At 38.0% G+C, this 57,671-nt stretch carries 56 protein-coding genes, 1 other RNA gene, 1 pseudogene and 2 riboswitches (1 of these 60 running past the window's edge); of the genes and pseudogenes, 7 read left to right on the forward strand and 51 right to left on the reverse strand.

All coding sequences use genetic code 11. The annotated features are described in order from the left end of the window. Nucleotides 1-594 precede the first annotated feature (594 nt). The 4 genes from ssrA to ACFVAD_RS00020 all read right to left on the reverse strand — a co-directional run bounded on the left by ssrA (nucleotide 595) and on the right by ACFVAD_RS00020 (nucleotide 5,023). Nucleotides 595-937: a transfer-messenger RNA gene (gene ssrA, locus ACFVAD_RS00005) on the reverse strand. A gap of 187 nt (nucleotides 938-1,124) precedes the next feature. Next, nucleotides 1,125-1,592: an SsrA-binding protein SmpB gene (gene smpB / locus ACFVAD_RS00010; RefSeq protein WP_386634510.1), complete on the reverse strand. Its 468-nt coding sequence runs from the start codon at nucleotides 1,590-1,592 to the stop codon at nucleotides 1,125-1,127. Between the two features lie 98 nt (nucleotides 1,593-1,690). Further along, on the reverse strand, nucleotides 1,691-4,063 hold the full coding sequence (gene rnr, locus ACFVAD_RS00015) for a ribonuclease R (protein WP_386634513.1): 2,373 nt from the start codon (nucleotides 4,061-4,063) through the stop codon (nucleotides 1,691-1,693). 219 nt (nucleotides 4,064-4,282) lie between these two features. Next, nucleotides 4,283-5,023 (reverse strand): alpha/beta hydrolase, encoded by a 741-nt coding sequence (locus ACFVAD_RS00020; RefSeq protein ID WP_386634515.1) that lies wholly within the window; start codon nucleotides 5,021-5,023, stop codon nucleotides 4,283-4,285. A gap of 476 nt (nucleotides 5,024-5,499) precedes the next feature. Next, nucleotides 5,500-5,598: riboswitch (cyclic di-GMP riboswitch) on the forward strand. Nucleotides 5,599-5,627: 29 nt separating this feature from the next. Here ACFVAD_RS00020 and ACFVAD_RS00025 point away from each other — a divergent pair. Both ACFVAD_RS00025 and ACFVAD_RS00030 read left to right on the forward strand, forming a co-directional pair. Then, the gene (locus tag ACFVAD_RS00025) at nucleotides 5,628-5,774 is read left to right on the forward strand and encodes an anti-repressor SinI family protein (protein WP_386634517.1); all 147 of its coding nucleotides are present in this window, start codon (nucleotides 5,628-5,630) and stop codon (nucleotides 5,772-5,774) included. An 89-nt stretch (nucleotides 5,775-5,863) separates the two neighbouring features. Continuing rightward, on the forward strand, nucleotides 5,864-6,199 hold the full coding sequence (locus ACFVAD_RS00030) for a helix-turn-helix domain-containing protein (protein WP_386634520.1): 336 nt from the start codon (nucleotides 5,864-5,866) through the stop codon (nucleotides 6,197-6,199). A gap of 309 nt (nucleotides 6,200-6,508) precedes the next feature. Here the strand turns inward: ACFVAD_RS00030 and ACFVAD_RS00035 are convergent, their stop codons facing one another. The 5 genes from ACFVAD_RS00035 to ACFVAD_RS00055 all read right to left on the reverse strand — a co-directional run bounded on the left by ACFVAD_RS00035 (nucleotide 6,509) and on the right by ACFVAD_RS00055 (nucleotide 9,865). Then, nucleotides 6,509-7,330 carry a hypothetical protein gene (locus ACFVAD_RS00035; RefSeq protein ID WP_386634523.1) on the reverse strand — a complete coding sequence of 274 codons (822 nt, stop codon included), beginning with the start codon at nucleotides 7,328-7,330 and terminating at the stop codon, nucleotides 6,509-6,511. Nucleotides 7,331-7,386: 56 nt separating this feature from the next. Continuing rightward, on the reverse strand, nucleotides 7,387-8,052 hold the full coding sequence (locus ACFVAD_RS00040; RefSeq protein WP_386634526.1) for a hypothetical protein: 666 nt from the start codon (nucleotides 8,050-8,052) through the stop codon (nucleotides 7,387-7,389). 68 nt (nucleotides 8,053-8,120) lie between these two features. Next, entirely contained in the window at nucleotides 8,121-8,660 is a 540-nt protein-coding gene (locus ACFVAD_RS00045) for a signal peptidase I (RefSeq protein ID WP_386635329.1), read from the reverse strand. Between the two features lie 88 nt (nucleotides 8,661-8,748). Next, nucleotides 8,749-9,186, reverse strand: a complete 438-nt coding sequence (locus ACFVAD_RS00050) for a hypothetical protein (protein WP_386634529.1) — start codon at nucleotides 9,184-9,186, stop codon at nucleotides 8,749-8,751. After that, on the reverse strand, nucleotides 9,176-9,865 hold the full coding sequence (locus ACFVAD_RS00055) for a hypothetical protein (protein WP_386634532.1): 690 nt from the start codon (nucleotides 9,863-9,865) through the stop codon (nucleotides 9,176-9,178). Before ACFVAD_RS00055 ends, ACFVAD_RS00050 begins: the two co-directional genes overlap by 11 nt. Nucleotides 9,866-10,630: 765 nt before the next feature. Further along, nucleotides 10,631-10,722, forward strand: a riboswitch (cyclic di-GMP riboswitch). Between the two features lie 29 nt (nucleotides 10,723-10,751). On the opposite strand from ACFVAD_RS00055, the gene ACFVAD_RS00060 reads away from it, so the two are divergent. Both ACFVAD_RS00060 and ACFVAD_RS00065 read left to right on the forward strand, forming a co-directional pair. Next, a complete protein-coding gene (locus ACFVAD_RS00060) occupies nucleotides 10,752-10,898 on the forward strand; it encodes an anti-repressor SinI family protein (RefSeq protein ID WP_386634535.1) in 147 nt (48 codons plus the stop codon). A 90-nt stretch (nucleotides 10,899-10,988) separates the two neighbouring features. Then, entirely contained in the window at nucleotides 10,989-11,318 is a 330-nt protein-coding gene (locus ACFVAD_RS00065; RefSeq protein ID WP_386634538.1) for a helix-turn-helix domain-containing protein, read from the forward strand. A gap of 19 nt (nucleotides 11,319-11,337) precedes the next feature. On the opposite strand, the gene ACFVAD_RS00070 is transcribed toward ACFVAD_RS00065, so the two are convergent. The 36 genes and pseudogenes from ACFVAD_RS00070 to ACFVAD_RS00245 all read right to left on the reverse strand — a co-directional run bounded on the left by ACFVAD_RS00070 (nucleotide 11,338) and on the right by ACFVAD_RS00245 (nucleotide 49,388). Further along, on the reverse strand, nucleotides 11,338-12,309 hold the full coding sequence (locus ACFVAD_RS00070) for a metallophosphoesterase (RefSeq protein WP_386634542.1): 972 nt from the start codon (nucleotides 12,307-12,309) through the stop codon (nucleotides 11,338-11,340). Between the two features lie 603 nt (nucleotides 12,310-12,912). Next, nucleotides 12,913-13,698 (reverse strand): hypothetical protein, encoded by a 786-nt coding sequence (locus ACFVAD_RS00075; RefSeq protein WP_386634545.1) that lies wholly within the window; start codon nucleotides 13,696-13,698, stop codon nucleotides 12,913-12,915. A gap of 59 nt (nucleotides 13,699-13,757) precedes the next feature. After that, on the reverse strand, nucleotides 13,758-15,551 hold the full coding sequence (locus ACFVAD_RS00080) for an ABC transporter ATP-binding protein (RefSeq protein WP_386634547.1): 1,794 nt from the start codon (nucleotides 15,549-15,551) through the stop codon (nucleotides 13,758-13,760). A gap of 34 nt (nucleotides 15,552-15,585) precedes the next feature. Then, nucleotides 15,586-15,696, reverse strand: a pseudogene (locus ACFVAD_RS00085) (paeninodin family lasso peptide); the annotation flags it as partial. A gap of 13 nt (nucleotides 15,697-15,709) precedes the next feature. After that, nucleotides 15,710-16,288 (reverse strand): hypothetical protein, encoded by a 579-nt coding sequence (locus ACFVAD_RS00090; RefSeq protein WP_386634550.1) that lies wholly within the window; start codon nucleotides 16,286-16,288, stop codon nucleotides 15,710-15,712. Nucleotides 16,289-16,356: 68 nt separating this feature from the next. Continuing rightward, entirely contained in the window at nucleotides 16,357-16,488 is a 132-nt protein-coding gene (locus ACFVAD_RS00095) for a paeninodin family lasso peptide (protein WP_386634552.1), read from the reverse strand. A 19-nt stretch (nucleotides 16,489-16,507) separates the two neighbouring features. Next, on the reverse strand, nucleotides 16,508-17,695 hold the full coding sequence (locus ACFVAD_RS00100; RefSeq protein ID WP_386635333.1) for a nucleotidyltransferase domain-containing protein: 1,188 nt from the start codon (nucleotides 17,693-17,695) through the stop codon (nucleotides 16,508-16,510). Beyond that, on the reverse strand, nucleotides 17,664-18,161 hold the full coding sequence (locus tag ACFVAD_RS00105; RefSeq protein WP_386635336.1) for a lasso peptide biosynthesis B2 protein: 498 nt from the start codon (nucleotides 18,159-18,161) through the stop codon (nucleotides 17,664-17,666). The genes ACFVAD_RS00100 and ACFVAD_RS00105 overlap by 32 nt, the downstream gene beginning before the upstream one ends. Before the next feature lie 25 nt (nucleotides 18,162-18,186). Further along, a complete protein-coding gene (locus tag ACFVAD_RS00110; protein ID WP_386634555.1) occupies nucleotides 18,187-18,477 on the reverse strand; it encodes a lasso peptide biosynthesis PqqD family chaperone in 291 nt (96 codons plus the stop codon). Beyond that, a complete protein-coding gene (locus tag ACFVAD_RS00115; RefSeq protein WP_386634558.1) occupies nucleotides 18,470-19,411 on the reverse strand; it encodes a phosphoenolpyruvate carboxykinase (ATP) in 942 nt (313 codons plus the stop codon). Before ACFVAD_RS00115 ends, ACFVAD_RS00110 begins: the two co-directional genes overlap by 8 nt. 269 nt (nucleotides 19,412-19,680) lie before the next feature. Next, the gene (locus tag ACFVAD_RS00120; protein WP_386634559.1) at nucleotides 19,681-19,803 is read right to left on the reverse strand and encodes a paeninodin family lasso peptide; all 123 of its coding nucleotides are present in this window, start codon (nucleotides 19,801-19,803) and stop codon (nucleotides 19,681-19,683) included. Between the two features lie 13 nt (nucleotides 19,804-19,816). Further along, on the reverse strand, nucleotides 19,817-21,748 hold the full coding sequence (locus tag ACFVAD_RS00125) for an asparagine synthase-related protein (protein ID WP_386634562.1): 1,932 nt from the start codon (nucleotides 21,746-21,748) through the stop codon (nucleotides 19,817-19,819). 201 nt (nucleotides 21,749-21,949) lie between these two features. Continuing rightward, a complete protein-coding gene (locus ACFVAD_RS00130) occupies nucleotides 21,950-24,538 on the reverse strand; it encodes a right-handed parallel beta-helix repeat-containing protein (RefSeq protein ID WP_386634565.1) in 2,589 nt (862 codons plus the stop codon). Nucleotides 24,539-25,600: 1,062 nt separating this feature from the next. Continuing rightward, on the reverse strand, nucleotides 25,601-26,743 hold the full coding sequence (locus tag ACFVAD_RS00135; RefSeq protein WP_386634568.1) for a protein kinase family protein: 1,143 nt from the start codon (nucleotides 26,741-26,743) through the stop codon (nucleotides 25,601-25,603). Next, entirely contained in the window at nucleotides 26,743-28,545 is a 1,803-nt protein-coding gene (locus ACFVAD_RS00140) for an ABC transporter ATP-binding protein (protein ID WP_386634570.1), read from the reverse strand. The genes ACFVAD_RS00135 and ACFVAD_RS00140 overlap by 1 nt, the downstream gene beginning before the upstream one ends. Nucleotides 28,546-28,608: 63 nt before the next feature. Continuing rightward, nucleotides 28,609-29,706, reverse strand: coding sequence for a polysaccharide pyruvyl transferase family protein (locus tag ACFVAD_RS00145; protein ID WP_386634573.1), 1,098 nt, complete (start codon nucleotides 29,704-29,706; stop codon nucleotides 28,609-28,611). Beyond that, complete coding sequence (locus tag ACFVAD_RS00150; protein WP_386634575.1) at nucleotides 29,703-30,764, reverse strand: glycosyltransferase; 1,062 nt, start codon at nucleotides 30,762-30,764, stop codon at nucleotides 29,703-29,705. Before ACFVAD_RS00150 ends, ACFVAD_RS00145 begins: the two co-directional genes overlap by 4 nt. Nucleotides 30,765-30,781: 17 nt before the next feature. Further along, complete coding sequence (locus ACFVAD_RS00155) at nucleotides 30,782-31,960, reverse strand: glycosyltransferase (protein ID WP_386634578.1); 1,179 nt, start codon at nucleotides 31,958-31,960, stop codon at nucleotides 30,782-30,784. Nucleotides 31,961-31,988: 28 nt separating this feature from the next. Continuing rightward, on the reverse strand, nucleotides 31,989-33,185 hold the full coding sequence (locus ACFVAD_RS00160) for a glycosyltransferase (RefSeq protein WP_386634581.1): 1,197 nt from the start codon (nucleotides 33,183-33,185) through the stop codon (nucleotides 31,989-31,991). Nucleotides 33,186-33,187: 2 nt separating this feature from the next. Beyond that, complete coding sequence (locus ACFVAD_RS00165) at nucleotides 33,188-33,604, reverse strand: FAD synthase family protein (RefSeq protein WP_386634583.1); 417 nt, start codon at nucleotides 33,602-33,604, stop codon at nucleotides 33,188-33,190. Then, nucleotides 33,591-34,766: a CDP-glycerol glycerophosphotransferase family protein gene (locus tag ACFVAD_RS00170; protein WP_386634586.1), complete on the reverse strand. Its 1,176-nt coding sequence runs from the start codon at nucleotides 34,764-34,766 to the stop codon at nucleotides 33,591-33,593. Before ACFVAD_RS00170 ends, ACFVAD_RS00165 begins: the two co-directional genes overlap by 14 nt. 15 nt (nucleotides 34,767-34,781) lie before the next feature. Continuing rightward, on the reverse strand, nucleotides 34,782-35,810 hold the full coding sequence (locus ACFVAD_RS00175; RefSeq protein WP_386634589.1) for a glycosyltransferase family 2 protein: 1,029 nt from the start codon (nucleotides 35,808-35,810) through the stop codon (nucleotides 34,782-34,784). A gap of 12 nt (nucleotides 35,811-35,822) precedes the next feature. After that, nucleotides 35,823-37,001 carry a glycosyltransferase gene (locus ACFVAD_RS00180; RefSeq protein ID WP_386634591.1) on the reverse strand — a complete coding sequence of 393 codons (1,179 nt, stop codon included), beginning with the start codon at nucleotides 36,999-37,001 and terminating at the stop codon, nucleotides 35,823-35,825. Next, a complete protein-coding gene (locus tag ACFVAD_RS00185) occupies nucleotides 36,998-38,155 on the reverse strand; it encodes a glycosyltransferase family 1 protein (RefSeq protein ID WP_386634594.1) in 1,158 nt (385 codons plus the stop codon). Before ACFVAD_RS00185 ends, ACFVAD_RS00180 begins: the two co-directional genes overlap by 4 nt. Next, on the reverse strand, nucleotides 38,148-39,311 hold the full coding sequence (locus tag ACFVAD_RS00190; RefSeq protein ID WP_386634597.1) for a DegT/DnrJ/EryC1/StrS family aminotransferase: 1,164 nt from the start codon (nucleotides 39,309-39,311) through the stop codon (nucleotides 38,148-38,150). The genes ACFVAD_RS00185 and ACFVAD_RS00190 overlap by 8 nt, the downstream gene beginning before the upstream one ends. Next, nucleotides 39,301-39,960 carry an acetyltransferase gene (locus ACFVAD_RS00195; RefSeq protein ID WP_386635339.1) on the reverse strand — a complete coding sequence of 220 codons (660 nt, stop codon included), beginning with the start codon at nucleotides 39,958-39,960 and terminating at the stop codon, nucleotides 39,301-39,303. Before ACFVAD_RS00195 ends, ACFVAD_RS00190 begins: the two co-directional genes overlap by 11 nt. Then, nucleotides 39,960-40,574 (reverse strand): sugar transferase, encoded by a 615-nt coding sequence (locus tag ACFVAD_RS00200; protein ID WP_386634599.1) that lies wholly within the window; start codon nucleotides 40,572-40,574, stop codon nucleotides 39,960-39,962. The genes ACFVAD_RS00195 and ACFVAD_RS00200 overlap by 1 nt, the downstream gene beginning before the upstream one ends. Before the next feature lie 25 nt (nucleotides 40,575-40,599). Further along, nucleotides 40,600-40,752, reverse strand: a complete 153-nt coding sequence (locus ACFVAD_RS00205; RefSeq protein ID WP_386634601.1) for a YwzD family small protein — start codon at nucleotides 40,750-40,752, stop codon at nucleotides 40,600-40,602. A 12-nt stretch (nucleotides 40,753-40,764) separates the two neighbouring features. Then, nucleotides 40,765-41,838, reverse strand: coding sequence for an EpsG family protein (locus tag ACFVAD_RS00210; protein WP_386634604.1), 1,074 nt, complete (start codon nucleotides 41,836-41,838; stop codon nucleotides 40,765-40,767). 29 nt (nucleotides 41,839-41,867) lie between these two features. Then, entirely contained in the window at nucleotides 41,868-42,752 is an 885-nt protein-coding gene (locus ACFVAD_RS00215; RefSeq protein WP_386634606.1) for a glycosyltransferase family 2 protein, read from the reverse strand. 14 nt (nucleotides 42,753-42,766) lie between these two features. Then, the gene (locus tag ACFVAD_RS00220; RefSeq protein WP_386634609.1) at nucleotides 42,767-43,873 is read right to left on the reverse strand and encodes a glycosyltransferase family 1 protein; all 1,107 of its coding nucleotides are present in this window, start codon (nucleotides 43,871-43,873) and stop codon (nucleotides 42,767-42,769) included. Continuing rightward, nucleotides 43,858-45,018, reverse strand: a complete 1,161-nt coding sequence (locus ACFVAD_RS00225) for a glycosyltransferase family 4 protein (protein WP_386635342.1) — start codon at nucleotides 45,016-45,018, stop codon at nucleotides 43,858-43,860. The genes ACFVAD_RS00220 and ACFVAD_RS00225 overlap by 16 nt, the downstream gene beginning before the upstream one ends. Nucleotides 45,019-45,027: 9 nt before the next feature. Continuing rightward, a complete protein-coding gene (gene galU / locus ACFVAD_RS00230; RefSeq protein WP_386634612.1) occupies nucleotides 45,028-45,906 on the reverse strand; it encodes a UTP--glucose-1-phosphate uridylyltransferase GalU in 879 nt (292 codons plus the stop codon). A gap of 17 nt (nucleotides 45,907-45,923) precedes the next feature. Beyond that, a complete protein-coding gene (locus ACFVAD_RS00235) occupies nucleotides 45,924-47,771 on the reverse strand; it encodes a polysaccharide biosynthesis protein (protein WP_386634614.1) in 1,848 nt (615 codons plus the stop codon). Between the two features lie 245 nt (nucleotides 47,772-48,016). After that, a complete protein-coding gene (locus tag ACFVAD_RS00240; protein ID WP_386634617.1) occupies nucleotides 48,017-48,685 on the reverse strand; it encodes a CpsD/CapB family tyrosine-protein kinase in 669 nt (222 codons plus the stop codon). Further along, nucleotides 48,666-49,388, reverse strand: a complete 723-nt coding sequence (locus tag ACFVAD_RS00245; protein ID WP_386634620.1) for a YveK family protein — start codon at nucleotides 49,386-49,388, stop codon at nucleotides 48,666-48,668. The genes ACFVAD_RS00240 and ACFVAD_RS00245 overlap by 20 nt, the downstream gene beginning before the upstream one ends. A gap of 559 nt (nucleotides 49,389-49,947) precedes the next feature. Here ACFVAD_RS00245 and ACFVAD_RS00250 point away from each other — a divergent pair. The 3 genes from ACFVAD_RS00250 to ACFVAD_RS00260 all read left to right on the forward strand — a co-directional run bounded on the left by ACFVAD_RS00250 (nucleotide 49,948) and on the right by ACFVAD_RS00260 (nucleotide 51,812). After that, on the forward strand, nucleotides 49,948-50,325 hold the full coding sequence (locus tag ACFVAD_RS00250) for a helix-turn-helix domain-containing protein (RefSeq protein ID WP_386634623.1): 378 nt from the start codon (nucleotides 49,948-49,950) through the stop codon (nucleotides 50,323-50,325). Beyond that, nucleotides 50,318-50,431: an anti-repressor SinI family protein gene (locus tag ACFVAD_RS00255; protein ID WP_386634625.1), complete on the forward strand. Its 114-nt coding sequence runs from the start codon at nucleotides 50,318-50,320 to the stop codon at nucleotides 50,429-50,431. The genes ACFVAD_RS00250 and ACFVAD_RS00255 overlap by 8 nt, the downstream gene beginning before the upstream one ends. A 178-nt stretch (nucleotides 50,432-50,609) precedes the next feature. Beyond that, a complete protein-coding gene (locus ACFVAD_RS00260) occupies nucleotides 50,610-51,812 on the forward strand; it encodes an ATP-binding protein (RefSeq protein WP_386634628.1) in 1,203 nt (400 codons plus the stop codon). A gap of 38 nt (nucleotides 51,813-51,850) precedes the next feature. Here the strand turns inward: ACFVAD_RS00260 and secG are convergent, their stop codons facing one another. The 6 genes from secG to gap all read right to left on the reverse strand — a co-directional run. Next, a complete protein-coding gene (gene secG, locus ACFVAD_RS00265; RefSeq protein ID WP_386634630.1) occupies nucleotides 51,851-52,081 on the reverse strand; it encodes a preprotein translocase subunit SecG in 231 nt (76 codons plus the stop codon). Nucleotides 52,082-52,618: 537 nt separating this feature from the next. Continuing rightward, a complete protein-coding gene (gene eno, locus ACFVAD_RS00270; RefSeq protein ID WP_204412494.1) occupies nucleotides 52,619-53,914 on the reverse strand; it encodes a phosphopyruvate hydratase in 1,296 nt (431 codons plus the stop codon). Between the two features lie 24 nt (nucleotides 53,915-53,938). Beyond that, nucleotides 53,939-55,474: a 2,3-bisphosphoglycerate-independent phosphoglycerate mutase gene (gene gpmI, locus ACFVAD_RS00275; protein WP_386634634.1), complete on the reverse strand. Its 1,536-nt coding sequence runs from the start codon at nucleotides 55,472-55,474 to the stop codon at nucleotides 53,939-53,941. Continuing rightward, nucleotides 55,467-56,228, reverse strand: coding sequence for a triose-phosphate isomerase (tpiA, locus tag ACFVAD_RS00280; RefSeq protein ID WP_386634637.1), 762 nt, complete (start codon nucleotides 56,226-56,228; stop codon nucleotides 55,467-55,469). The genes gpmI and tpiA overlap by 8 nt, the downstream gene beginning before the upstream one ends. Nucleotides 56,229-56,267: 39 nt before the next feature. Next, a complete protein-coding gene (locus ACFVAD_RS00285) occupies nucleotides 56,268-57,452 on the reverse strand; it encodes a phosphoglycerate kinase (protein ID WP_386634640.1) in 1,185 nt (394 codons plus the stop codon). Nucleotides 57,453-57,591: 139 nt separating this feature from the next. Then, nucleotides 57,592-57,671, reverse strand: the 3' end of a protein-coding gene (gene gap / locus ACFVAD_RS00290) for a type I glyceraldehyde-3-phosphate dehydrogenase (RefSeq protein ID WP_386634643.1). Its footprint extends 928 nt past the window's final position; only the last 80 of its 1,008 coding nucleotides appear in the window; the start codon falls outside the window, past its right edge — the gene reads right to left on this strand; the stop codon is at nucleotides 57,592-57,594.

Here is a 57,671-nt window from a genome sequence, read left to right on the forward strand (position 1 = left end):
GTCGAAATCTTTCGAATTATATACGGACATTATAATCGACTAATTCTGGACAGGCAATACCGTCAGCTTTCGGTAATTTAAGGATGTCAAAAACATTATTGGATATCTATCAATTTTTAAGAGTTCATCAAAAGAAAAAACGTGCAGAGTTTATCCTGAGTCACTATAATCTAGTAACAAAGAGAAACGGAAAATACACACAGATGGAATTAGAAAAGAAGAAAAAATTCGAAGAGGATTTTTTTGATTTGTAATAAGTTAATGAAAAAAGACCCCACAAAAGTGAGGTCTTTCAAATTGTATGGAGACGGTGGGACGTGCAATTCCATGCTTTCGTCATGGCACTGACTATATCTTGAACCTCAACGTTGAGGCCCTCTGGCGTATTATGCGAATCATTATTTTTACCATGAATGGCAGAGATGTCGCATCCTAGTATTACCACGTAAAGTGGTAACCTATGAGTCGATACACGGCTGTTGGATTGCTCCACATACCGCTCGGCATTGCCTTATCGCATACTGTCTGCGACTTAGGTTTCACCGATAAAGCCAGATTATCACTTGTATGTTACCACACAAGGCGACTAATAATTAATCGAACCCACGTCCAGAAACATCGCCACTTAAGCGTCTACGAGTGTAGTCAATATATTAGTATTTCGCTGAACATTCCGCCTATTGACTGGCATCCTGGCAGCTAGCCTGATTGTTCTCTTCCTTTGACCTCAGACGGCGATCTCCGGCGTAGCCCACTTAGAGTGAGTCCCTGATCCTACCACATGGGCGATGGAGGGAGGAACCGCTATAGACTGTTATTAAGCAGCTAAAGCGAAGTTGTTGTTTTCTTTGCCAGTTATTATTGGCGTTGACGTTGATGACGAGGACGATCCCCCCGACTCGCAACCCAAGCTCGAACTATCCCTGTCGAATCCGTAACGTCCCCTCGATTGTAAATGTCTGTTGTTGAAATTTAAATCAACAAAGACTCGAGGTGTTAACGGGAAAGATAATGAGCTAACAAGTTAGCTATTCAATTATCAAAGTGCCGCTGTTTCAGCGACAACCTTATTATAGCATACTCACATAACTTTGCAATTGTAAGTTACTGTAAAATACCCTATACTATTCCTTCTGACGCTCACGGAATGCACGCTCAATATCACGTTTTGCTTCTTTCTTCTTCAAGTCATCACGCTTGTCGTACTTCTTTTTCCCTTTTCCTAACCCGATTAACAGTTTTGCATAGCCATTTTTTAGATAGATTTTCAAAGGAACAAGTGCATATCCCTCTTCCTTCGTCAATCCGATCAACTGGTTGATCTGCTTGCGATGAAGAAGAAGTTTTCGTGTACGCAGCGGCTCATGGTTGTAGCGGTTTCCTTGCTCATATGGACTGATATGAAGATTGTGAAGGAATACTTCTCCATTTTGGACACGTGCAAAGGAGTCCTTCAAGTTTGCTCGTCCTGAGCGCAAGGATTTGATCTCTGTTCCCTGCAGAACCATGCCAGTTTCGTATGTCTGTTCAATAAAATAATCGTGGTTGGCTTTTTTGTTGGTGCTGATAACCTTGCCTTCCCCTTTTGGCATAGCGTTCTCCCCCTTCTAGCGGTAGTGAATATTTTACCAAAATTAATGGTCATGTACAAGAAAGAAGAGCCGTACTGCGGGCTCTCCTTCTTTTCATTTTATCTCTTTTTCTTCTTGGTACGTTTTTGCTTAGGCGCATTTTCAAAGAACTGTTTCTTTTTGTTCTTCTTTTTGCTGCTACCGCTAGGAGCTTGCGTGCTCCATCCAATTTCAATATCATTGATGTCGCTTTCCTGCTTACGCTTTTGACTGCGACCTTTTGTCGGCTTCTTGCGGTCTCCGCTCTGGATGACCCTTGGTGCCGTTTTCGTATCAGGACGGCGGGTCCCCTTCATTCCGACCACTTCAAAGTCGATGGAGCGCTCATCCTTATTCACGTTCACGACACGAATGGAAATCTCATCCCCGATTCGGTATACCTTGCCTGTCCGCTCACCGATCATCGCATAATGACGCTCATCATAGCGGTAATAATCGTCGGTCAGGTAGCTGACATGGACCAGTCCTTCAATCGTATTCGGAAGCTCGACGAACATTCCGAAGTTCGTGACAGAGCTGATGATTCCATCATACTCTTCCCCGATTTTATCAAGCATGTATTCGGATTTCTTCAAATCATCCGTTTCACGCTCGGCATCCACGGCACGACGCTCCATATTGGACGAATGCTCCGCAATTTCCGGCAGCTTCTCGCTCCATTTTTCCTGCGTTTTCTGATCGATCTTCTTTTGAATCAGATACGTACGGATCAGACGGTGGACAATCAAATCCGGATAACGACGGATCGGTGATGTGAAGTGCGTGTAGTATTCGGTGGAAAGACCGAAGTGACCCAAGCTTTCCTCATCATATTTCGCCTGTTTCATGGAACGTAGCATGACTGTGGATACGACCATTTCCTCCGGTTTTCCTTGTACTGCTTCGATAACCTCTTGTAATGCACGAGGGTGGATTGCATTACCCTTGCCTTTTACCACATAGCCGAAGTTTGTGATGAATTCGAAAAAGCGCTGCAGCTTTTCTTCCTTCGGATCCTCATGGACACGGTAGATGAACGGCACATTCATCCAGTGGAAATGCTCAGCAACTGTTTCGTTGGCCACCAACATGAACTCTTCAATCAGCTTTTCCGCAACAGAACGCTCGCGAAGGACGACATCTGTCGGAGTTCCCTCTTCATCCACCAGGACCTTGGACTCTTTAAAATCAAAATCGATGGCACCGCGCAGCATCCGCTTTTTGCGCAGAACGGCAGCCAGCTCCTCCATCAACTGGAACATTGGAACCAGAGGCTCATAACGCTCAATCAGCGCATCATCCTTATCAACCAGGATTTTATTCACATCCGTATACGTCATACGCTCCGTTGTTTTGATTACACTGTGGAAAATTTCGTGTTTGACCACTTCCCCAGCATTGTTCAATTCCATTTCACATGAAATCGTAAAACGGTTCACCTGAGGGTTCAACGAGCAAATTCCATTGGATAGACGGTGAGGAATCATCGGGATTACGCGGTCCACGAGATACACACTCGTCCCGCGTTCCTGTGCTTCCATATCGATTGCCGAGCCTTCCGTCACATAATGTGTCACGTCTGCGATATGCACACCCAGTTTGTAGTTGCCGTTATCGAGCTTCTTCACGGTTACCGCGTCATCCAGGTCTTTCGCATCCGCACCGTCAATCGTCACAATCATCTGATCGCGCAGGTCACGACGGTCCCCGATATCTTTTTCGTCAATTTCATCTGGCGTAGCATTTGCCTGATCCAACGCTTCTTTCGGAAACTCCTGCGGCAGGCCATGCTTATGAATGACGGAAAGGATGTCCACACCAGGATCATTTTTATGGCCAAGGATTCGGATTACTTCTCCCTCGGCACTTAAACGTCCTTCCGGATACGTCACAAGCTTCACGACCACCTTATGGCCTTCCACCGCTCCATTCGTTGCGCTTTTCGGGATGAAAATGTCATTGGCAATCTTTTTATCATCCGCAATTACAAAGCCGAAGTTCTTGCTTTCCGTATATGTACCGACGATTTCCTTTACTCCACGTTCGACAATGCGAATGATGGTACCTTCTTGGCGGGAATCACCATTTGCTTTCCGATTGATCCGGACAAGCACAATATCCCCATGCATCGCATTATTCAGCTCGGTAGGCGGAATGAATACATCATCCATATCCCCTTCCTCAGGCATCACAAACGCAAAGCCCTTCGAATGCCCGATCACCTTACCCTTAATCAGATTCATCTTTTCCGGAAGGCCGTAGCGGTTGCTTCTCGTACGCACTATAAGCCCCTGGTCCTCCATATGAACCAGTGCCTTTACAAAATTCTTGAATTCCTCGGAATCCTTGATACCTAAAGCCTCTTCCAGCTCCTGGGTCGTCAACGGCTTATACGCCTCTTCTTTCATATAGGACAAAAGCTTATCCACATGCTGCTGAATTATTTCTTCCATATATATGTCCCTCCTTTATAGAAATGGTCTGGTAAACACCGCTGTTGATTTCCGCACTAGGCTACGCTTTCCACGGGGCGGTGCTGGAGCCTCCTCGGCTTCGCCTGTGGGGTCTCCAGTCAACCGCTATCTCCCGTAGGAGTCTTCGCCTATTGCTCCAATCAACAGCTAGATTCTACTTTAAAAAAGCAATCTCGCTTTTCTTCTCTACTTTTATTATTACCAATCCAACGATTCCAAAAACTCATAAACATCCTCATGCAGCTGATCGCGCTCTTTATCGAGTGTAATCACATGCCCGGACTCCTCGTACCATTTTATTTCCTTGTTATCCGACTCCACTTCATTGTAGATGATGTTGGCACTGTCGGTGTTGATCATATTGTCATGGCGAGCCTGTACCACAAATGTCGGAGAGTAGATCATATCCACATTATTCCGCACATCCGCAATCAATTCCTGCAAAGCCTTTAATGTGCCCATTGGCGTTTTTTCGAAGTCCTTCATTTCTTGTTCGATCTGCTCAGGGGATTTCCCTTCGCGTCTCTTCCATTCCTTTGCGTACTCCAGGACTCCACGATACATGATCTCTTCACTCTTGATATACATAGGCGCACACATAGGCACAATACCCTTGACAGGAACAGTGTAACCCAATTTCAGAGAAAATACGCCTCCAAGGGAAAGTCCAACGACCGCAATACTTTCATGCCCGCGATCTTTCAAGAATTGATACGCCTCCATGACGTCCTGCCACCAATCCTCGGGGCCTGTATGTACTAACTCTTCCGGCGGTACACCGTGCCCCTTATACTGAGGTGCATGACACGTATATCCCCGCTTCTCGAGGAATCGCCCCATCATCCGGACATCCGCAGAGTTCCCGGTAAATCCATGTAACATTAATACAGCACGCTCGCCGCCCTCAAACGTAAACGGCTTAGGCAACTTTACATTCATCTGAAACCTATCCTTTCTATGTATACTATCTATAGTATGCTACTCATATTAAAAAAACAGATACAATTGATCTAGAAAGAACATTTTACCATAAACGTGCGGGAATAGCTTTTGAGGGGGATTATTATACGGTTATATGGAACTAGCTTGCGTTCGAATCTTGAAATGTTTTTATGTGGGTATTTCTAAAAGAAGTAAACAAAAGACTGTTTTTGAACTTCCTTTCGACAGAAAAAGTAAAATAAATTTATATTTCCGCCATAAAAATCAATCAATTTTGCTATTCAAAATGATGGATTTATTTGTCCACCTCTTGTCATGTCCATGTTTTATTCCTAAAAGAATTTTTTTGAGATAACTAGATCTATTCGACATCAATCAGCAACATTCCATAAATAGTTATTTTATAATAAATTTGGGGTATAGGGAGGTCGTTGGTAGTAATACCAAAGTTGTATATCGAATGACTTCGAAACAACAGGAAAAGGCAAACTTGTTGAAAAGCAAGGACGCAAAGTCAACAGATCTAAAGTAGTTTAGAATTACATAACTATTACGATGGCTGGGCTGCCTGAAATACCAAAGTATTTTAGGAGGGAAAAGGATGGAAAAAATATTGGTTGATTTAACTGAAAATTTAGACAAGGAGTGGGTGGAACTAATAGGCAATGCCCTTGAAATTGGAATATCGTCTGAACAAATTAGAGAATTTCTACATAATTTCCCTAACTCTCCCCATAAAAATCTCTAATTTTATTGAATAATCATGTAATTTTGTTCTAAATATCTAACAATCCCTTCGTTATATGCTATAATATGCATGATAGGAAGGTGAAAGCCATGATTGGTGAACGAATTAAAAAATATAGAGAACAACGAAAAATGTCGATGTCTGAACTTGCAGAACGTGCCGGTGTGGCTAAATCATACCTTAGCTCAATCGAGCGAAACCTGCAATCCAACCCATCCGTTCAATTCTTGGAAAAAGTCTCTACAGTACTAGGAGTATCCATGAATACTCTTTTACATGATGAAGACGAAGTCCAATCAAAAGAAAATCTTGATCGTGAGTGGGCCACCCTTGTGAGAGAGGCTATGGACTCTGGCGTAACCAAGGATCAGTTTAAAGAATTCTTAGAGTTTAATAAATGGAAAATAAATCAGGAAAACAAATAATCGCTGACCAGGGTCAGCGATTATTTTCTTTGTGCTAGATTTGTTGGTTTATTTTATATGACTTGATAACAAATGTTAATTGATTTCTAAAAGGAAGGGTTCTTGTTACAACCGAGCCGCTAGCGACTGCTGCATATTGGGGTGATAAATCAGTTGTACATATTGGACATTCCCAGCTATATATCGAACAGCTGCTAAAAGACTTTTGACCGCAAGTCGGACATATTTTCGTGTACATAAGAGCCCTCCCTTCTGTTCATTTAGTGTGTGTGTAGTGGTAAATGAACGGATTTTTAAATCAATTACTTATTAGTTAGTGCCAGCTACGCGATCCACTTGATTTGCTTCTACATGGATTTGGAAGTCCATTTTAGCGTTTTGATATTCGTTGCCAGCAGTTGTTTTAAGGCTAGTTCCGAAAAGGACATGTACATAATGTTGACGATTAATAATCTCCCCAAAAAGGATTCCTTTTTCCATCACTTTAACCGGATCATGGGACAATGTTCCTATTGAAGCTGCACTAGCTTTCTCCAGCTGAGCTTCAATATATTCCGCGCTTACAATAGCTGCAACAGGAGTATCCGCTGAAGCTTCTAGAGTTGCTTCAAGTTGCTCTACATCCGTTTCCCCTTCAATCACCACAATCTCCATTTTCGCTCCGTAGAATTCTTGCATCATTTTTTCAAACTCAAGATGGCTCATATCATCCTCTTCCAAGTACTCTCTGAGAGAAGAATCAATATATTCTGCATCTTGCACACCACTTGCATGTTTATTGAAAACAAAAAGAGCAGTTGATTTATATTGAGAGAAGTCAATATCTGAAGAATCTCCATACAGTTTTCCAGTAAAGCTTGCATTTAGGCTGATACGGCGGTCTGTACTGTTATTTTCGATTGTCTTCCACTCTTCAGCAATCTGAGATCTACTTGGAGCAAGGTAGCCAGAAGAATAATCGAAACTAGCTTGTCCTCCACCAGCAATCTCCACAATCGCATTTTTCACTTGCCCTTGTGCTTCTGTGCTATCTGTGAACCATGAATATGTTCCAAATCCCGCTCCTGCAACTAATACCCCTGCCAAAGCTGTACCAAGGACAGCCTTCTTCACCTTATTAATATTTGTCATTACCTTATTTCCTCCCCCAACAATTTTGATAGCTTCTTTTCGTAAAATGAACGGAATCAGTCGTTGTTGATTTCATCCTCATACAACGCATCAAAGTCAATTTGTTTCGCATCAACCATGACAACCGGTCTTAGAGTAGCTCCTTGAAGGTTGTTGTTCGCATCCTCATGAAGGGTTATCTCTACATCCACTTCAAGCTCTTCTCCATTCGCAAGCGTCATTTCCTCTAGGAAATCCTCGCCATTGTTGTACCAATCCCAACCAGACATTGTCTTTGTTGTGTCACCCCAAGAGAATGTGAAGTGGTACTGCTCTAATGCCTCCTGTAGGGAGTATGCAGCTAGCCCTTCGTACGTTCCATTACGTGGGAAAGCTTTGTGCATATTATCGGAAGTTAAAAGGTCTCCCTTGTTATTCACAGCAAACTTAAGCTGACCGCGAAGAACCACATCCTCAAATGTCATATCGCCATCATGGTCATTGGAGATCGTGAAATCCGTCATCACAGTACGGGAAGGAGCCAGACGTGTGAATGCATCTCTTTCAAAAGTGAATTCGCTGAATCCGCTACCTTCAATTTTCAATTGAGAGTTCTGCACCTCTCCTGTAACTGCTGCATGGCTAGTAAACCAAGAATATGTACCAAACCCTGCCCCAACTGCTAATGTTCCAGCAAGTGCTGTCCCAATTAACGCTTTTTTGACATTCTTCATGTTTGCCATTCAAAAACATCCCCTTTGCAAATTTGTTATATAGTTAGCAAATAGGGTAGACCCTATTTGTTAATCCCTTAATTAGATATTTCTTCTTTTCTAGTCCCGATAATTCCAGTTCTTTGGAAAATCTCAATCAATAGATAGAGGAAAACAGGAACACCAATTAATAAAATGAAGCCTACTGGTCCTGATACGAATTTAGCTACATGTCCTGCACCCGGAATAATGTTTGTTTGCACCCCGATAATACTCTCCGGTGCTACTAGCCCCTCATCCGCAATATTGTTGTTATCGCCTTTAGTGGCGAATAGTGTCTTGCCGTTTTCCTCTGTTGAATCAATGATCCGATGTGTAACCAAGATTCCATCAGGATGCTTGAAAGTAATCACGTCATTCACTGTCGGCTTCTTGCCCGGTTTCACTAAGATGACATCTCCTGCTTCAAAAACAGGCTGCATACTATTAGACAGAATGGTTAGAGGCTTATAACCAATAACACTTGGAACTTTCTCTATATCTCCCTTCGATTGAGAGACAAAGAAGATGACAAGGCCGGCCGCTAAAGCCAGAAAAACAAGTACAAGCGTAGAGAGGATTTTCATTATTCGTTTCATCAAAAAGGCCACTCCTCTTTTATAAAGAATACTAATGTATTTTATTAAGAACGAAAGTGGTAAAATAAAAACTGATCAATATCAGCTCTTATTCCCCGTCTTTTTCCGTTTCGCCGTTTTCTGAAGTTTTTTCAGCCAAAGCTTCTTCAGATTTATCTTCTTGTGAATCAGTCTTTTCTTCTAAATTTGAGCCGTCTTTTTCATGTTCTTCCGACTCTTTTACTTCCTCTTTCTCTTCTTCTACTGGTGTTTCTTTGTTACTGTCAGCTTTATCTTGTTGCTCTTGTTGTTGCTGTTCTTCCACGCCTTTATTGTTTGCTTTCTGAGATGGTGTTTCTACTACTTGCGTTTCAAGAGGTAGAGGTATTTGGAAATCCTCCTCTGTTAATAACTCTCCGGAAATTTTAACTTCAGCAGTAAGGTGTGAATAGGTGTCAGCAATATGAAAGCAAGCCGCATATATCGCTAAAAAAGTCACAATTAGTGTAAGAAAAAACAATTTATTTTCCCTAATCTTAACTCCCATAGACATTCCCCCTTTTCTTGCGAAGCACTCTTATAAAATAGTAGATTAATAAGGCAACTCCACCTGTTACCAATAATGTACCTAAGTAAAAATAAGTCCAATTATCAGTTGCTGTGTTAGGAAGAGAGTTCTCCATTTGATTTTCCTTATCTGTTACTACCGTCTCTACCTGACTTCTATCTGTTAAGGAATCAATCATCAATTCTCCATGTAGTGTAACCGCTTGGTAGGTATTGGATGCATTTTTATGGAGCCTAATTGAGTAAGCAAGTTCAATAGAGTCATTCGGTGTAAGTTGTTTTATATCTAATGAATCCATTGGATTAATCACTTCATTCAAACTTGTCCAAGGTATGGTGTGTAAAGTTCCCTGATGCTTAAATTCAACTTTTATCTCATATAAAAAAAGCATGTTTTGAAGTGTTTTCTCATCAAGACCTTCCTTTTCCAAATGGAAATGAAAGCTTGTGTCAATTTTAACAATGTGTTCATTTTTGTTCGTTATAGTGATATTTTTTTCTTCCGTAACTCTAGAAGGAGCTAATTTGATTGGATGGAATAACTTAACATCTTCTCCCTGTTCTATGTATAGCTTTTCTATTTCTGCTGCGTTTGCAATATAGGGGGAGATCGCTATTAATATCCCTATTACAATTGTAATGACATTCTTTTTATACATGTTGACTTCACCTGCTTTCACAAACAAGTTATAGTTCTTTATAATGAACTATAACTTGAGTATATATTAGTAGCATTCTACTTGAAATACTCAAAATATTTCGTTTTAACGTAATAAAGAACACTTTTCTACTAAATGCTCGATTTATCTCGTTGTTTCATAGTTTTTGTTTCTTATAAAGAAAATAAATATTGATTTTCCCCTCTACAACTTACACAATGTGCCACATTTTTTAAAAAAGGGAAAAAATTCGAGAACATTGCGTAAAGTGAATAAAAGACGTTAGTCCGTGGAGGAACGATTCTTACTAAGGAAACCACCGTTATTGTTAATCAGTGTTTTCAATTTGTATTATTTTTTCAAGAAGAAATTAGAAGAACATATTGCCATAAACTTGTGGGAATAGCTTTTGAGGGGGATTATTATACGATTATATGGAAACTGGAATGTGTTCGAATCCTAAGATGTTTTTTCGAGGGTTTGTCAAAAAATAATATACAAAATGTTTGTTTTGATATCTATTTCGACAGAAAAAGTAAATTTAATTTACTTTTCTACCTTTAAAACCGCGCCTTTTTACTATCAAAATCATCCTTTCCTCCTCCCATTCATTTGAAAATCGCGGATTATATTCCTTAAAGAATTCTTGTGAAATAATTTTGTCTATTCGACATCAATCAGCAACATTCCATAAAAAGTTAATTTATAATAAATTTGGAGTATAAGAAGGACAAAGGTTATAATACGAAAGTTGTATATCAAAACAACAGTCAAAGGCAAACTTGTTGAAAAACAAGGACGCAAAGTCAACAGATCTAATTTAGTTGCGTAACTATTAGGATGGCTGGGCTGCCTGAAATACCAAAGTATTTTAGGAGGGAAAAGGATGGAGAAGACAGTGTTTGATTTAACTGAAAATTTAGATAAGGAGTGGGTGGAACTGATCGGTGATGCCCTTGATATGGGTATTAGTACGGATGAGATTAGAGATTTTCTACATAACAACACTAACTCTTCATATAAAAACCTCTAATTAGTAGGAATTATTACGTAATTTTGTTCTAAATATCTAACAATCCCTTCGTTATATGCTATAATTATGCATGATAGGAAGGTGAAAGCCATGATTGGTGAACGAATAAAAAAATATAGAGAACAACGAAAAATGTCTATGTCAGAACTAGCAGATCGTGCTGGCGTAGCAAAGTCTTACCTTAGTTCCATTGAAAGAAATTTACAATCGAATCCATCAGTTCAATTCTTAGAAAAGGTGTCATCAGTTTTAGGTGTGTCGGTGAATACCCTTCTGCATGATAATGATGAAAAAGAAACCCTTGACCGTGAATGGGCGACATTAGTAAGAGAAGCAATGGATTCCGGAGTAACAAAAGATCAATTCCGTGATTTCCTGGAATTTAATAAATGGAAGATTAATCAGGACAGTAAAAAGTAAGTGCCCTCCAACTTGGCACTTACTTTTTTGATGTAAATGTAATAACATTCAATTCCGGTGTATTAAACAGCCTGAATTTCATGAAAGGCAATGTATCACTGCTCCCCAAACCTGTACTGACATACTGCTTGATCCCTTTGTATTCCCAAAGCCCCTTCACCCTGTCTTGAGGAGGAAAGAGTCCATTTCTGTCGTAATAGGCTTCTGGGACAAAAAACGCACCATAGAAAGGGATTCTAAACTGTCCTCCGTGATAATGACCAGCTAGTAGCAAGTCAAATTCCCTCATAATATAGTTTGGATCACTATTAAGCAAATCGATCCTGCGATCTACTACAGGATAATGATTCAGCGCAATCAAGAGATCCGTGTCCCCTTCGTCCAACACCAAATTATCATTGTGATTTTCCAGCTGCATTCTAATATAAGGAGAGTAATCTCCATCCATATTTGTATCCCTATATGTCTCGATCCTTTTCTCACTAATAATGGAGCTCTCGAAATCCACAATCCGGATAACCGATTCACCAAGATGAATGGCATAATTAGTCTCAAGAAATTGGACTCCTCTCTCCTCCATTCCTATGACAAACTCGTCTTTTACTATTTCGTCTTGTTTTATAAGATAGGGAACCGGATCCGCATTACCAGGGACAAAAAGGGCGTGTTCCTTATTTTTTATTCCTTCAATCAATTTGTAATAAGGCGCATAATTGCTGCTGCTCTTGCTGTTGAGCATATCTCCTGTAAAGACAATTACATCATAATCTAGAGAGTTGATTTTCTTGATCAGCCTTTTTTGATTATGTCCGAATTCCTTTTCGTGAAGATCTGTGACCTGGAGGACAGTAAAACCCTCAAGGTCCTTTGCAAGGGTCTCAACTACAATTTCTTCATGTACAATTTTAATCCGGTTATTATCAATAGCTATAAACAAAATGAGAAATACAATTAATAACAAAATCACTTTCTTCCATTTAACCCTTTTCATAAAACCTCTCCAATAACCTTACTTCTTCCGGGATATTCCCTGTACCATAACCCATACAATTTACAACCTCGCGGACTGTATGATGCACTTGCCAAGATTGCCATCACACTTACATATATAACGGGTATTATCTATTAGAATTAATCGATGAGCAACAAAGCTATTGGAAGGGGTGAAAAAAAGGATGACATCCCTTTTTTTCAGCTCGGAAGGATTACAAGAGGAGAATTTGCATATGTCTCCCTCTTTAATGAGTGGATACATGCTCGTACCGTGCGAGGGAAGATCGATCCACCCTTTTTTAAGCAATACCTCCCTTACAATGGAGACGATCTTTTTATCTTCAGGAAACATTCCTGATGACTCCACAATTCTCAAGCTGCATGATAAAGTCCTCTATCTCTTCTTTTTGCACGACACCTGAAAAGTGCCTCTCTACAGATTCCACGATACTCTCCACAGTCTGGGCTTCGCTCAGAATGGACCAACATTAGCCACCATCCTTGTTTATTTTCGTTACCGTAAAATTCTCCGTATTTAAAATGATCCACTCATCATCTAATTCCGTGGCTTCACAACCACTATTTGAAATATACTCCCTGCTCAAGAAATCACTTCCCAGAATTTATCGTTCTTTTGAAAATATAAGTGATGAACAGGTGTCAGGTTTACCAAATTTTTCAACAGCGCAATTATTTTTTTCGCATCCTCTGCTTCTCGTGACCAATAAAATACCTTATCCATCAACTGGAGGAAGGCATCTGATTTCTTTATGGCATGCTTGTGAAAATCATGGGATTGGTGGAGCAAATATATCCCCTCAACAGGAGAATATTCCTTAAGATTGGTAGACTTAATCTCACTTCGAAAGGGAGAATGATACACGGTCGATTTCCCTTTATCAATTTTTACGATGGCAGCTTCATCAGAAAGGATCGTTCTCGGCATAGACAGCATAGCGGAAGTCGATTTCCCTGCCCCTGACCGTCCCGCAAAAATAAAGGCCTTATTGTCATTAACTACGGCGGATGAGTGTATCAACAACCCCCAATTATGATAAACGATGTAAGAACTATATAAGTTCATCATGGCATGCTTCAAGGCGAGGTCATCATGGAAGTAAAGTTTTGCAACCTTATAATCTTTGTCCACGGTTATTTGATAATCAGCCCGACGGAAGTTGATTTTTCCATTTTCTCGAAAGTTATCCACCTCATAGTTTATAAACGATGTACCATAACCACTTTCAAGATAGATTAATAAATCCGGTTTGACTCGTTTGTTCCCCTTTAGAATCTCATACTCATCAGTAAACTTTGCTAGAAGATGCTTATACGGACTGAGAAATTTAATCTGGTGCTCCCCTATTTTTACATGCAATGTTTTCATGGTTAAGCCGCCTTTTTGAGAAGTTGACAGAGCCAAAGGACAGAACTATTTTCATACTTTTAGTAACTTGCCTTCATCTGGTTCTTCAGCAATTTTCCGAACACACTTTTTCTCTCTTCGGCAAGTTGGCCAAACTCGCCTCGCTGGATAATGAACCCATCCTCCATCACTATAACCTGATCTGCATTCCTTATTGTGGATAATCGATGGGCAATAACAATAATCGTCATTTTCCCCTTCAGCATCTCCAATGCATGCTGGATCTTGGATTCATTTTCTGTATCAAGGGCACTTGTCGCTTCATCTAGGACAAGAATGGACGGCTTTCTTAAAATCGCTCTTGCCATCACAAGCCGCTGACGTTCCCCACCGGATAGTTTAATGCCACGGTCTCCGATCACCGTATCAAGTCCATCGGGCAACTTCCTTACAAACTCTGCAGCAGATGAAAATTCAAGTGCTTCCCATACCTCTTCCTCAGTCGCACCTTGCTTTACCAACATCAAATTCTCCCTGACCGTCGTATTGAAAAGAAAGGGGTCCTGGGGTACATAACTAATTGCTCTTCTTAGGGAAACCAGGCTGTCGCTTGTAAGCGGGATACCGTCTATTAAGATTTCTCCATACTCAGGTTGATTCAATCCCATTAACAAATCAATTAATGTACTCTTCCCGGCTCCGGATTTACCAACTACCGCTGTCATCTGATTGGCAGGGATGTGCAGGTTAATGTTGTTCAGGGCAAATTCAGATTGGTCCTTCCTGTATCGAAAGAAGACATCTTTACACTCCATGCTTGTATGAACTTCCATCGGTCTAATTTTATCAGCAGCTTCAGTAAATTCCCGGGCATTTCTCGACTCATTCTGGATGGCAATCACCGCTTTAAATGCAGGAATAGTGGTAGCCAATTGTTCAAGGGATCCCTGTATACCTGCCACCCTTGGCCATAGCCTAGAGAAGATGACAATGATGAGCATCAATTGCGTAACCTGAGCATTAAAGAGCACCACACCAAGGTAAATAAAAACGGCAATCAGAACAGCAGAAGCGATTTTATAATATAATTGGGATTTTGTTTTGAGTCTCGTATATTCAATCTGCTCATTTTGCATCCGTTCGGTGATATTCTGATACCAAACCATTCTCGATTCTTCCAATGTATTACTCTTAATATCTTTGATTCCATTAATCTGATCTGTGATTCCCGCCAAATAACTTCGGCCCAAGTCATAGTTGCGCTTCCCTAATTCCATCGACCATTTCAGGAATTTTCTGTTTAACAGGACGAGAAAAACTCCACTAATCAGAATAAAACTTGTAATAGTCGGTGACAGCATCAAAGCTAAACCTATCTGAATGACAGTAAAAATCAAGGAAGAAGCAAACTGCAAAAAGGAACTCGTGCCTGCACTTGCTCTGGCAACTTCCGTCGTCATAAAATTGATCAAGTCCGACTTACGGTTTTTGATGAAGAAATTCCAGTTTGCGTGTAAGAAGGAATCATACGTTTGTACCCGTAAATGACGAAAAAATCCTTGCTGGATTATTGCATTCCGTAAGGTAATCTGCCTGTGGACAATATTATGGGCAACAACAATCAGCACATAGATTGCCAATATCCCAGGCAATCCTAGGAATGTAGCAACACCTTCTAAATAGGACAGGACACCTCCTAATGGCGTCCCTGCGGCTTGGAAATTAATGATCCCCGTCATGTTGATCATCGGAATTAAAAGAAGAATCCCAATCCCATCCAACAAACCGATGATAACCATCGAAATCATATTAATATATAGGATTTTCCCCGCATAATGATGGATCTTTGTGAGAAAATAGCGGAACTCCTTCATGTAAATCCTCCTGACATTTTAAGGGCCTTATTTTTCAACTTTCACAATTAAAATCCTCAGTCCCTACACTGAGAGGGGGTAAACATCTAAAAAAGGTTTCATTTATATCTAAAATTTCAAGATGCGGTTTCTCCCACACTTTCTTTTGATATTTCTCCTTAAATTTTCGCCAATTTTTTTAATGTTTCTACTTTCTTTGTATCATTCATTAACTTTTCTACATCAAAGATTACGGCCATTAGGGATGTGCCAGGTCCTTTCATTTCTGCTTTCGATTCTATTGCAAGACCAAATTTCATTTGCATCATTTGAAAAAACTTCTTTTCCATGAGACCTATATAAAATTTAGGCCGATAATTTAAAATATGGTCCTCAAACACATGAAAAAAATCAGTGAAATAACCTTTATGCTGAAACTTTTCACTTAAACATAATTTATCAATTTCCCACACTCTATCTTGGTATTGTTTTATTCCCTTTAGTTCTGAAAAGCAGTATTTACCCGGTCCTTCTACTGTACAGTAAGGACTTTCAGGATTGTAACGCAAAAACTCTATGGTCCCAATTATCTTTTTCTTGTGGAAAAAAGGAAATATTTTATCTTGGAGTAAAAGGAGATTATAACGAATTCCTTGTGGGTCATATGGGTCGTTCATCCATTTATTTTTCTTGCAGATATGCTCCCACATGCTCTCGAAGGCTTGCTGTTGTTGGATATTTTCAACTCTTTCATACATGTATAACCCGCCTATTCAAAGTATATTAAGTAACCCTTCACCAAAAGTAAAAGGGTTACAATTTGATATTAACTTTCTCCACTTATAGGTTCGCAATCATCATCATCATCAGATCCGCCTCCCCCACCTGGTATCCAGCCTTTCATGGTTTGGCGAATATCTAAAACATCTAACGTAGGCTTATTCCATTCGCTTTTCAATACATTCACCTCCTTTACATTAACCTTTGAATACCTTAACAGATAGTGGCTTCGTACTTTTCCTCCATGCCCACAAAAATGGCCGTAAGGGAACATACAAAAAATGTAAAAGTTTTGGTAATGGTAATGTTTCGGCATCTTCTGGAAACGGAAACAAACAGCTTAATAAATATAGTGTTTTTTGTTGATACGACATAAGGAAAAACAAGTGTTTACCATGGTAATCCGAGATATCCTCTGGAACTGCATCAGTATGTAAATTAACCATAGACTGTAAATAAAAGATGGCTTGTTGGGCCAACTGGTGTGACCTTTTTTCTAATAAACTATTAACTTCCAAAGGAATTTCAGAGTTTAACAGATTTTTAGATAAAAATAGGGCCTGACCACCAATCTTTTGAAAGTGGTACTTTTTAAAAAGATTTTCAACCTGGTGCCAGTTTATTTCCTGGCCTAATAGGCAATGGATATCCACTAGCCATCTAAGCCTTGACCAACCATGGCGTGCCCCATGTGTAGCAAGAAAGAAGAACAGATCCTCCTTCCCCAGCATATACACCGTTCCATTCAAAAGAGAGCTCTTCTTTTTACGATTCCAAAGATCTTCAAAACGAGGCTCAAAACCTGGACCAGGATTCAACCGCCAATGCAGCTCACATTTCACCCCTTTTATCCGATGAAAATATGTGACGTGATGATGCCTCCACGTCCAGTCCCCGAGTATGGTCTCAATGTAATCATCCTTCTCATACCCTAGTTTTATAAGCAGATTTTCTGCTTCATCCAAGTTTTCTAAAGGAATCAAAACATCCAAATCACAGGATGTTCTTAAAGAAATATCGCCATATAGCTCTTGTGCAAGTACCGGCCCTTTTAAAAAAATCGTTCGAATATTGTTTGTTAGGAATTGTTGGTTAAGATGGTTCATTTCTGCAGTAAGATGCAGCATCTGAAAAGTATTCTGCTGATAAATTGCCTTCAAATGACGTATAACATAATCGGGTATGCAGGATACATCCATCCTTTTAAGCTGTTGGTGTAGGAGAGGGAAAAGGCGATGATGTTTGGCAAGTTGCAGGAATGCATCCCAGTTTACTTTTTCTAGCAGTTGCTTATATTGATTGTGCCAAGCTGTTGTTTTCTCTTCTTTTAATACATGAAGGATGAAAAGGAGCTCATGAGGAACTTTCTCTAAATCCAGATCCATTATTTTCACTTTGCCGCTCCCTTCCCATTGTTTTGGCGAATTTCCCCACTACTGTAAACTGATTCATCACCTCAGCCCCCGTGATGTAAAAAGGACCTGACCTCAACCATGCATGCGCAATGAGCTTGCCGTTTTCGTCCTTGGCCGTACCAAGGTACAAGGTACTCTCAATGTTCCTCTTTTCAAGCATCTTCATGGCAGCCATCGCCTTCACCAGGCACTGACTTTCCCAAAAAGTGTACTTACTCATAATATGAACAGCTTGGGAAACAGCAGCAAGAACCTTCTGATCTCCTAAAGGTGGTCGTTCAAAGGTCGTCTCGCACATATTTGTGCCCAAAGATGGTGCGACAGTAGCAAATGGGACGCTTTTTAAATAGCGGGCCCAGGCTAAATGGAGATAGGATTCTACCAATAGTCTCCTAGTGTACCAGTCAGCCTCCAATAACAATTTCAGTTTTCTCATGTTATGGTCCTTTCGCATCGGAAGATTAATTTTGTTCAATAAGTCCTTCCTTATGAAGCATTACAATGAACTCCATCACCTGCATTTCACAAGTCTTTTCATCCACATCATATTCCTCCTGCAATTGGCTAACCATCCCATTAATGCTGTTAGGCTCCTGAAGCAGATCCCAGATAGCGCCCCCAACCTCGCCCAGGTTGTAATACTTTCCGTTAGCAATACTAAACATCACTTTTTCTCCATCCATATCACTGATGATGTTTCCAGCCACCTGAGAATATACACAATCATTTGTCATAACTAACCCTTTAGCCATTAACCACTTCACCCTTTCTCTCCATATTAGTCAGAATAAAGTCCGTTATTTTATCTGTTGTAAAATAGGACGTTGGACGCTGTATTCGAAAAAAGCTCATCTTGTTTACCATCCTAGCTGATGTCTGGAAATGCCACTCCATCAACCCGGCTCTTGGGATAAAGAAATTTCGGTATGTATGCTGGAACAACAGATGGAACCTTTCCAGTCCAGTAACAGAAGAAAACTGAAGGTCTTCATTCCCCGTCTTCATCAATTCAAATACACCCGCTAAAGTGAGAGGCTGATTGCAAAATTGTGATGCTACCGGAATAGCAAACTTAGTTTCACGATCAATAATCGGACGGAAGTCACTCGACTCCATCCCAAACTCTTCTATACTCTCCTGCCACAACTTCTGCTGCGGATATGCCGGAGTCACCATCGGGATACCTTGTTCGTTGAAAGAAACGGGAATGACGTCATCACTAATCAATTCATATCCCTGCCTTAACAAAGCCGAAGCTGTCGTAGATTTACCCGCTCCAGAATCACCGACTATTGCGTAGGCTTTTCCATTGATGGCAATAGCACTGCCATGCAGAGGAAGAATTCTGCGCTGCATGAGAATAGCTCCCATGCAAGTCCCAAGTAGATAGAGTCGGATGTTGTCTTCTGCAGCATCTTCATGCGGGCTGACGATGATTTCCTTGCCATTTTGGATGAGGAAGATGGCAGTGCCAGGAACATGGAACATACAGAGGTTTTCCTTTACGTGGAAGTATTGGTTTGGTTGTTTTGAGAGAGACTGCCATTTTGGTTCTAGGTTGCCCGTTTGGATGGAAATATCACTTAAATCCGCTTTTATTATAGCCCTGTTCAACTCAGGGAGCGCATATTCACTTTTAATAGTAAAACCGAACGCTTTGTATAATAACTTTAACGAGTTGTTCATGGAGATCTCTCCTATGAATAGATTTTATCAGGATTAAAAATTCACTATAAAGAACATAAAGGCAAAAAAGGACTGCTATTTATTTCTTTATTAAGAACATGTTTGTGCTTTTAATTTAACACCATAAGAAATCTTTGTCAATTATTTTTCATGTAAGATCCCTTTAAAGATTCTTACTTATAAGACAAGTGCGTATAGGTAGAGGCTGTCAAATCGTCATCAAATTGACTCTCTGATCAGCCTCCTTTTTATTAAGTATGTTTGTTCTTTTAGCTGTAGTGTACACCCTCATCTGGATCCGTCTGAGTTTCATCAGGAGTTCTAATCCCAGGTCCTGCAAAAGTATTTTCTACGTCTAGGATTTCTAATTCTGGCTTCTTCCAATTTTTCATCTTATCACCTCCTTCAAAGATAATTTTTCAAGAATCTATAAGTAATTATACTTCTCATTAATAAGGCAAAATCTAAATCAAACACTTGTTCAGGGCGAGGATTATTTTTTAGATTAGCAGTAGTTTGTATTATTGTTTCTGTGTTTAGATATTCCTTTATTAAAGGATCTTTTATCAACATTTCTAACTCGCAAATAAAATCTTTCCATGAAGGAATCATTCTAAATAGACTGTCACTACCTTGTATCCCTCGAACAAGCTGGTTTAGTCTTACTTTGTCAGGAAGTATTCCCTTTGTCGCTCTACGGATTAATGATCTATCAAAACCATCTTGTACGAATTGGCCTTCTGGAATTGATAAACAAAATTTAATAACTCTAAGATCATTAGTCGGATCACGATTCCACAATTTATATCGTAATGATAATTTTGTATTTACTGTACCGTTTGAATTCCAAAATGTTACTTGTTCAAAACATTTTTTCCTAGCCTCATATGCATTTGGTGTATTATATTCATCGTGTTCAATTCCGTTAGAAATTAGTTTTTCTATAACACCTGTTCTATTAGCAAAATCTTGGTTAATCAAACTAGGAATCTTGTAAGAAAGATTGTGTTTACTAAACATAGTAGGGTAAGCCTTGTTTAAAATCTTAGAAAAGATTCTAGACTTTTTGACTCCAATATTCTTACTGTAAGCATTTAATTCTTTATAAAATAATAGGTACTTCCTCTGCTTTAACAACAATGTCTGGTAATCTAAGTATGGTCCCCAAGATACACTCCAATTTCCTCTAGCACCATTTAACAAAGCTCCTACACCGTCTTGAGAAGCCTTTTCATAAATACCTCTAACCCAAAATGAGTTATGAAAAAATTTGTAGGGCATTTCATATGTTTCTAGCCATGTATCAATTTCTGTGTATGGACTTTTATTAATAAATGCCAAGTAATTATCTTCTATATTGCCAATAAATTGAACAGTTGATTGTATATATGGGCTCTCATCTGCAATTCTATGTTTGGGTGTCCATTGCTTAAAATCACTTGGTGGAATGTAACTATAGGTATGCAACTTTCTACCTTGTTTTCTTAACTCTCTAGCTGCATAACCCACAACTGAACCTGAATCCAAACCTCCACTTAACTGAGCACCTACATTACGAGTTGTTCTTACTCTTGAATTTACTGCTGTTTGAAAGATTTCTTTAAATGCTTCTTCGTAATCTTCATTTGTCTTAAATATTATTTTTTCTTGGACGTCAAACTTATTGAACCTTACCAATTTTATCTGACCATTTTTTACTATTAGTGAATGTGATGGTGGAAGTTGCATAATTCCTTGATAAACAGTGGTATTAGCTTCCACCGTTTCATACATTCCAGGGATAGCTAAGTATTCTGCTAGCCATGATTCATTTAATATTCTTGTTATGTAAGGTAATGTCAAAAGTGGTTTAAGTGTTGTGCAAAAAGCAAAATAATCAGAATTCAAAAAGTAATACAGAGTACGAGTACCGGAAAAATCCCTCGCTCCAAAAATCTGATTTCTTTCTTTATCCCAAATGATAAAAGCAAAATCTCCAACCAAATATTTGGGAGAATCTTCTCTCCATTTCTTGTATGCCTCTAATATTAATTCGTTATCTGTCATTTTGTTTCTTTTATATTGAGGGATCTGCAATCTTTCAAATAGTTCTATTCTGTTGTCAATAATTGCATCTGCTGTTATTACTAATTTCATTTCACTATGATTTAACGGGTTTTGTTCTCCAACGGACTCTGGTGTTATCCATTGAGAATAGCAGCCAAAGAAAACATTTTCTATATGCCAGGATTGGACGTCATCCGCAGGAAAATGGCTTAGTCCCTCCATTAAATCCACACAGTGATCAACTGGAATTTTATTTGATTTAATACTGTGTATTCCTGCAATAGCGCTCATATGTACCTCCAAGTAAAAAAACAAAATCATTAGTTCTATTATGTTCTTAATATAGAACATAACATTCTTAAAAAAGAATGTCAACGATATAATAATTATTTTCCAATGAAAAATTATAGTATGTGGTAAATAAAGAAAAGATGTGCAAACTTCAGAAAGAAGAATTGCACATCTTTATATGTTTTAACATTTAAGAACGCATTACACTCTTTTAACAAAAACTTTAACTTCCATGGGGTTAGTTGCAATAAATTTTATAGTATTTGAATTCAGAATAAACACCGAAAGTGTAACAATTTCCCCTGTAGAATTATCTGTAACTATAATATAAGGAGCAGGAGTTTGGAGATCATGTGATACTATTGCTTCGTAACCCTCGCCATTTGCTTCAAGCCTTACTACTCGCGTGAAAGAAGTTGCTGGATCAAAAAGTGTATATTTCTCACCCGTTAATTCTTGTGTATTAAGATTTATATTAGTTAAAGTTAAATTAGCTATCAGCCCTGAGTAAACCGTTGTTTCTCTACGGTTTATACGCAAATCCAACAAACCCTCGCCAGTGTATTCAACAGAGGTATTTTTGATTTCGTAATTTAATGTATCCCGAGTAAGATAGTTTGACTCAATAATACCTAATAACGGAGCTGCTGTTTTAATCTCACAGCGGTCTATATAGATAAACATCGACATAGGAGTGGTTGAAAATGACATGACAAAATGGTTTAAAGTGTAGTTTTCCGAAAAATTTATTAAACAGTTTTTAAATATCATCGGTGTAATTCTAGTTCTCTGCATCGGCCTTGAATCAAAAAATTCACATTCAATGAATTCATTAGGAGCTGCACTAGTTGTGTGTCCTGTAAGAAAACGACAATTATAGAACTTACATTTTTTGAAAGTTACAGACTTCCTCATCTCAATTTCCACGTCATAAAATGTACAGTATTCAATGAACTTAGAGCCCTCAGGGTACACGAATATTTTACTTATGTTAGGATTAGTACCTTTAAACTGATTAAATCTAATGGAGTCCCCTTCTAAGCTTCCACTATTTCCGGAATAATGTTTACTAAGCATTACAAGGTTTCCTTCACAAATCCCACTACCAACTTTGAGACCTCCACCTACCACATGATTGCCTTTAACAATACATTCGTAAGTTGCATTACCAAGTGATATATCCCCAAGGCAGTAATTCCCTATTACTTGCACCGCTCCAAGCAAACTAGTACCTGAACTGGAAACAGGATTTCCTGATTGTATATAGTTATTTGTAATACTTCCATATTCCATCCCATAAACTCGAATACCGTTGCTGCAATTGTTTATAACATTATTTTCAATAAATACAGAGTACGTACCTACAAGTATGGCATGAAAGCTTCCATAAATATGATTTCCACGGATAATCGTATTATCACCATAAGAATCTTCTTGGTTTATGCCGTATCTCGTCGAATCAGGAAAAGTAGGTGTACCTCCCCAAAGCCAACCATCACTTGAACCGTTATTCCGAATTTTATTGTATTGAATGATATTATAACTTCCTCCAGGCTGTATTCCACCACGATGTCCATCAGCCAATTCATTATACTCTACAACATTATGATGACAGTCTCCCCCATAACGGATAAATATATCAAATTTCTTAGTTGGATCAGTTTCATCCAAGTACATTAGACGCATGTGTGTAGCATGTGCAGGAATGGTGACTGGCGCTTGAACTTTATTACCAATAAGTCTTCCTAGAAAATTACTACCTTGGTAATAGTACACGTCAAATCTTTTATTATTCATTCTGGTGGTACGTGAATACCCCTGCCCACCAATTGTAAAAAACTGCTTATCAGTTGTTCGAATGGAAATCAATTCAGATACAACAGAAGTTGCATTTGAATTAGGAACTACTTCTCCTGTCGTTACATCAATCGTTCCAAGAACTTGGGAACCTTCTCCACTATCTCCAGTTATAATATAACCTTCTGCTACAAATCTAATTTGATCTCCCATGAATCCTGCAATATAACAATGACTCACTGAACAATAACATGCATCTCCTTTAATTATTACACCATAGCTTCCCTCTCTTCTTCGTTCCTCTGAAAACAGGAAACTACGTTCGTATTTATCACCTATTAATCTTAGCCCCCTTAAATGTGAATTTCTAACACCACGTGTAAATTCAAAAACATTACCTTCGAAAAAAGAAGGATGTCGATTTTGATCTGGATCATAAGGAGAACGGTTATCAGAGTCATACATCACTTTTAATGTAGCTCCCATACAGTCGAGTGTTTGGTTGCTCTTTAATTGTATGGGAGTTGGAAAACAGATTGAATATTCACCCTTGGGTAAAACAATATAGGAATATCCTTGCTCAAATGCATAAGAAAGGGCATTGTTAATTCCATTTACATTCTGCATTGCTTTTTGATAATCTTCTAGCTGATAGGGTTTTACCGGGATACCCATTTGCAATCCCCACCTATCCACATCTATAGTAAAAGTTCCTTGAAAAGGGGTAGAAATCTCTCCTCCCTCTAGCGTTAAATAGGTTTGTTTACTATTTATACTTATTGGATGATTTTTTCCTTCTTCAAGGGTTAACATATTATCTTGTTGAACAGGTGGAAAATTCCCCACGTTGCTACTGTAACCATTAGGAAAGGGCCTTGCAACAAACTTTTCTGTTGTTTTATCATATAAAAGGGTGTATCCGTCTTCCAAAAGTGTGACGTCCACATCTGATAGGGATTTTAGACTAGAGATTTTTGTTTTCTTCCAAATCATAAAATGTCATCTCCCTTTTTTACGAAGATTAAAGAAACTTTAATCACTTGTAGTAATTTAATTCCACAAATTTATTCAACACACCTTTTTTCGAATTTATAATAAAAAGATTAATTTTCTCGAAAAATAAGCCAAATATCACAAAATGTATAAGTCATTTTAGATATATACTCATAAACTTCAAAAAAAGTCCTGTAATATTGACACATATTCTTATGTGTTGGTCTGATTCAAAAAACGTAGATTCTTTGTCCGGATTATAAGCAATGGAATTATATCCTATTCAATTATGCAAAAATCAAAAATTGACCATTTCTTAATAAGCTGCTTACGTTAAAAGTATCTTAGTAAAGAAGGTTTCTAAATTGTTCTATTTATTTCACGCGATGGAAATTTTAGAGTTTTTTTATGGTTAAAATGGTTGCAAGGCGTTATCTATTGGTTTTAGTTAAATTCTTATTAATCCACGGGATTGCAACGCGGAAAAAATTCAACCCGCTGTATTCAAGAGATTGCCTGGATTAAAAGATGTATTCTTCAGTTCTATTCCAAAAACAGATGTTCAGCTCTGTTTTGTGATCACAAAACAAGAAGATTTATATAATGCAAAAAAAATGCAAAAAAACAGAATTAACTCAAGTTTAAAGACGAGAAATAATACTGACAGTTATGATGAAGAGCATCAAGATGCAAAAATGCACTTCAAAAATCGAATAGAAGATTAAGTTAATTGGAGTTCTAGGTGGAGGGTCTTTTTGCGTATTTTTCAATCATCAACTATCCAAAAGATATTTAATGACCGGAGGGCTTGAATAGAATTTGGTGGATTTAATTTAATGAGAGAAGAAATAAACAAAATGTTAAAAACGTTATGAGGAAGAAAGTGATAGTTGAAATCAATAGATAATTTCTATCCCTCCAGAGGCTTCTGGAGGGAAAAGCATATCCTATTCCTTAAAAAAGTTTTATTCAGGGAGTTGACTTTTACACATAATTAATATCACTTACTTTCTTATACTTAACTATTCTACATAAATTGTCCTTTAATTAAGTTTTAATATCTTAGCACACCGTCTTTTTTTCCATACTTTTTATTTTTTTAACAAAAGTATTAAATGTATCGTGATAAGAGGAAAATACTGCAACTAAATTTTCATCATTTTTATTTTCAATTCTGAATCTAATACGATTTATTAGAAATAAAGCAAGATAATATATCTTTTTTTCTTTATCGTATGTATGATTAAACAATTTAAATACTCCTGATAAGTAGTGATCAAAGGTACCACTAATAAATTTCTCCAAATAATAGTAGTTACGATGAAAAGTGGCCTCTCCAAACATAAAATTGAAAAGATCATAAAAGAAAATGTGTTTACCTGAGTCAATCCAATCAATAATATAATAATTTTTTTTGTACAACAAAATATTACTAAATACCATGTCACCATGACAATTCACATAGGTCCACTCACTATCTAGTGAATTTTTTATAACAGTACTTAGTGTGGCTAATAATTCACTTCCATCACATAAATTCTTTAAAATGGCTAGTTCATCTCTTATATCTCTTGAAATAAAATGACTATTAGCACTACAATAGATAAAATAGTTTTTGTAATTAGAAAAAATAGTTCTTACAGCATCTTCTTTTTCCCCTAGAGACCAGTTGCTATAAGGTTTAAAATCGATAAACCTTTCTATATATGTTTGTTTTATTGGATTGGAAGAAATAATTGGAATATCAAAATAGTCTTTAAAGATATTAGTAGTCTTAATCAGTTTAAGATATGAATGGTTATCTTTCACTAAATTAACGACTGTTTTAGACTTTAAATCAAAAATTTTCACATCTTGATTATAAGTTACCATTATTAATTCTCCATTGAAACTCGGTTTTAATGACTTTATTTTAATAGTTGGAATATCAATAACTAAATCAACAAATTGTCTAATATTTGATTTAATCCGATTTTGCCAATCAGAAAATATGTATCCAGTATCAACAATTTTTTCAACAAAAAACTTATTCCTGCTATTGTGCTTATACGCAATGATTTTTCCGCTCTCACTTTTAGCGAGCGAATATGTTCCCGAAGTTAGAAATTCACTGTTTGTTTTAAAATAACTTTTCATTTTTGTAGCCAATTTCTTTTTTTCACGAAATCTGAAATTAATATATTTTATTAAGTTAAATAAATTCATTAATTTAATCTTGCCCCCCTTACTTTTAACCTTGAGTTCAATTTTCTATTTTCATTTTCTATTTCGACAAGTTCCGATTTTTTCATTTTAAACACTATATCACAATTTTTTATAGTACTTAGCCTGTGAGCAATAATGATCAGCGTCTTTTGTCCTCTTAAGCCATCAATTGCCTTCATGATTTCTCTCTCCGTTTCGTTATCAAGGGCAGAAGTGGCCTCATCCATAAATAATATTTCTGGGTTGTGATACAGCGCTCTAGCGATTCCAATACGCTGCCTTTGGCCTCCTGAGAGCCTTACCCCTCTTTCTCCTACAGTGGTGTCCAATTTACCCGGTAGACTTAGTACAAAGTCCTTAAGTTGAGCCTGCTCCAAAGCATTCCACACTTGTTCATCGTCTATTTCTTTTGCATTTATTCCGAAAGCAACATTGCCCCTTATAGTATCATCCGAGAGAAAAATAGTTTGAGGGATGTAACCGATTTTTTTCTGCCATAAAGATATTTGATCTTGAAGGTCTATATCGTCAACAAGTACCCTTCCTTTTTCGGGATGTAATAGGCCTAAAATGATATCCACTAATGTCGTTTTTCCAGCACCTGACTCCCCGATAAATGCAACAGATTTTCCAATGGGTATCGTGAGAGAAATATCTTTGACTGAATAATCCTTTTGATTTGGATACTTAAAAGAGACACCAGTTAATTTAATCGCTTCTCTAAAAGTTTTAAGCGGGCTTTTATTTGAATCATTGGTACCAATCTTTGTACCTAACAAAGGATCCTTATTTAGGAACAAATCCTCATAAACCACATTTAAAGCTGGTTGACTATATTTAATTGTGGTAATTAAAGCGACAACCCTATTTATGGAAGGCATAATTCTAAAAGCGGCCATTGCAAATAAGGCTATAGTCGAAACAAGGTTTGTCGTATTCGCACCTTGAAGAACAATTACTAACATAGTTATTAATACGATAGATACTAGTAATGTCTCAATAAAGAGTCTTGGAACAACTTCAAGCATCTTCATATAACGACTATTTTTCACCTTAATTAGACTTTGTTTTGTATATGAATTGATAAAGAAAGCTTCTCTGCCAGAAACTTTGACCTCCTTACTTGCACCCAAACCTTGATTTACCCACTTTATGACAGTCCCACTAACCTTTTGTTGTTCCTTACCCAATTGGCTAATTTTTTTCCTGAATACTTTGAAAAACAGAAAAATACTTATTCCTAATAAAACTGATGCTGTTAATGTTGCTAAAGGTGCAGAGAAGAGCAATAAGACTAGGATAAAAACTATTATCAGAATTTCAGTCAATAATTGAAATAAAGAAAGGACAATCCCTTGAAAAACCCTCGAAACCTCCCCATTAACATTCCTCAGTAATGTAGATGTGTTTCTGTCCAAGTGAAATGTGTAAGGCTTTGTTAAATATTCTTTAAACAACTTACTTTGCAGTTTCACTTGCTGATTTAAGATAACTCTATATTGAATATAATTAAATAATAATAAGTAAGAGTTTTTGACAATAAATATAGCAAGCAGAATAATAACAGAAAAAATGATAAATACCGAGGTGGAGGGGAAATTAAAAAAGCTGTAAATGTTATTTAAAAGTGTTTGTTCTTTTATTACTTCTGGGTTTGTAATAATACCAACAAAAGGAACGATCATACCAATTCCAATTGTTTCTAATGATGCAGCAATCACCATCATCATTAAAATAATTATTAACTTTTTCTTTTCCTTCTTATCAAATAAGTTTAACAACATTTTGATTTTACTCTTCATTATAATCGCACCTTTTTTAGAATCTTAAAATACTTGATTGGATACAATTTCTGTTCCTAGATTCTATCCTATTAACAAATCCAATTTTTCAAACTGCTTATTGGCATCCTCAATAATTTGTTTTCTATTAACAAAATAGTCTCGATTTAATGAGTCAATAATGTCAGCTGTTAATTCATTAATATGTTCTATATAAAAACTATTTTTTTCCAAACCTAAATCTTTTAACATGTTGAATGTTTTATCACTATATAATATAGGAATAATTTTTTGACTATTGGCTAAGGCCAATATTATGGAATGAAAGCGTGTGCCAACAATTATTTCGCATTCTCTAAATTCATTTAAAAATTCATTTACATTTCCAATATAATTATGCACTTTAATATCTAGTTGATTTCTAGCAGATAATTTACTCATAATTTTTTCAATAGCATTTAAATCCCCTTCTTTTTTACAAAAAGAAAAAAATTTAATTTTCAATCCCTTTGCAAGGAAATTTTTTACCAGTTCAACAATTTTATCCACATAAGTCTCTGAATATTTCTCTAAATCCGGTCTATTCTTTAAATCGATTATTGAAAAACCTATAGACTTTTCTTCACATTGGTTATTATCATAATTGTAATTTAAATTAAAGACCACATCTGGCGCACATCTAACATTATGTAATTTTTCAAATAGGTTATAAGAATAACTATCTCTAAAACAAATATCATCAAAATATGAGAAAAATTCCTTATGTTTGTCTACAAATGCTTCATCGTCGTACGGTCCAAAGTTGGCGCCAATAATATACGTTTTTTTATTTTTCTTTTTCAACATTTTGGGTAGTTTAATACGTTTCTGTAGCCCAATTTCCCAATTTTTATTTTCCATAAAAATTGATCCTCCAATAACAACCATTCCATCAAAGAACGAATATTTGAGAAAGTAGTCATTAATTTTTTCAAATATATTTATTGTACGAACCCCAAATAGACTATAATTTATTGATTTAATCACTTTCACATTAATATTACTTGAAAAAATATTTGAATAAGAGTTATTCGATGTTAGTAAATAGAATCTTGTTTGTGGGTATCTATCAAATAATACTTTTAGAAATAAATCATCTCCAAGATTTTCGGCAAAATACGCATTTACTAAGATTTTTTTCATGTGGACATCCTTTCATTTTTAATAATTTTTTTTAGTGATACTTTATCAATTAGCTCTTTTATTCCGACCTTTAAGAGCATTGTTTGTAAGAGAAATTTTTCATTTTTCATCAAACAAATCTTACCAATTAAACCGAGATAAAGTGTTTCGCTTTTGTAACAAATCAAATCTTCTATAAACTCTTCACAACAAAGGATAGATTTAAGCAATTCAAGCTTCTTTTTTTCACTTAAATCACCAATTGCGACATCCTGTAAATACATAAGTGTTAAAGTGGTAAAATGTGCTTTAACTTTATCAACATGAATTTTATACTTGTATTTGTCACATAGATTAATGAGAAATTTTTTATTATCTAATATATAGTTATATAAATCTGGCCTAAATTTCTTTGTTAATGATTCTCTGTCACGGTTCATGTAATGGTATAAAGGTGTGTCAATAAAAACTAAGTTTTCAATTTTACACAAAAGTTCAAAATTAAGACGTGCATCTTCACTATGACTTTTATTTTCATCAAACATCACCATCTCAAATAAAGATGCTTTATATATTTTGTTGAAACATGGTACAATACTAAAAGTTTTACCTTTTAATATTGATGGAATTATTTCATTTATAATTCTTTCCTTGTTTAACTTGGTGTTAGTGTCCTTCCACACCGTAGAAATTTTTACATTTTGATTGGTTGTATTTACAGTCTTAATAGAACATATAGTTATTTCTGCATCTAGTTTTAATGCAGCCGTTAGTAGTAATTCATACATATTAGGTGCAATGATATCATCAGGATCAACAAATCCGATATATTTCCCCTTTGAAGCCTGGATACCTCGGTTCCTCGTTGAAGATACCCCACCATTTGATTTATGAATTACAAGAATTCGGTCGTCAATCTGTGCGTATAATTCAGCTATATCACCGCTGTTATCTGTTGAACCATCATTTATTAGTATGAGTTCAAAATCTTTTAAGGTTTGACACAGGATGGATTCTATGCAATTAGGAAGGTATTTTTCTACGTTGTATATTGGTACCACAATACTTAATATTGGCAAATAATTCATTCCTTTCCTTAACCAAATATCGTTTTCCCTTTGTTGTGTGTACTGTTAAAAATCCTTAGATTATTTTCAAGCTTTTTTTGTAATATCTCGTTACCAATTAATTCCCTAATACTTTTATAAATTTCTTCTTCATTTATTTTTACAATTAGCCCGGTTTCCCTATTAAGAAACTGTTCCTTTGCTCCGTTAACTTCCGTAGTAATAATCGGTTTGTTTAGAAACCTAGCTTCGAGTGTTGTAATACAGTAACCTTCGTATCTAGAGGGTTGCACATAAATATCACAATCTTTAATAAAAGGGTATGGATTAGTTTTTGAGCCTAGTAATATGAAGTGACCTACTAAATTATTTTCTTCAATTTGTTTTTCATATTTTTCACGCGACTTTCCTTCTCCTATGCAATACCACCTTACTTTGTAGCCGTTTTTTATTAACTTTGACATAGCATTAATTGCTAAATCTTGACCTTTTTCATATGTCAACCTTCCAACAGTTAAAATCCTTATACCATCAAACGAATCATTAAAACTTTCATGTTTATTTGCTAACTTACTTATCTGTTCACTTGAAATGATATTTTCATGCAAAATAGTTTTATTTTCCAATAAAGGTAACTTCATTAAGAACTTTTCTTTTGCTTCTTCCGATACTACAGCTATCTGATCGTATTGCTTATATAACTTAGATGAAAAGGTAATATTAAACCCTATCTTGTTAATATCAAAGTGAATCCACTGTATTTTTTTCTTTGCAATAATTTTTTCTAAAACAAAATAGCTTATGAAGTCCATGGGACCAGCATAAGCTACGGCAATATCGTATTCTGTTGAATCAATAGGATAATATTTAAGTATAAATTTAAATAGTATTCTTCTTTCCTTTTTTAAAGTACAAAGAAAATAAATAATGCATAATTTTAAAACTTTAAACAAATTTTCACTACGAAATTTCTTTAGAATCATTTCTCGCGGTGGATCATTAAGTATATCTTTCATTTCTTTATATCCATTAACAAATTTAACATTCACCCATTTAGGAATATGATTTAAAAAACCGCCATAATTCTCTAACATCATTATTGTAATATCAAATTCCTCTCTTGGCATTTCATTAATCATGTTAAGCAATGCTTTTTCTGTTCCCCCAATATTCATATTGATAACCATAAATAGGATTTTCTTTTTCATAGAAATTTACACTCTTTTCTCATTAAAATTATCCTATAAGATTGTGAAATTTATCTATTTCATCTAGATTTCCTTTTGGCTCTGTTTTTAAGTATTCTATTATCTCCTCTTTTAAAGAAACATCTTCAATAAGTTTCATTATCCCATCAAAAACAGCGTTACTATTCATATCAACAACAAGTCCATTTTTTTTATGCACCATTTGATTGTACACCGCATCGAATCTTGTTGTAACAACAGGTACATTCAACATTCGAGCCTCAGCAATCGCAAGGCCAAAACCTTCAAACCTAGATGTTTGTACATAAATATTACTGTCTTTAATAATTGGATAAGGATTTGCTGTTGTCCCTAATAAAATAAAATAATTATTCAAATCTTTTTGTTGAATATATTTATTAATTTCTTCTTCTAGAGGGCCTTTCCCTAATACGTACCACTTGAAGTTGACCCCAGCTTCCTTCAATTTCTTACAAGCCTCTAACGCAATATCATATCCCTTTTGGCTTGCCAACCTACCGATTGTTAATATTTTCAAGCCATCAAATTCAATGTAATTATTGTATTTTAGGTTTGACATTCTAGAAATAAACTTTTGATCGTTGATATCATAGATAACTTTCATTTTGGTTTGAAATTCAGGAAAAGTGTCTAAAAATACCTTTTTTGTAGTATCTGATACTGCAATAATATTGTTAAAGGTTTCATAAAAATTTTTTTGATAACTTTTATCTTTTATATTTAGTTTAATTACTGCATTTACCCAAGTAAATTTCTTCCTAGCTTTTACTTTTTCAGCAACATAAAATGTAGGAACACCTTGAGCATAACTAATTGCGATGTCGTAAGAATTAGGATTATTATCGATTACGCTTGATATGCTTTCCCAATAAACCCTAGCCTTTTGAAGGTTTGTTCGTTTTTTAAGACGTAATCTAAAAGTATATTTCAATCTAGCTTTTAACATTCTCAAGCTTATTTTATTCAATTGATACAACTGAGCGGAGAGTTTCTTCTCACTAAATTTTGTATAAGAGAGAGGGGGAAGAAGGTTTACTTCTTTAGGTAAAAATGTTTCTAACATTCCTCCATATCCGAATAATAAGAGATCCACCTGGAATTTTTGATAGTCTAGCAGGGAAAGAAGAGTAACAAGACTCTTCTCTGCTCCAGCACAATCGAGGGAATCAATCACAAATAACATCTTCTTTTTTTCACTCACCATCTCTACATCCTTACCTTCTCTTTCACCAAAGTAGTAGACACGCCTGGAGTATAAGGGAAATAAACAATATCGACTCCAACTTCTGCAAACTGTCTTTCCACCTGGACAAAGAGTGGCTTTCCCTTCCAGTCATCTCCCACAAACATGACATCAAACTGTAGGAGCTTCCAAGCCATGAACTTATCCCTATCAACCTGTGGAACAACTGCGTCTACATATTTGATTCCTTCGACTATTTCCAGTCTTTCCTGAAACGGGATGACTGGCTGCTTGTTTTTGTATTTCATTACAAGCTCATCAGTACTAACTCCGACTATCAAATACTCGCATTGTTCTTTAGCTTTTTTCAGGATGTTAAGGTGTCCGATATGAAATAAATCAAAAACCCCTGTCGTGTAGCCAATTTTATATTGCTTCATATAATTTTTTCTCCTTTTCTTTAAAACACACTTCATAAATACGTTTTACGAGTTTTTCTGCAGCTTTGCCATTTTCGTATGTGCCGATGAGTGACGAGAACTCCTTCAACTTTTGTTCGTATTTCTTGTGATTGAATTGTTGCATGAGTAAAAGTAACTGATCCATGTCAGTAGCATGGTTGAAAGGAAGGTCCTGGATGTCAAAATACAAATTCCGATCATTTGCCATGTATTCATCTAAATCCGGTACATAAAGGAAACATGGCCTCTTCGTAAGAGCAAAATCAAACATCAAAGACGAGTAATCTGAAATTAAAACATCTGAAATGCTCAGTAATTCTTGAATGTCATCATAGGCTGTGACATCAATTACATCCTTTCCGTATACCAATTCTTTTGATTTGGATGTCAAATGGGGATGCAATTTCACCAAGAAAATCCATTCCCCACCATACTTATTTTTTATCTGGCTTAGAATTTTGGAGTATTCTAACTTATAAATCTCTAAATTGTTTCCTTTTCTAAATGTCGGAGCATAAAGGATAATCTTGCTCTTTTTAGCGATCTTTAATCCATTCAAGATTCGGGATCTATAATTTACATTGTAATTATTTATTAGCATGTCGTTCCTTGGTGTGCCGTGTTCAAATATTTCTCCTTCATACCAGAAGGCACGTTTGAAGATCGATGTACTATACTTACACCCCGATAAAACCAAATCACACTTTTTAGAATCTTTTTTTGCCATTTGGACGTAATGACTTGGAAGGGAAGCCTCAGCATCCTTTTCAATCTGTTTTAAACGTAAGGAACTATGCCATGTTTGTATGTAATATTGATTTTTCCTTTTCACAAATAAATCCGTCGTACGGAAATTCGTGATTATCACTTTTGAAGTACATAATTCATAAAAATACTTCAACGACATCGTTTTAACGACTTTCACGTCCTTCAATTTTGTTGAAGGGTTGTTTAGAGCCCAGACAATATCGAACGAATTCTTTGGATATTGTTTTAACATGTGCTCAGAAATATATTTAGGATTGCAGCCATATTGGTTACCATAATAGCTGAAGAAAAAAATCTTATTTTCCTTTACCGGTAGTGAAAAATTGAAAAGATAAATGATTGCTATTGAAAGCCACTTTCTCAAAAATCCCATCTATGACATTCTCCTTTATGCATTCAAGCGTTCCAATTTCACCGGTCCAGGGATAACCTTAATTCCCCTAAATATCTTCAGCATCCCCTGATAAATGAAATTCAAGTATGGATGAATGCAAAATAGATTCAACTGCCTTGCAAGAGGTGGATGCTTACGTACTGCCTTCTTTAACTCCGGATAATTCTCTTTGATGTAGCTTTGAATTTCCCGTTTATAGTGTCCACCCTGATCGACTTTGCGATTAAGCAGCATCAGATTATAATGAATGATGCTGGTTTTTAAGATCATTCTATATGATTCATTTTTCAGACCTGAATAATGTTTTTCAATAAAGCCATGCCGCTCCTTCATCCCGCTGAGAATATCCAGACTCTTGATGGTATAGTTTCCAACGATACTGTCACTTCTTTGATAGTAGTAAAACAATGGCTGATGTAACATCACAAAGGTTTTTACACGATGCATCACTTTATGCGCCCAAAATACATCCTCGTATAATACACCTTTTTTGAAAGGGATATCATTGATTAAATTAGTACGATAAAGCTTCCCCCATGCAAAGTTCTTGACCCTTTCATTGGCCACTAACTCTCTCATCAAGGCTTTATTTTTCAACACTGTAGGTTGATCTCCCTTGGAATGGTATCTATTATCAAATAACAGGTAATCCTCATATGCATAAAAAAAAGCCGATTGAACAACATCAGCTTTAGTAGCAATACTATTGGTGACCAGCTTTTGAATCATTTCTATGTGAAGCCAATCATCGCTATCGACGAAGATGGTGTATTCTCCGGTTACATGCTGCATTCCATAATTCCTGGCATCGGATAAGCCGCCATTTACTTTATGAAGTGCCCTGATCCTGTCATCGTTCTTCTCATAAATATCAATGATCATCCCACAATTATCAGGGGAACCATCATTCACTAATATGATTTCTAAATTCGAGTAAGTTTGATTCACTATACTGTCCAAGCATCTCCTGAGATACTTCTCTACATTATATATAGGAACAATTACGCTTACTTTTGGTAACATATTGTCCGCTCCTTAAACCAATTGATAAAGCTTATCTAGTTCTGAATGATTTTCATAATTTGTTGACAGGCAATTATGGGCAAGTCTGCTTCTAAGCTCTGGATTGCGGTACAACACTTCAATTGTCTCTGCTATACCTTCTATGGATAAGTCGCAGATGATGCCATCCACTCCATCTTGTACTTGACTGCGTGCGGTTGGATAATTTGTAATCAAAACCGGTTTCCCAATTATTTGAGCTTCACCGACTGTGACAGCCTTCCCTTCATATCTCGATGGTTGCACATATAGATCTGCTTCCTTTATAAAAGGATAGGGGTTTATTTTCTTTCCTAAAAGAATAAAGTGATCTTCCAACCCATTAGAAGCTATTAGCATTCTAATGGCATTTTCATCCCCCCCGTATCCCACAACATACCAAACCAGATCCTCATAGCCTTTAGCTATTAGTTTTTTCATGGCATTTACCGCCTGATCAATCCCTTTGGCATGCGATAGCCTTGCCACGGTGATTATTTTAAACCGTGAATCAGCAACCAACGGATTATCAATCTTTTCTTTGGATAACTCTCTTACTAATGCAGGAGCTGTAATGTTTTCCAAGACGATCACCTTTTTGCTAAGCGATGGGTACTTTACCAAAAATGCATTTTTGCATTCCTCAGAAACGGCTGCAATATAATGAAATCTGTCCCACATTTCCAGATCCAGCTGTATTTCGGTATCTACTGTTGAATAATCAGTGTGAATCCAGGCAATCTTCTTCTTTGCATCCACCTTGTGGGCAACAAAATAATGCGGCCATAAATAACTGATGGCTACATCATATTCTTTGTCGAGCTTCGGTAAAAGAGGCAAGGAGTATTTCCACATATATTGCATTTGTTTGTATCCACTTTCCGCTGATCTATCCAGGGTTGTAATTAGCTTGGAATATAGTCTGAGTGCCCCAATTCCGATGTTACCTCTTTTTACTGTTTCCCCTATAGATAATCGGAAGGTTTTATATGCCGGTAGTTCTTGAAGCAACCTTGCTTTTTTGGGGAGAAGGTTCATGAAATCCCCCGTATGGCTATATAACATGAGGTCCACTTCATGATTTTCATAGTCAAAGTTATTCAACATACTTAACAGGCTGCGCTCAACCCCGCCCACCTCCATATCGAAGGACGAAATTAAAATCCTTTTCATATTTCCCTCCATTGATTTTTTCCGTTGTAGATTTTCACTAATTTAGAAATACCTTTAGTTAAGGAGTAACCACTTTTTTCAAAGGAGCTACTGATCATGGATACTTCCATTTTATTTTGATTGGTTATTTCGATTATTTTCTCTGCCCATAAATCATGATCATCTTTTAAGGAGAGTCTTGTGAATAATCCCAATTTCAGATCTGCTTCAGGCTGGATGGCTTCCGACACGATACAAGGCAACCCGCTTGCCTGTGCCTCAAGTAGGACGAGACCTAGACCTTCATATTTGGATGGGAACACGAAAACATCCATGGTTTGAAGCATTGTATCAACATCTTCTCTTAGCCCAACAAACCTGATGTAGTTGGAAACACCTTCATTCTTTGCAGCTTCTTCGATCTGCTCTTTTAAATCACCATCACCAACTAGCAGCAAAGCGAAAGAGTCATCTTTTTTTATGAGGCATTTTAAAAGCTGCAGTAAAAACCGGTGATTCTTTGCTTCGATAAATCTTCCTATATGACCTATAACTTTCTTATTTTCCAAACCTGATTCCTTTTTAAACACTGACACTTCTTCTTTTTTCCCAGCCATAAACTTTGGGTAATCGATTAAGTTGGGAAAGTACATATACTTTTGATTCTCTTCTGTTGCGTTACCAAATAAATACGCTCCAGCTTGTTTACTACATGCCAAGTAGTGAGTCGAAAATAATTTGGTCGCAGTTCTCATGGAGAATATATACAGCTTCCTCAAGAATGTATCATTCTTATCAAGCGTGGTGTGCGCATGTGCAATCCGAATCTTAACGCCGGCAAGCTTGGCTGCAAGGTTTGCCATCCCGCAATGAAACAAGGTGTGGGAATGCACGACATCATATGGACCATAATCTTTTAATGCTTTGATCATATTCATCAGTGACTGTGTCTTACTAATCCTTATAACTCGACCACCTAAGCGAATAATTTCTTCATCATAATGTGCTGGCTGTAGACTAAATGATAAAAAATCAAAGTGAACCTTTGATCTATCAATGTTCCTAAATATATTCATCAACATGGTTTCCGTCCCTGCCCTATTCATGGCACCGACAATGTGAAGAACCCTAATTTTCTTGTTCATATCCAAAGGATTTTCACTACTTTCAAGCAAGCTTTTCCACCACTGCTTTCATCGATTCTTTAATAATATTGATGATTCTGTATTGTTCATCGATCGTTAGATTCGACCCTGAAGGAAGACATATTCCATTGTTAAATAACAGATCCGATATACTTTCTCCATTACTGTGAGGGTAATAGGCTGCAGACTGAAACAACGGCTGCAAATGAAGTGGTTTCCATACCGGACGCGCCTCTATATTGTTGTCAGCCAGATGACTGAGTAATTCCTGAACAGTCACTCCAGCCTCTTCCTCATTTATTGTCAGGGCCGTTAGCCATCTATTCGTTCGCGTATTTTCCAACTCTGGCATAAAGTGAACGCCTGGTAATTGGGCAAGCTCGTTATAATACCGCTCGAAAATAGCCCTCCTTGATTCCACCCTTTCTTCCAATACCTCCAATTGTCCTCTCCCGACACCAGCTAAGATGTTGCTGAGACGATAGTTATACCCCATCCTGCTATGTTGATAATGTACGGCTTGATCTCTTGCCTGTGTAGCTAAAAAACGTGCTTCTTTTGTTTTGTTAGTGTCATTTGAAACTAGCATTCCACCACTGGAGGTAGTAATGATTTTGTTCCCATTAAAGGAAAAGATACCATATTCACCAAAGGTACCACTCGGCTTACCTTTATAGAAAGAACCCAAGGACTCGGCAGCATCCTCTATTATTGGAACACCGTAATGATTACACAGCTCCAAGATTTCATCCATTTTTGCACTTTGTCCGTATAGGTTAACAACTATAACTGCTTTGGGTAGCTTTCCGTGAATTAACGCATCAATTAAAGCATTTTGTAGCGCTTCAGGTGACATATTCCAAGTTTCCGGTTCCGAATCAATAAATACCGGCTCCGCTCCTTGATAAAGAATCGGATTCGCACTCGCTACGAATGTTAAAGTGGAACAGAAAACAGTATCTCCTTTTCCCACACCTAATAAAGAAAGAGCCAAATGAATCGCTGCAGTTCCTGAACTAACTGCTACAGCATCATTGACTCCTACATAACTGGCTATTTCTTTTTCGAAAGCATCGACATTCGGGCCGAGTGGGGCAATCCAATTTGTTTGGAAAGCTTCTAGCACATACTTCATTTCCCTTCCACTCATGTGAGGGGGGGACAGATAGATTCTATTATTGGACATTGATTGCGACAACCTCATCACCTTCTTTCGCTTTTATCCTGGCAGGGACACCTACTGCTGTACTAAATGCAGGTATATGGTTTATTACTGTTGCACCTGCTCCGATCGTTGACCATTTCCCAATACTTATGTTCGGTATAACATTGGCTCCTGCCCCGATATGCACACCTTCTTCAATATGAACCGCGCCTGTTAAGGTTGCATTGGGAGATATATGTGCAAAGTCCTCAACGACATTATCATGCTCCACAATACCGCTTGTGTTTATAATCGTATGTGCTCCTATCTTCGCATCCGTGTTTACTACTGCATTCGCGAGTATAACTGCACCGACTCCTATTGTTGCGGAGGCACTGATTACCGCTTTCGGATGAATCACTTTAAGATACTGTGTTTCTTTCAAGGCCATTTTCTCCACGATCATTTTTCTCACTTTGTTATTTCCGATTGCAATGATAAACTTAATGTCCGGATCAATTAGTAGTAATTCTTTGTTTGATCGGATGTGACCCAAATAAAGCTCATTTTCAAGCTTCAGTTCATTATAATTATCATCTAGATATCCAATGATTTTTGTGTCCCTCTGTAGAGCAATAGCTTCACTGACTACTTTGCTATGTCCGCCTTGACCGACAATAATCACTTTAATCATCCATGACCACCACCAACTCTTGATTTCACTCTTGAAAAAGGTTGAATAGTTGCATATCCAGGTTGGGTTATCCCTTCCCTTTTCAATACTTTTACAACCGTTAAAAAGAGGATTTTCATATCAAGGAAAAAGGAATAGTTTCTGACATACCATATGTCTAAGTCAAACTTCTCCTCCCAAGAGATTGCATTTCGTCCATTCACTTGTGCCCACCCTGTAATTCCAGGCTTCACTAAATGCCTCTTAAATTGCTCCTTACTATAAAGTGGAAGGTATTCCATTAAGAGTGGTCTTGGTCCTACGATACTAAGTTCACCTTTTAAGACATTTATAAATTGCGGAATTTCATCCAAACTGTATCTTCTTAAGAATGATCCGAATGATGTTAACCTTAATTCATCTGAAAGATATCTTCCATACTTATCAACGGAATTTGTCATGGTCCTAAATTTATAAAGGATGAATGGTTTTCCGTTCAGACCTGGTCTTTGCTGTTTGAAAAGGATTGGTGATCCTAGTTTAAACTTAATTAAAATCGGAACAACTACAATGATGGGGGAAAGTAATGATAATAAGAGTAATGATAGGATGATATCTACAATTCTTTTCATATTCTTTGCCCCCTTTTATAATGGCTTAATCCCCATTGCTTTTCATGTTTAGAAACTCAAGTTTAATATCTTCAATAACTTCAAGGACACTGATGTCTTTCGACTCCTGCCCTTTTTTATAGATGGAAAGCAGGATGTTTTGTAACTTTTCCTGTGTACATTTATCTCCTATAGACATAATTTAGACTCCTTATAAATAATTGCTCTTGTACAAAATACCCAATGCGATGACATGTTCATAGTAAAAGTAAACTAAGTAGAAAATAAATATCCCATAATAGAGGAATTTTTGGTCTTTTTCTTTTACTAACCTGACTACCCAAGCAATTAAGATTAAATTGTATAGGCCAAAGTAAATAGTAAATCTTGCAAATATCCAATTTTGCGAAGCAATTATCATGAAGATCAGATTCAATATACAGAGATTGACAATATAATCACTATTGGGGAAGATATCTCTAAGCTTCTCTCTGCCTAAATACGCAATAAATAATGGCGCAGCATAAACTACTACCCTTAGGATACTGGCGCCACCTTCCGAGAACTCGCTGTAATGTCCGTATTGTGTATCCTCCAACGCACTAAAAAGTATGCTTGAAAATTGGTTATACCCAACCACGACAATCATAGCAACAACTAACAAAGCAAATGTAGACTTGGTCCAGGCTTTTCTTCTGACCAAAAAATAGATAGGAATAAGTATGAGTGCACTTTGATGAAAAGTGGAGGCCAATAAGACAACTACAATGAATTTTTTCCAACTTCCATCCATGATGTATTTTGTCGCTGCAAAAATAATGGCTGCAGCAAGAAATTGTCTTATGCCATTCATGGAGACTAAGAACAAGCCACTTGTTATATAAACAAAGAGGCTAAGTTCTATCATTCTAGAGTACTTGTATAGGACTAATACGATTAGCATATTGGTTATAAATGCAGTTGCTAGAATTAAAATTTGTGGATCTCCAGACAAAGTTTTTAATATCATTTGAAGGATGCCAAATCCTATATCCTTTTCACTCCATACAAACCCCCAAGAAAATTCCTGTATTTGGAAAGAGTGCCGATAAAAATATGTGTCCCCGATATTTGTACGTAATCCTGATACTAATATTAGTGTGACCATGGCCAACATCGTTAAATATCTATTCGGTTTAATTTCAACAGGCGAATAAATGGAAGTAGACAGAGCAGGTGTGGAAAAGTAACGAGCGGCAAAAGCCAAGGAAAACACAATTACCAGGTTAAGATAAAGTACAGTCATTTTTCTTTAATCCTTTCATGAACAGCACTCTAAGCAATCCTTGTTTTCGAAACAATGTATAAATACAGCAGATATCCAAATGGGATGGCCAAGGTTGTAATTCCCTTGTCAGGAGCATCGGAAATAAAATTCCTGTTATTCATGAACAAACTGCTGGATACATAGTGAACAGCTTGCCTAACCTTGAATCTAAAACTTACAAATGGAAGCTTCATCAATTCTTTTCGATAAAATGCAAATCCCTTTGGATTCTTACGATATTGCCTTAACATATTTACTGATGAACCATCAGGAAGATACTCGACGATACATAATGCTTCATTCATGATAAGTAATTCGTAGTCTTGATCCAATTTATAATACTTGTAATCTAGGCCTACATATTTTTCTCCTTTAAAAGTGGGATAGGGATATCTTTTAGTTAATTCTGTTCTGTATACTAACTTTTTATCTCCCTTTACGCCGTGTCTGTAATACAAATTGAAAAGTGTGGATGTTTTCTGCCCTTTAGGTAATGGCGTCCCAATAACCTTACCGTTTGTAAAAAGATCTAAGCCAACGATTCCGCTTACTTTCTCGCTTCCATGTTCTTTCCAAAAGGACACTATTTTCTCTACCGCATCCTCTGGCATATAGTCATCCGAATCAATACATACATTTAATTCGGTTGTGATATGCTCATAGGCAGTGTTGTGGGCACCATGCATCCCTTGGTTTTCTTGCCAAATATACACTATCTCTATCTGGTTTTCGTTTCTCCAAGTATCTACTAATTCTTTTGTTCCATCAGTTGACCCGTCATCGATTATTAACCAAATGAAATCTTTGCTTGTTTGATCTTTTAAACTTTCGTAACATTTCCCAAGACAATAGCTTCTATTATATGTTGGTGTAAAAACCGTCAATAATTTCATTTCCATTCCACCCTTTATATTGCCGAGTAAAAACCTTCCACCCATGATGCCGTGTTTCTGATGTCATACCCTTTCTCAGTTAATGCTGAGGCAGAATTTGTAGATCTATTCTTTGATGTTGTTGAGAGCAAATTAATCTCCTTCACCCATTTTTCTTGCATTTTCAATGGTAGGAATTTCACCAGATCCAATCCCAAATCAACTTCATTCGTAATGGTATCTGAAATCAGACACGGTAATCCTGCACATTGAGCCTCAATCAATGTAACCGGTAAACCCTCGTGTAAGGAAGGGAATACAAACAAATCAATCCCTTGTAAAAGGCTAGGAATATCACTTCTTACACCCGAGAAAATGACTCTTTTCCCCAGTCCTAAATGGTGAACCTTCTTCTCCATCTCTTTACGTATTACTCCATCTCCTATCAGTAAAAGATATACATGCTTATTCTCCTTAGCCACTTTTGCAAATACATCCAACAGGTACGAATGATTCTTTTGTTTATTAAACCTGCCGATATGACCCAATACAAAAGCAGAACTATCAAGTTGGAACTCTTCTTTTACCTTTTCCCTCCATTGAGGTGAAAACATAAAGGTCCCAGGCTCGATTCCATTTTTAAGGACTCTCGCATTCTTTTTTTGTCCTTTAAACAACCACTGAGCAGCCTTATCAGAGCATGCGAGGTAGTGAGTTGCATTTATCAAAATCGCTTTACCTACATACCATTTATATAGTCGGGCAAGCATACTTCCTTCACTGCTCGTATTATGACTATGTGCAATTCGATTTGGGATATTATGATCCTTTGCAACCTTTAAGACAAGTCCACTCATCTTATCCAAGTGAGAATGAACTATTCTATACTCCTTATGAGAGCTAAAAAAGTTGATCAGTTCTCTGATATATCCCCTGTGTCCAACATCTGAAATATAAGGAATACGATGAACCTTACCACCTAGCCTTTGAATTTCTTGGTCAAAAACCCCTTCTTTACATGTAAGGAAATCAAACTGGATTCTTGATCGGTCAATGTTTCTATATAAGTTCATCAAAAGCGTTTCAGCACCACCACGATTCATATTAACAACAACATGCAGTATTCTTAATGGGCTTCCCAAAGCCTTCTCACCTCTTTGTCATTCATGAAATCTTTATACACCATGGCTAGTTGATTAAAAACGCTCTCTTTATTGAATTTAAGTTGTATGTATTGTCTGCCGTTCGCCCCCAATGAGTTCCCTATCTTTCTATTCAGATAGATTTTTTTCACTGAATGTTGAAAACTCTCAACATCCATATCCTTTATCAGGAACCCATTCCATCCATCCTTCACCAGTTCCCGGTGTCCGCGGTTGTCACTCGCAACAACTGGGAGCCCACAAGCCATGGCTTCCATAATATTCACCGGAAGGCCTTCACGGAAACTGGATCCTATCGCGACGTCACATGCTGGGAGGATCTGGTCGATGTCTTTCCTGAATCCCAGGAATTCCACTTGGGACGATACTCCAAGTCTTTCTGCCAACTTTTCACATTCAGCCAATAGCGTTCCTTCGCCTGCAAGCAAAAGACGAGCTTTGGGAAGCTCGTCTTTCAGGTTTGCCATGGCTTTTATGAGAAGCTTTTGATTTTTATTCTTATTGAATTCTCCTGCATAAAATAGAAGAAAGTCATCTTGCTTGAAGCCAAGCTTGAGTCGACGCTCTTTTTTCTGCTTTTCTGTGAATGGTTGAAACCGTGTTGTATCAACACCTACTCCGTTTACCAGGTCGATTCGCGCAGCTTTAAACTGATGGTCAACTGCCAGGCTGTAGTCTTCTGTATTGATGGTTATCAAGCAATCCGTTAAGCGGGCCAGTAACTTCTCAATAGGATAATAGATAATCCAGTTTAATAATGGAGCACCTTTACAAAAGTGAAAACCATGTGCAGTGTAAATAACTTTTGCCCCTGCCTTTCTGGCATTCCTTGATGCTAGACGGGCCAGCACTCCTCCAAGTGGGGTGTGACAGTGTATGATAGAATATTGGTTTTCAGATATGATAGTTTTTAATTCCTTGTATGCTTTGATATTTCCTACTTTAAAAGGTGATCGTTGAATTGGGATATTGTATTTCTGATCTGTAAATGGCAAAGAGATGTTCCCGGATGCTGCAACATGGACTTCCCACCCCTGTTCTTTGAACCATCTCATCGTTGGAAGATGGAAGGCTTTAAAGTGGTAATCGACCGTTGCACAAAACAGAATTTTTTTAGCCATGATCTTCACCCACTATTTAATTGTTTCCCTATTCATAACATCAGAAAGGAACTCCAGTAATGGATACCTCAGATCTTCATGCTTAAGGGCAAATTCAATTGTTGTCTCAATAAAACCCATCTTTTCCCCAACATCGTACCGCTTTCCTTCAAACTCATAGGCATAGACCGCCTCAAAATGATTCAATGCGGCGATTGCATCTGTTAGTTGGATTTCTCCTCCTGCTCCAGGTGCTTGTGTTTCAAGTATGTCGAAAATCCTTGGTGTCAGGATGTATCTCCCCATGATGGCGAGGTTGGAAGGCGCCTCTTCCAATTTAGGTTTTTCTACTAAAGCATTAATGTTATAAAAGCGGTTGTTTATTTCTTTACCATCTACAATCCCATATCTGGATACTTGTTCCGGATTTACACTTTGAACTCCCAATATACTGGAGCTGAATCGATCGTATTGATCCATCATCTGTCTTAGACAAGGTGTATCTGATTGGATAATGTCGTCGCCAAGCAAGACAGCAAACGGTTCATTCCCGATAAACTTGCGGGCGCACCATATGGCATGACCTAACCCTTTTGGCTCCTTCTGGCGTATATAATGAATATCCACCATCTTCGAGGATTTCTGCACTTCATTTAACAGCTCCACTTTCCCTCTGTTCAATAAGTTCTGCTCAAGCTCGAATGAATGATCGAAATGATCCTCAATTGCTCTTTTTCCTTTTCCTGTCACGATAATTATGTCTTCGATTCCTGACTCAATTGCCTCTTCCACAATATATTGAATGGTTGGCTTATCCACGATCGGCAGCATTTCTTTTGGCATGGCCTTTGTTGCTGGAAGGAACCTGGTTCCAAGGCCAGCTGCCGGTATTATTGCCTTTCTTACTTTCACTAGTCTCACTCCCTCATTTATCCTGTTACCGATAACATCACTTTTGATACCGGCTGCTCTTCCTCCACTACTTTTCTGTTTGCCAGACTCAGTAATGTCTCTCTGATATGCTGGCTTTCAGATTCTTCAAGTGTATCAAGCATCTCCTCGATTTCGTTCATAAATAACTGGGATGTTTTCCCGATATAAATCTTTGGATAGACTTGCTTATCTTGTATTTCATTTTCGTTTAATAGTTCTTCAAAAAGCTTCTCTCCTGGTCTGACACCTGAATATTCAATTCCGATATCTTCTACGGAATGACCGGAAAGCTTTATTAGATTCTTTGCCAAATCAAGTATCTTTACAGGTTCCCCCATATCAAGGACAAAGATTTCTCCGCCCCTGGCAAGACTACCTGCCTGGATAACCAGTCTGGAAGCTTCGGGTATGGTCATGAAATACCTGATCATATCAGGGTGGGTAACCGTAACCGGACCCCCGACAAGTATCTGCTTTTTAAATAATGGAATGACACTTCCTCGACTACCTAACACATTCCCAAATCGTACCGCAATAAATTTCGTCGTGCTCTTCTTATCAAGGTCCTGGATGATCATCTCCGCCAATCGCTTCGTTGCTCCCATCACACTTGTAGGATTAACTGCTTTATCGGAAGAAATCATGACAAAGGTGTGGACGTTGTTCCAATTAGCTGCAAGAGCCACATTTTTTGTTCCCATTACATTATTCTTTACGGCCTCTTCCGGATTCCTTTCCATCAAAGGTACATGTTTATGTGCTGCAGCATGATAGACAATATACGGAGAGTGTTTTTCCATCACCGTGTTCATTTTCTTACTATCCTGTATATCTGCAATTTCGGTGATGAATTCTATTTTTGTATTTTTATATGTCTCTTTTAGCTCCATTTCAATGGAGTAAATACTATTTTCACCATGCCCTAGCAAAATAAGTTTGGCCGGATTAAACATGGAAACCTGCCGGCAAATTTCTGACCCTATAGATCCACCAGCCCCAGTAACAAGGACTACTCTATTAGTGATGGTTTCTGAAATACTATTAATATCCAATTCTACCGGTGGTCTCCCTAATAGATCCTCCACTTGCACATCTCTGAAATGGTTCACAGAAACCTTGCCTGTCATTAAATCTTCCAACATAGGAAGTGTTTGAGTCTTTGCCTTCGTCTTTCCACATTCCAGGAATATTTTATGGAGTTCTTTTTGATGCAAAGAAGGTATAGCTATGACGATATGATCTATTGCCAAATTTTCGACTGTATCTGCAATATCCTGTTTAGATCCTACAACGGGAATACCCAAAATATCCAGATTTTTCTTTTTGGTATCATCATCTATAAATGCTACCGGCTGTAACTCAGAAGCGGGATTATTTAGTAACTGTCTAGCTACCATTCTACCTGCCGCACCAGCTCCCACAATCAGGGTCCGCTTCACAGATTCCTTTTTAATCAAGTAACTGTCTCTTACTATCCTCCAAGCGAATCGAGATCCTCCAATACATACCAGGTAAATAAACCAGGTTGATATAAGGAATCGCGTTTGGATTCCGTCTAGTATAAGAAGTTGGGCTGTAGCTGTAAGAAGTGTGTTTAACGTAACGATCTTAATAATTATGTATAATTCCCCCACACTCGCATACTCCCATGCCTTCCTGTACAGCTTATACTTGTGAGAAATCAATGAATGCCCTACTAATAAAGAGATAATGGAAAAAAGTAAAGTTTGATTATTTCCACCGATATAACTACCGGTTGCAAGAAAATCACCTAATATGATAGCGAGAAAAAGTAATAATAGATCTGTAAACAATAAGCAAGATAATCTGATAAAACCTGTCAATTCCTTTCCTCCCTCCTGAAAATGGTTATAGTTTAAATTCCTTAAGGATAGATCGAATACTACTTCGGTTCCATTCCTAAGGAATTTAATTAAACATGGGCATTCAACCCGCCCTCACACCACACTACCGACAACTTGTGTCTAAGGCTGTTACACCCACAGCATGATCGAGTGCCTCCATTGATACCGGCAAGGAGACATCGCCGTTATATAGCAATCAAATTTCTTAATTAAGAACGAAAGGTTTAAAAAAATTTATTCAGTAATCCTCTAGGCTTCGCATTCAATATGACACCAAGCAAGTTTGCCTTGGCGATTTCCAAAGCTTTCTTTGCTTCTAGTGCGAGAGAATTTTCCGTCTTACCATTTTTAACGACGAGGATGACTCCATCACATTTACTGGCAAATATCCTCGTATCATTTCCTTCCAGGGCTGGAGCTGAATCGATAAGTATGTAATCAAAGGAGCTTGATATCACTTTAAGAAGTTGATCCAAGGTAGTCGATTTGAAAATTTTCTCCGTGCTATATGGGATAGGTCCGGCAGTTAAAACTTTTAATCTACCAATATTTGTTTGGTTGACGGTTTCCTCAAATGTTTTTTGACCAGTCAGGATATTAGTCAAGCCCATCGTATTTTTTATTTTGAATACCTTATGCAAGGTTGGCTTTTTTATGTTTGTATCGATAAGAAGCACAGTTTGGCCGTTTTCTGCTAAGGCAGCTGCCAGGTGAGTGACGATGGTCGTCTTTCCTTCTTTATAACACGGAGAAGTGAATATGAGCGTTTTACATTTATTTTCAAAGGATGAAAATTCGACATTCAACCTTATTCTTTCTATCTCTTCAATTAATGATTGAGGTGTTTGCTTTATGTTACGTTTAAAACCTTTTTTAAATAGATTTAGATTCACTGACGTCACCTCTTACATAGGATTCACTCTTTTTCTCTTTATTGTTGGAAAGTATTTTCTTTTTATATTTTGAAACAGTTCCAAGTACAGGAACTTCCAATAAATTTTCCAAATCACGCTCGGATCTTATTTTGTTATCCAGACTGTCCAGTAAGAAAATGAATCCAATCCCTATAATGATACCTAGCACAAATCCTATTTGTATTAAACGGTTGGATTCTGGATTTATTGGCTGCTGATTTTCCTTTACTTCTGCAGGTGATAATATTTCAATGGATTTGAAATCCAACGTGCTCGCCACTTGGGTTTTAAAAACTTCCGCTGTTTTGTTCGCAATTTCAGCCGAGCGATGCGGATCAGAGTCAATTACTGCTATTTTTACTATTTGCGAACTTTCTACAGTATGAACACTGATTTGATTACTTAAGCTTTCCATGGATCTCTGCAGGTCAAGTTCCTGAATAACCGACTGTAGCACAGGAGGCTCTTTTACAAAAACCATTAAAGTGTTAATAAAGCTTGAACTATCCTGTATAAGTAAACTGGCGGATGTTTGGTAAAGGGGTGTCGGCTTGGAAATTGAATTGTAAAATGCTGAAGCGGCAGTTGTAATCATTACTATTAGAATCAGTATCCATGACTTTTTTATAAGTAGTTTAATTATTTTACTGATTTCTATTTCCTTTTCTTTCCCATTATTCATGACTTTCGCCTACTTTCTTGTGAAAAAACACTATGCTTTATTAAGAACAATCAATGTAAAAAAATTTACAATATTTGATTTAACCAAATTATAGTTCATTATATAGAACGTGTCAACGAACAATTTCGCTTCTTTTGTTCAAACTATTCTATTGAATTCACTCTTCCTTAAAGTAAGTGTAATTATCTTCTTTCCAAGCATTAGTTTTTCTCTTTCAAAATTCCGGTTTGCCATGAATTTATTCTGATCTGTAATATCATATTTGCAACTGGGACATTCCCAACTCCCAAATTCAACACTGCTATAAGAGTTATGCTTGCATCTACTGCAAATTTTCATGTACATCGAGGGTAATCATCCTTATTATATGAATTTTGATAAGAATTATATAACATTTCGTTCTTAATAAAAAACATTGAATCTATCTATTTTTTAATCATAAAGAATCTTTTTCTTTTATTATCTTCATTATTCGCTCGTTTTCTAATCTTTTCGTTTTTTCCAAAGAACAAATAGTGCTATATAATGAACGATATACATAAAAATAAGGAGATAGATAATGATAGGAGAGCGGATTAGAAAGCTAAGGAAAAGCAAGGGGTATTCGTTAAGCGAGCTTGCTGAAAAAGCTGGCGTATCAAAATCATATTTAAGCTATTTAGAACGGGATCTTCAAACAAATCCTTCGTTGCAGTTTCTTCAGAAAATATCATTAAGTTTAGGGACAGACATAGAATATCTACTAGATGGGGTATCACTTGCTGAAGTAGAAAAAAACCGAAATATCGTAGATGAGGAATGGAAAAAGTTAATCCAGAAAGCCATCCGAGAAGGTATGACAAAAGAGGACTTTGTTAAATATCGAGATTATCTCCAGTTTCAAAAATGGCAAATGTACAGTCAAAAAGGCAGTAAGGAGGAAGGTACAAGTGGCTAATGATTTAGATTCGGAATGGATCGATTTAATACTGGAAGCTAAAGAAATAGGTTTGACTGAAGAGGAAATAAGGGATTTTTTTTATGGAATCAACGAGAGGTATTAGTTAATAATTAAGCATTAATATTTGAAATCTAAAACCTGGATTATGAATGCTGACTAAGCAGTTCATACATCCCGGTTTTTTTGTGTCTCAAAAAAGGAAAAGAAACGAGGGATTCATATAAATCCTTCACCAATTCTAGTATTATATACATATAATTTATTTTTAAGGATGTTTTAATATGAAGGATTTAAGTGGGTTACCGAACTTAAAGGTATATCGCCTTGTAATGGGTACGGGTATTATATTGATGATTCTAGGCGTACTGCTTACGTTCTTTACTCAGGAGCATTTAGGCATCTCCTTCTATCTTCATGCCATAGTAGTAGCGGTAAATACCATATTGATATGGGTTTATCCAAAAAAACAGACATCTTTGATAAGAACTAGCATTAATATTATGCTGGCCATTTATTTTTATTTGATGTTTGTGATATATCCGTTTACATTATCTCCGATGCTGATCATCTGTTTCATTCCGGGGATTGCCATTCTTTTTTTCAATAAGAAGCTCTTCTACTTCACTTTGCATGGAAATGTTGCCGTAGTTTTGTCGTTCATGCTCTATGTCATTTTTGTGGATAAAGGCGAAGTTTATTTTCTATTTCATAAAGATGTGTTAGGATATGCAATCAACTTCTTGGCTAGTCAGGTGATGCTTCTGTTCATTTTCTTGCTGTTGGAGAAACGCATTGAAAATCAAAAGCTATACTATCAGCAGATTCAAAAGGATGAACGGCTGAAGACAACCGGACAGCTGGCGGCTGCGGTTGCACATGAAATCCGGAATCCGATCACCGTTGTACAGGGATTTCTGCAATTGTACAGCAACGACCAGCCTCAGGAAAAAAGGAAGCATTATGAACTGATGCTCGAGGAACTGAAAACGGCGGAAAGAGTCATCTCGGACTTTCTGTCATTGGCAAAGCCTAGTGATATGGAATCGGATGTTGTGAATGTAAAGGAATCACTTCATAATGTATTGGATTTGATTAATTCGTATGCATTGATGGAAACAATTCAGATTCGCCTTATCGTAGAGGATGACTGCGATGTATCCTGCAGCCTGTTGGAGTTCAAGCAGCTCTTTGTGAATATTTTCAAGAACGCGATTGAGTCATCCAAGGCCGGGGATACAATTGAAGTCCGGGTGAAAAAGGAAAAGGAAAAGGTTCAAATCGTGGTTTCAGATCAAGGTGTAGGGATGACAGAGGAACAGTTGCAAACAATAGGTACTCCCTTCTATTCGTTGAAAAGCAAGGGTACCGGATTGGGATTAATGATTTGCTTTAATATCGTGAAAAAGTATAATGGAACGATTTCATTTATGAGTCAGGAAGGTATCGGTACAGATGTGACGGTTTCATTTCCTATCATAAAATAGTAAAAACCACTCTCCTTTTGGAAAGTGGTTTTTATTTATTAAGCGAAGTATGCAATTGTCAGTGTTAGGATGAAGAATAACACGGAAAGAACAACTGTTGTACGGTGTAGAATAAGGTCTAGACCGCGCGCTTTTTGTTTACCGAAAAGTGTTTCCGCTCCTCCGGAGATTGCTCCTGAAAGGCCAGCACTTTTACCGGATTGAAGTAAAACAACTGCGATAAGTCCTAGTGCTACAATAATAAGTAAGACAGTTAATAAGATCGTCATGAAACCTACACCTCCTGCGAACGCACATATAACATTACATTAAATGTACCATATATTGTGAAGGGGGACAAGAGGGAAAAATGGGGTGACGGGTTTGGAGTTTTTGTTGGGGATTGCGGCTTAAGATCGGGGCCTGACCCTCGCAGTTGTTGTATTTTTTAGATTGCATGGGGGCGACTGGTAGTGTGGGGGGGGTTTGGCTTTGGAATGTTGTTAGGGCAAGGATGCTTAAGACCGGGGCCTGACCCTCGCAGTTGTCATGCTATTCATTAAGTATTGAGGCGACTGACAGTGTGGGGTTTAGGTTTTGTGGTGGCGGAGGGTCAGGCCCCAGGCAGCCGTCGTCTCTTTATTTAAAATAGGTAATTATCTTTTTCTACTTTTTTGGAGTTTGTTTTGGGGAGGCTGGTGACTTTTGTTTGGTGGTAGCGAAGAGCCTACAGGGCTCTTTGGCTTGGTTGATGCGTGGGGTTGTAATGGTTTTGAAGACTGTATTCCCGAAAATAAAAGACCCGGCATTAGCCGGGTCCAGGTAACTTATTTTTTAAGGTTGTAGAAAGATTTCAATCCGTCGTAGCGAGCTGTGTCCCCAAGCTGGTCTTCGATGCGAAGTAGTTGGTTGTATTTTGCTACGCGGTCGGTACGTGATGGTGCACCTGTTTTGATTTGGCCGGAGTTTGTTGCTACGGCGATGTCGGCGATTGTGCTGTCTTCTGTTTCACCGGAGCGGTGAGAGATTACTGCTGTGTAGCCAGCGCGTTTTGCCATTTCGATTGCTTCGAATGTTTCTGTCAGTGTTCCGATTTGGTTCACTTTGATCAGGATGGAGTTACCGATTTTGCGTTCGATACCTTCAGACAATTTCTTTGTGTTTGTTACAAAAAGATCGTCCCCAACTAGTTGTACTTTGCTTCCGATGCGCTCAGTCAATAGCTTGAAGCCTTCCCAGTCGTTCTCGTCCAAGCCGTCTTCAATGGAGATGATTGGGTATTTTTCTGCCATTTTTTCGTAGAAGCTAACCATTTCCTCAGAAGTGTAGACTACGCCTTCACCTTTTAGGTGGTATTTGCCGTCTTCTTTGTTGTAGAACTCAGAAGCTGCAGCATCCATTGCCAGCATTACTTGCTCGCCTGGTTTGTAGCCGGCTTTTTCGATTGCTTCGATGATTGTTTGAAGTGCTTCTTCATTTGAACCTAGGTTTGGAGCGAATCCGCCTTCGTCACCTACAGCAGTGTTTAAGCCTTTAGCACTTAATACTGATTTAAGAGCGTGGAAGATTTCAGCGCCCATACGTAGCGCTTCTTTGAAGTTTTCCGCACCAACAGGCATTACCATGAATTCCTGGATGTCTACGTTGTTGTCAGCGTGCTCTCCACCGTTGATGATGTTCATCATTGGTACTGGAAGAGTTTTTGCATTGAATCCGCCTAAGTATTGGTATAAAGGAACTTCAAGGAAGTCAGCTGCTGCACGTGCTACTGCCATGGACACACCAAGGATCGCGTTTGCACCTAATTTACCTTTGTTTTCTGTACCGTCAAGCTCGATTAATGCTTCGTCAATTGCCACTTGCTCAAGAACATCGAAAAGACCTACAAGTTCAGGAGCGATGTGCTCGTTCACGTTTTCAACCGCTTGCTGAACACCTTTTCCTAGGTAACGGGACTTGTCGCCATCGCGCAGTTCAACTGCTTCGTACTCACCAGTTGATGCTCCACTTGGTACTAATGCGCGTCCGAACGCACCTGATTCTGTGTAAACTTCTACTTCGATTGTTGGGTTACCGCGGGAGTCAAGGACTTCGCGTGCGTAAATATCAGAGATAATTGGCATGTAAAACTCTCCTTTGAGTTAAATTTATTTTTTAATTAAAGACGTTCCAGTCATTTCATTCGGTTTTGCCACTCCAAGCAAGTCTAACACTGTTGGTGCCAAATCGCCAAGAATACCTCCGTCACGTAATTCCGCACCTTTGCGGGTTACGATCACAGGTACAGGATTTGTTGTGTGTGCAGTCATTGGGTTACCTTCTGTCGTGACGACTTCATCGGCATTTCCGTGATCTGCGGTGATGATGGCCACACCATCTTTTGCAAGAATGGCATTTACCACTTTTCCTAAGCATTCATCTGTCACTTCCACAGCCTTGATCGTTGGCTCAAGCATTCCGGAGTGCCCGACCATATCAGGGTTTGCGAAGTTCAGGATGATCGCATCATGTTTGTCCGCCTCAATTTCGGCCAGGAGTGCACTTGTCACTTCATAGGCACTCATTTCCGGCTTCAGGTCGTAGGTTGCCACCTTTGGAGAATCGATGAGGATACGTTCCTCACCAGGGAAGGCTTCCTCACGTCCACCGCTCATAAAGAAGGTAACATGTGGATATTTTTCCGTTTCGGCAATACGCAACTGTTTCAGGCCGTTTTGGGATAGTACTTCACCAAGTGTATTATCCATTCCGACCGGCTTGAACGCTACATAGCCGTCCACGGTTTCACTGAAGTGTGTAAAGCAGACGAACATCAGGTTGTCCGGGTGCTTAGGTCCACGGTCGAAGGAGCGGAAATCCTTGTTTGTGAACGTATTGGAAATTTGAATCGCTCGGTCTGGACGGAAGTTATAGAATATAACCGCGTCGTCCTCCTGGATGGTTGCAACAGGGCTACCATCTTCCTTTGTCATGACAGAAGGAAGAACGAACTCATCAAAGATTCCGTTGTTGTAAGAGTCATTGATACATTCCATCGCATTGGAGTAGACCGGGCCTTCTCCGTATACCATGGCGCGGTAGGACTTTTCCACACGATCCCAGCGCTTGTCACGGTCCATGGAGTAATAACGTCCAGAAATTGTTGCGATTTCCCCGACTCCAAGGTCAAGAAGCAGTTCGTTCAGCTGCTTGATGAATACAGGCGCGGATTTAGGTGCAACATCGCGGCCATCAAGGAAACCATGGATATACACGCGCTCCAATCCCTCTCTTTTTGCAAGCTTCAATAGCGCAAATAGATGCTGGATATGACTGTGCACGCCACCGTCGGACAGCAAGCCGAAGATATGGAGGTTCTTGCCGTTCTGTTTTGCATGGTTGATGGCATTCAGGAAGGTGTCATTTTCATAAAAATCGCCTTCTCGGATTGACACGTTCACACGTGTCAAGCTTTGGTACACGATGCGTCCTGCCCCGATGTTCAAATGGCCAACCTCGGAGTTGCCCATCTGTCCTTCTGGTAGTCCAACCTGTTCCCCGCTAGCTGTCAATTCAGCATGAGGATAGGTATTCCAGAAATGATCGAAGTTTGGTTTATTTGCTTGCGCAACGGCATTACCCATTGTTTCTCCGCGCAATGCGAAACCGTCCAAGATGATTAATGCTACTGGCTTTTTACTCATTCTTACCTGCCTCCAAAAGCTGTAAGAAAGATTGTGCCTCTAAGCTTGCTCCGCCTACAAGCGCTCCATCGATATCGGATTGCGCCATGTATTCCGCAATGTTCGTCGGCTTTACGCTTCCGCCGTACTGAATGCGGACTGCATCTGCTGCAGCTTGATCGAATTCAGAAGCAATGACACTACGGATGTGTGCGCAAGTTTCGTTTGCATCTTCAGCAGTGGAAGACTTGCCTGTTCCGATTGCCCAGATAGGCTCATATGCAACAACAGTTGTTTTTACTTGATCAGTTGTTAAGCCTGTTAAAGCTTTCTTCACCTGATCTCCAACGATGTCATTGGTTTTGCCGGACTCGCGCTCTTCCAATGTTTCTCCGCAGCAAACGATGGGTACTAAACCGTGTTTGAATGCAGCAAGAGTTTTCTTGTTAACTGTTTCGTCTGTTTCAGCGAACATTTCACGACGCTCAGAGTGACCTAGAACGACGTAAGAGACACCGATATCCTTTAAAGCTACAGGGCTGACTTCTCCTGTAAAAGCTCCGCTATCTTCAAAGTGCATGTTCTGTGCACCTATTTTAAGATCCTTGCCTTCTACATTTGTTACAAGACGCTCCAAGAATAATGCAGGCGCACATACAACTGCGTCCACTTTATCTGGAGAAGGTACAAGTCCCTTTACCTCTTCCACAAAGCTTGTCGCTTCAGAAAGAGTTTTGTGCATCTTCCAGTTACCAGCAATAATTGGTTTACGCATGGTATCCTTCCTTTCAAAGCCAGATTTTATCTTGCTGTATTACTTATCGTTTAACGCCACAACGCCAGGAAGCTCTTTGCCTTCCATGAACTCTAGGGACGCGCCGCCACCAGTCGAGATATGGCTCATCTTGTCTGCCAGGTTGAACTTTTCAACCGCAGCAGCAGAGTCTCCTCCACCAATGACAGAGTATGTATCCTTTGCTTCTGCCAGGGCTTCTGCTACTGCTTTTGTCCCACCGGCAAATGCATCCAGTTCAAATACTCCCATTGGTCCATTCCAGATAACAAGCTTGGATTTTCTGATGACATCTGCGTAGATTTCACGAGATTTTGGTCCGGCATCCAGTCCTTCCCAGTCACTTGGAATTTCTTCAATAGGAACAATTTTTGTGTTTGCATCGTTAGAGAAATCGTCTGCAACTACTATATCCACAGGAACATAGAAGTTTACGCCTTTTTCTTTTGCTGTTTCCATGAACGATTTAGCCAGATCAATTTTATCTTCTTCCAACAGGGACTTTCCAACATCATAGCCTTTTGCTTTGATGAATGTATAGGCCAGTCCGCCACCGATGATGATGTTATCCACTTTGTTCAGCAGGTTTTCAATCACACCGATTTTATCTTTAACTTTCGCTCCTCCAATAATCGCCGTAAATGGTCGATCTGGATTGGAAAGTGCTTTGCCTAGTACTTCTAATTCTTTTTCCATTAAGAGGCCTGCTACTGCCGGTAAGTGCTGAGCAATACCTTCTGTGGAAGCATGTGCACGGTGAGCTGCGCCGAAAGCATCGTTTACGTAAACATCAGCAAGTGCTGCAAACTCTTTTGCAAGTTCCGGATCGTTTTTCTCTTCACCAGGATAGAAACGAACGTTTTCAAGTAAAAGAACGTCTCCCTCGCTCATTTCGCTTACCATGTTCTTCACAGAATCACCGTAAGCTTCATCCGCTTTTTTCACATCTTTACCAAGAAGCTCCTGTAAACGGGCTGCTACCGCATTTAAGCGAAGCTCTTCCACTACTTGCCCTTTTGGACGGCCCAGGTGGCTCGCAAGCAACACTTTCGCTCCTCCATCAACCAAGTGCTTGATGGTCGGCAATGCTGCGCGGATACGAGTTTCGTCCGTTACTTGTCCATCCTTCATCGGTACGTTAAAGTCCACGCGGCAAAATACGCGTTTGCCTTTTACGTCGATGTCACGAATACTTTTCTTGTTCATCTTCAAACGGCCTCCCTTAAAAGGAATTTGTAGTTTTTCAAAAACATGAAAAGAGGGAGGGGGTGTGTTCCCCAATCCCCCTCTACTTCACATTTCTTATTATAGAATGCTTTCGTGGTTTATTCCAAATATTTAAGAATTAAAGTCCTTTAGAAGCGATGTACTTCGCAAGGTCAACTACACGGTGAGAGTATCCGCTCTCGTTGTCGTACCAAGAGA

This window comes from Sutcliffiella sp. NPDC057660 (assembly GCF_042800035.1).
GTDB lineage: Bacteria > Bacillota > Bacilli > Bacillales > Bacillaceae_I > Sutcliffiella_A.

Bases quoted from the DNA above. Each gene is read 5' to 3' on its own strand.
- smpB (WP_386634510.1), bottom strand. From the start codon at position 1,592: ATGCCAAAAGGGGAAGGCAAGGTTATCAGCACCAACAAAAAAGCCAAC.
- rnr (WP_386634513.1), bottom strand. From the start codon at position 4,063: ATGGAAGAAATAATTCAGCAGCATGTGGATAAGCTTTTGTCCTATATG.
- ACFVAD_RS00020 (WP_386634515.1), bottom strand. From the start codon at position 5,023: ATGAATGTAAAGTTGCCTAAGCCGTTTACGTTTGAGGGCGGCGAGCGT.
- ACFVAD_RS00025 (WP_386634517.1), top strand. From the start codon at position 5,628: ATGGAAAAAATATTGGTTGATTTAACTGAAAATTTAGACAAGGAGTGG.
- ACFVAD_RS00030 (WP_386634520.1), top strand. From the start codon at position 5,864: ATGATTGGTGAACGAATTAAAAAATATAGAGAACAACGAAAAATGTCG.
- ACFVAD_RS00035 (WP_386634523.1), bottom strand. From the start codon at position 7,330: ATGACAAATATTAATAAGGTGAAGAAGGCTGTCCTTGGTACAGCTTTG.
- ACFVAD_RS00040 (WP_386634526.1), bottom strand. From the start codon at position 8,052: ATGGCAAACATGAAGAATGTCAAAAAAGCGTTAATTGGGACAGCACTT.
- ACFVAD_RS00045 (WP_386635329.1), bottom strand. From the start codon at position 8,660: ATGAAACGAATAATGAAAATCCTCTCTACGCTTGTACTTGTTTTTCTG.
- ACFVAD_RS00050 (WP_386634529.1), bottom strand. From the start codon at position 9,186: ATGGGAGTTAAGATTAGGGAAAATAAATTGTTTTTTCTTACACTAATT.
- ACFVAD_RS00055 (WP_386634532.1), bottom strand. From the start codon at position 9,865: ATGTATAAAAAGAATGTCATTACAATTGTAATAGGGATATTAATAGCG.
- ACFVAD_RS00060 (WP_386634535.1), top strand. From the start codon at position 10,752: ATGGAGAAGACAGTGTTTGATTTAACTGAAAATTTAGATAAGGAGTGG.
- ACFVAD_RS00065 (WP_386634538.1), top strand. From the start codon at position 10,989: ATGATTGGTGAACGAATAAAAAAATATAGAGAACAACGAAAAATGTCT.
- ACFVAD_RS00070 (WP_386634542.1), bottom strand. From the start codon at position 12,309: ATGAAAAGGGTTAAATGGAAGAAAGTGATTTTGTTATTAATTGTATTT.
- ACFVAD_RS00075 (WP_386634545.1), bottom strand. From the start codon at position 13,698: ATGAAAACATTGCATGTAAAAATAGGGGAGCACCAGATTAAATTTCTC.
- ACFVAD_RS00080 (WP_386634547.1), bottom strand. From the start codon at position 15,551: ATGAAGGAGTTCCGCTATTTTCTCACAAAGATCCATCATTATGCGGGG.
- ACFVAD_RS00090 (WP_386634550.1), bottom strand. From the start codon at position 16,288: ATGTATGAAAGAGTTGAAAATATCCAACAACAGCAAGCCTTCGAGAGC.
- ACFVAD_RS00100 (WP_386635333.1), bottom strand. From the start codon at position 17,695: ATGGATCTGGATTTAGAGAAAGTTCCTCATGAGCTCCTTTTCATCCTT.
- ACFVAD_RS00105 (WP_386635336.1), bottom strand. From the start codon at position 18,161: ATGAGAAAACTGAAATTGTTATTGGAGGCTGACTGGTACACTAGGAGA.
- ACFVAD_RS00110 (WP_386634555.1), bottom strand. From the start codon at position 18,477: ATGGCTAAAGGGTTAGTTATGACAAATGATTGTGTATATTCTCAGGTG.
- ACFVAD_RS00115 (WP_386634558.1), bottom strand. From the start codon at position 19,411: ATGAACAACTCGTTAAAGTTATTATACAAAGCGTTCGGTTTTACTATT.
- ACFVAD_RS00120 (WP_386634559.1), bottom strand. From the start codon at position 19,803: ATGAAAAATTGGAAGAAGCCAGAATTAGAAATCCTAGACGTAGAAAAT.
- ACFVAD_RS00125 (WP_386634562.1), bottom strand. From the start codon at position 21,748: ATGAGCGCTATTGCAGGAATACACAGTATTAAATCAAATAAAATTCCA.
- ACFVAD_RS00130 (WP_386634565.1), bottom strand. From the start codon at position 24,538: ATGATTTGGAAGAAAACAAAAATCTCTAGTCTAAAATCCCTATCAGAT.
- ACFVAD_RS00135 (WP_386634568.1), bottom strand. From the start codon at position 26,743: ATGAATTTATTTAACTTAATAAAATATATTAATTTCAGATTTCGTGAA.
- ACFVAD_RS00140 (WP_386634570.1), bottom strand. From the start codon at position 28,545: ATGAAGAGTAAAATCAAAATGTTGTTAAACTTATTTGATAAGAAGGAA.
- ACFVAD_RS00145 (WP_386634573.1), bottom strand. From the start codon at position 29,706: ATGAAAAAAATCTTAGTAAATGCGTATTTTGCCGAAAATCTTGGAGAT.
- ACFVAD_RS00155 (WP_386634578.1), bottom strand. From the start codon at position 31,960: ATGAAAAAGAAAATCCTATTTATGGTTATCAATATGAATATTGGGGGA.
- ACFVAD_RS00160 (WP_386634581.1), bottom strand. From the start codon at position 33,185: ATGGTGAGTGAAAAAAAGAAGATGTTATTTGTGATTGATTCCCTCGAT.
- ACFVAD_RS00165 (WP_386634583.1), bottom strand. From the start codon at position 33,604: ATGAAGCAATATAAAATTGGCTACACGACAGGGGTTTTTGATTTATTT.
- ACFVAD_RS00170 (WP_386634586.1), bottom strand. From the start codon at position 34,766: ATGGGATTTTTGAGAAAGTGGCTTTCAATAGCAATCATTTATCTTTTC.
- ACFVAD_RS00175 (WP_386634589.1), bottom strand. From the start codon at position 35,810: ATGTTACCAAAAGTAAGCGTAATTGTTCCTATATATAATGTAGAGAAG.
- ACFVAD_RS00180 (WP_386634591.1), bottom strand. From the start codon at position 37,001: ATGAAAAGGATTTTAATTTCGTCCTTCGATATGGAGGTGGGCGGGGTT.
- ACFVAD_RS00190 (WP_386634597.1), bottom strand. From the start codon at position 39,311: ATGTCCAATAATAGAATCTATCTGTCCCCCCCTCACATGAGTGGAAGG.
- ACFVAD_RS00200 (WP_386634599.1), bottom strand. From the start codon at position 40,574: ATGAAAAGAATTGTAGATATCATCCTATCATTACTCTTATTATCATTA.
- ACFVAD_RS00205 (WP_386634601.1), bottom strand. From the start codon at position 40,752: ATGTCTATAGGAGATAAATGTACACAGGAAAAGTTACAAAACATCCTG.
- ACFVAD_RS00210 (WP_386634604.1), bottom strand. From the start codon at position 41,838: ATGACTGTACTTTATCTTAACCTGGTAATTGTGTTTTCCTTGGCTTTT.
- ACFVAD_RS00215 (WP_386634606.1), bottom strand. From the start codon at position 42,752: ATGAAATTATTGACGGTTTTTACACCAACATATAATAGAAGCTATTGT.
- ACFVAD_RS00245 (WP_386634620.1), bottom strand. From the start codon at position 49,388: ATGAATAATGGGAAAGAAAAGGAAATAGAAATCAGTAAAATAATTAAA.
- ACFVAD_RS00250 (WP_386634623.1), top strand. From the start codon at position 49,948: ATGATAGGAGAGCGGATTAGAAAGCTAAGGAAAAGCAAGGGGTATTCG.
- ACFVAD_RS00260 (WP_386634628.1), top strand. From the start codon at position 50,610: ATGAAGGATTTAAGTGGGTTACCGAACTTAAAGGTATATCGCCTTGTA.
- secG (WP_386634630.1), bottom strand. From the start codon at position 52,081: ATGACGATCTTATTAACTGTCTTACTTATTATTGTAGCACTAGGACTT.
- eno (WP_204412494.1), bottom strand. From the start codon at position 53,914: ATGCCAATTATCTCTGATATTTACGCACGCGAAGTCCTTGACTCCCGC.
- gpmI (WP_386634634.1), bottom strand. From the start codon at position 55,474: ATGAGTAAAAAGCCAGTAGCATTAATCATCTTGGACGGTTTCGCATTG.
- tpiA (WP_386634637.1), bottom strand. From the start codon at position 56,228: ATGCGTAAACCAATTATTGCTGGTAACTGGAAGATGCACAAAACTCTT.
- ACFVAD_RS00285 (WP_386634640.1), bottom strand. From the start codon at position 57,452: ATGAACAAGAAAAGTATTCGTGACATCGACGTAAAAGGCAAACGCGTA.